At 67.2% G+C, this 56988-nt stretch carries 48 protein-coding genes and 1 pseudogene (1 of these 49 only partly in view); 26 read left to right on the top strand and 23 right to left on the bottom strand.

Going from position 1 to position 56988, the window contains the following annotated elements; genetic code table 11:
• Positions 1–317: the 3' end of an APC family permease gene (locus J4O73_RS16600; protein ID WP_426219071.1), read on the top strand. Its footprint begins 1117 nt before the window's first position; the window shows 317 of its 1434 coding nt (coding positions 1118–1434); the start codon falls outside the window, past its left edge; it ends in the stop codon at positions 315–317.
• On the opposite strand, the gene J4O73_RS16595 is transcribed toward J4O73_RS16600, so the two are convergent.
• Complete coding sequence (locus tag J4O73_RS16595; RefSeq protein ID WP_426219069.1) at positions 268–1167, bottom strand: formyltransferase family protein; 900 nt, start codon at positions 1165–1167, stop codon at positions 268–270. The two genes, J4O73_RS16600 and J4O73_RS16595, sit on opposite strands and share 50 nt — an antisense overlap.
• Positions 1119–1877: an SDR family NAD(P)-dependent oxidoreductase gene (locus tag J4O73_RS16590; protein ID WP_426219067.1), complete on the bottom strand. Its 759-nt coding sequence runs from the start codon at positions 1875–1877 to the stop codon at positions 1119–1121. Before J4O73_RS16590 ends, J4O73_RS16595 begins: the two co-directional genes overlap by 49 nt.
• A gap of 309 nt (positions 1878–2186) precedes the next feature.
• Between J4O73_RS16590 and J4O73_RS16585 the strand changes: the two genes are divergently transcribed.
• A complete protein-coding gene (locus J4O73_RS16585) occupies positions 2187–4163 on the top strand; it encodes a capsular polysaccharide biosynthesis protein (protein ID WP_426219065.1) in 1977 nt (658 codons plus the stop codon).
• Between the two features lie 11 nt (positions 4164–4174).
• Here the strand turns inward: J4O73_RS16585 and J4O73_RS16580 are convergent, their stop codons facing one another.
• On the bottom strand, positions 4175–5548 hold the full coding sequence (locus J4O73_RS16580) for a capsule biosynthesis protein (protein WP_426219063.1): 1374 nt from the start codon (positions 5546–5548) through the stop codon (positions 4175–4177).
• Between the two features lie 292 nt (positions 5549–5840).
• Here J4O73_RS16580 and J4O73_RS16575 point away from each other — a divergent pair, with 292 nt between their 5' ends.
• Positions 5841–7025 carry a polysaccharide biosynthesis/export family protein gene (locus J4O73_RS16575; protein WP_426219061.1) on the top strand — a complete coding sequence of 395 codons (1185 nt, stop codon included), beginning with the start codon at positions 5841–5843 and terminating at the stop codon, positions 7023–7025.
• 72 nt (positions 7026–7097) lie between these two features.
• Here J4O73_RS16575 and J4O73_RS16570 read toward each other — a convergent pair whose 3' ends face one another.
• From J4O73_RS16570 to J4O73_RS16560, 3 genes are all read right to left on the bottom strand, one after another.
• A complete protein-coding gene (locus tag J4O73_RS16570; RefSeq protein ID WP_378974403.1) occupies positions 7098–8462 on the bottom strand; it encodes an aminotransferase class I/II-fold pyridoxal phosphate-dependent enzyme in 1365 nt (454 codons plus the stop codon).
• Complete coding sequence (locus J4O73_RS16565; RefSeq protein ID WP_426219059.1) at positions 8459–15901, bottom strand: SDR family NAD(P)-dependent oxidoreductase; 7443 nt, start codon at positions 15899–15901, stop codon at positions 8459–8461. Before J4O73_RS16565 ends, J4O73_RS16570 begins: the two co-directional genes overlap by 4 nt.
• A gap of 363 nt (positions 15902–16264) precedes the next feature.
• The gene (locus J4O73_RS16560) at positions 16265–17596 is read right to left on the bottom strand and encodes a UDP-glucose dehydrogenase family protein (RefSeq protein ID WP_426219058.1); all 1332 of its coding nucleotides are present in this window, start codon (positions 17594–17596) and stop codon (positions 16265–16267) included.
• Between the two features lie 265 nt (positions 17597–17861).
• Here J4O73_RS16560 and argB point away from each other — a divergent pair, with 265 nt between their 5' ends.
• The 3 genes from argB to J4O73_RS16545 all read left to right on the top strand — a co-directional run bounded on the left by argB (position 17862) and on the right by J4O73_RS16545 (position 20018).
• Positions 17862–18755 (top strand): acetylglutamate kinase, encoded by an 894-nt coding sequence (argB, locus tag J4O73_RS16555; protein WP_378974398.1) that lies wholly within the window; start codon positions 17862–17864, stop codon positions 18753–18755.
• A gap of 121 nt (positions 18756–18876) precedes the next feature.
• Positions 18877–19611: a pyrimidine 5'-nucleotidase gene (locus J4O73_RS16550; RefSeq protein WP_426219056.1), complete on the top strand. Its 735-nt coding sequence runs from the start codon at positions 18877–18879 to the stop codon at positions 19609–19611.
• A complete protein-coding gene (locus J4O73_RS16545) occupies positions 19608–20018 on the top strand; it encodes a metallopeptidase family protein (RefSeq protein ID WP_426219054.1) in 411 nt (136 codons plus the stop codon). Before J4O73_RS16550 ends, J4O73_RS16545 begins: the two co-directional genes overlap by 4 nt.
• A gap of 9 nt (positions 20019–20027) precedes the next feature.
• Here the strand turns inward: J4O73_RS16545 and J4O73_RS16540 are convergent, their stop codons facing one another.
• On the bottom strand, positions 20028–21365 hold the full coding sequence (locus J4O73_RS16540) for a PLP-dependent aminotransferase family protein (protein ID WP_426219052.1): 1338 nt from the start codon (positions 21363–21365) through the stop codon (positions 20028–20030).
• A gap of 104 nt (positions 21366–21469) precedes the next feature.
• On the opposite strand from J4O73_RS16540, the gene J4O73_RS16535 reads away from it, so the two are divergent.
• Complete coding sequence (locus J4O73_RS16535; protein WP_426219050.1) at positions 21470–21673, top strand: DUF1127 domain-containing protein; 204 nt, start codon at positions 21470–21472, stop codon at positions 21671–21673.
• A 134-nt stretch (positions 21674–21807) separates the two neighbouring features.
• Positions 21808–22209, top strand: a complete 402-nt coding sequence (rplS, locus tag J4O73_RS16530; protein WP_426219048.1) for a 50S ribosomal protein L19 — start codon at positions 21808–21810, stop codon at positions 22207–22209.
• A 99-nt stretch (positions 22210–22308) separates the two neighbouring features.
• Here rplS and J4O73_RS16525 read toward each other — a convergent pair whose 3' ends face one another.
• The 4 genes from J4O73_RS16525 to J4O73_RS16510 all read right to left on the bottom strand — a co-directional run bounded on the left by J4O73_RS16525 (position 22309) and on the right by J4O73_RS16510 (position 25778).
• Positions 22309–22914, bottom strand: a complete 606-nt coding sequence (locus J4O73_RS16525; RefSeq protein ID WP_426219046.1) for a LysE family translocator — start codon at positions 22912–22914, stop codon at positions 22309–22311.
• Between the two features lie 57 nt (positions 22915–22971).
• Positions 22972–24168: a lytic murein transglycosylase gene (locus J4O73_RS16520; protein ID WP_426219044.1), complete on the bottom strand. Its 1197-nt coding sequence runs from the start codon at positions 24166–24168 to the stop codon at positions 22972–22974.
• Between the two features lie 199 nt (positions 24169–24367).
• Complete coding sequence (leuD, locus tag J4O73_RS16515) at positions 24368–24970, bottom strand: 3-isopropylmalate dehydratase small subunit (protein ID WP_426219042.1); 603 nt, start codon at positions 24968–24970, stop codon at positions 24368–24370.
• Positions 24971–25040: 70 nt separating this feature from the next.
• Positions 25041–25778, bottom strand: a complete 738-nt coding sequence (locus tag J4O73_RS16510; protein ID WP_426219041.1) for a HisA/HisF-related TIM barrel protein — start codon at positions 25776–25778, stop codon at positions 25041–25043.
• Between the two features lie 6 nt (positions 25779–25784).
• Between J4O73_RS16510 and J4O73_RS16505 the strand changes: the two genes are divergently transcribed.
• On the top strand, positions 25785–26828 hold the full coding sequence (locus tag J4O73_RS16505) for a hydantoinase/oxoprolinase family protein (protein WP_426219039.1): 1044 nt from the start codon (positions 25785–25787) through the stop codon (positions 26826–26828).
• Entirely contained in the window at positions 26825–27025 is a 201-nt protein-coding gene (locus tag J4O73_RS16500) for a hypothetical protein (protein ID WP_378974370.1), read from the top strand. The genes J4O73_RS16505 and J4O73_RS16500 overlap by 4 nt, the downstream gene beginning before the upstream one ends.
• Before the next feature lie 66 nt (positions 27026–27091).
• On the opposite strand, the gene hpnH is transcribed toward J4O73_RS16500, so the two are convergent.
• Positions 27092–28255 carry an adenosyl-hopene transferase HpnH gene (gene hpnH / locus J4O73_RS16495; protein ID WP_426219036.1) on the bottom strand — a complete coding sequence of 388 codons (1164 nt, stop codon included), beginning with the start codon at positions 28253–28255 and terminating at the stop codon, positions 27092–27094.
• 535 nt (positions 28256–28790) lie between these two features.
• Here hpnH and J4O73_RS16490 point away from each other — a divergent pair.
• Positions 28791–31454 (top strand): MMPL family transporter, encoded by a 2664-nt coding sequence (locus J4O73_RS16490; RefSeq protein WP_426219035.1) that lies wholly within the window; start codon positions 28791–28793, stop codon positions 31452–31454.
• 67 nt (positions 31455–31521) lie between these two features.
• Here the strand turns inward: J4O73_RS16490 and hpnK are convergent, their stop codons facing one another.
• The 5 genes from hpnK to J4O73_RS16465 form a co-directional block, all read right to left on the bottom strand.
• On the bottom strand, positions 31522–32361 hold the full coding sequence (hpnK, locus tag J4O73_RS16485) for a hopanoid biosynthesis-associated protein HpnK (RefSeq protein ID WP_426219033.1): 840 nt from the start codon (positions 32359–32361) through the stop codon (positions 31522–31524).
• Between the two features lie 125 nt (positions 32362–32486).
• Positions 32487–33920, bottom strand: coding sequence for a hopanoid biosynthesis associated radical SAM protein HpnJ (gene hpnJ, locus J4O73_RS16480; protein WP_378974362.1), 1434 nt, complete (start codon positions 33918–33920; stop codon positions 32487–32489).
• Positions 33921–33967: 47 nt separating this feature from the next.
• Positions 33968–35176 (bottom strand): bacteriohopanetetrol glucosamine biosynthesis glycosyltransferase HpnI, encoded by a 1209-nt coding sequence (hpnI, locus tag J4O73_RS16475; RefSeq protein ID WP_426219031.1) that lies wholly within the window; start codon positions 35174–35176, stop codon positions 33968–33970.
• Between the two features lie 49 nt (positions 35177–35225).
• On the bottom strand, positions 35226–35879 hold the full coding sequence (locus J4O73_RS16470; RefSeq protein ID WP_426219029.1) for an MlaC/ttg2D family ABC transporter substrate-binding protein: 654 nt from the start codon (positions 35877–35879) through the stop codon (positions 35226–35228).
• Positions 35870–36988 (bottom strand): HpnL family protein, encoded by a 1119-nt coding sequence (locus J4O73_RS16465; RefSeq protein WP_426219027.1) that lies wholly within the window; start codon positions 36986–36988, stop codon positions 35870–35872. Before J4O73_RS16465 ends, J4O73_RS16470 begins: the two co-directional genes overlap by 10 nt.
• Positions 36989–37201: 213 nt before the next feature.
• Here J4O73_RS16465 and J4O73_RS16460 point away from each other — a divergent pair, with 213 nt between their 5' ends.
• Complete coding sequence (locus tag J4O73_RS16460) at positions 37202–38377, top strand: amidinotransferase (protein ID WP_426219025.1); 1176 nt, start codon at positions 37202–37204, stop codon at positions 38375–38377.
• 125 nt (positions 38378–38502) lie between these two features.
• Here J4O73_RS16460 and J4O73_RS16455 read toward each other — a convergent pair whose 3' ends face one another.
• A complete protein-coding gene (locus tag J4O73_RS16455) occupies positions 38503–39501 on the bottom strand; it encodes an alpha/beta fold hydrolase (RefSeq protein ID WP_426219023.1) in 999 nt (332 codons plus the stop codon).
• An 89-nt stretch (positions 39502–39590) separates the two neighbouring features.
• Between J4O73_RS16455 and J4O73_RS16450 the strand changes: the two genes are divergently transcribed.
• Both J4O73_RS16450 and kdsA read left to right on the top strand, forming a co-directional pair.
• Positions 39591–40061 (top strand): hypothetical protein, encoded by a 471-nt coding sequence (locus J4O73_RS16450; RefSeq protein WP_426219021.1) that lies wholly within the window; start codon positions 39591–39593, stop codon positions 40059–40061.
• 9 nt (positions 40062–40070) lie between these two features.
• Positions 40071–40916 (top strand): 3-deoxy-8-phosphooctulonate synthase, encoded by an 846-nt coding sequence (kdsA, locus tag J4O73_RS16445; protein ID WP_426219019.1) that lies wholly within the window; start codon positions 40071–40073, stop codon positions 40914–40916.
• Positions 40917–40928: 12 nt separating this feature from the next.
• Here the strand turns inward: kdsA and J4O73_RS16440 are convergent, their stop codons facing one another.
• Positions 40929–41600, bottom strand: a complete 672-nt coding sequence (locus J4O73_RS16440; RefSeq protein ID WP_426219018.1) for a class I SAM-dependent methyltransferase — start codon at positions 41598–41600, stop codon at positions 40929–40931.
• 625 nt (positions 41601–42225) lie between these two features.
• Here J4O73_RS16440 and J4O73_RS16435 point away from each other — a divergent pair.
• Positions 42226–42531 (top strand): hypothetical protein, encoded by a 306-nt coding sequence (locus tag J4O73_RS16435; RefSeq protein WP_426219016.1) that lies wholly within the window; start codon positions 42226–42228, stop codon positions 42529–42531.
• A gap of 64 nt (positions 42532–42595) precedes the next feature.
• Here the strand turns inward: J4O73_RS16435 and queF are convergent, their stop codons facing one another.
• Positions 42596–43048 (bottom strand): preQ(1) synthase, encoded by a 453-nt coding sequence (gene queF, locus J4O73_RS16430; protein WP_426219014.1) that lies wholly within the window; start codon positions 43046–43048, stop codon positions 42596–42598.
• A 202-nt stretch (positions 43049–43250) separates the two neighbouring features.
• Here queF and eno point away from each other — a divergent pair, with 202 nt between their 5' ends.
• The 8 genes from eno (at position 43251) to lpdA (ending at position 51215) form a co-directional block, all read left to right on the top strand.
• Entirely contained in the window at positions 43251–44540 is a 1290-nt protein-coding gene (gene eno / locus J4O73_RS16425; protein ID WP_426219012.1) for a phosphopyruvate hydratase, read from the top strand.
• A 130-nt stretch (positions 44541–44670) separates the two neighbouring features.
• Positions 44671–44982 carry an FtsB family cell division protein gene (locus J4O73_RS16420; RefSeq protein ID WP_426219010.1) on the top strand — a complete coding sequence of 104 codons (312 nt, stop codon included), beginning with the start codon at positions 44671–44673 and terminating at the stop codon, positions 44980–44982.
• Between the two features lie 168 nt (positions 44983–45150).
• Entirely contained in the window at positions 45151–46215 is a 1065-nt protein-coding gene (gene pdhA, locus J4O73_RS16415) for a pyruvate dehydrogenase (acetyl-transferring) E1 component subunit alpha (RefSeq protein WP_426219008.1), read from the top strand.
• Positions 46216–46273: 58 nt separating this feature from the next.
• The gene (locus J4O73_RS16410) at positions 46274–47707 is read left to right on the top strand and encodes a pyruvate dehydrogenase complex E1 component subunit beta (RefSeq protein WP_426219006.1); all 1434 of its coding nucleotides are present in this window, start codon (positions 46274–46276) and stop codon (positions 47705–47707) included.
• Between the two features lie 76 nt (positions 47708–47783).
• On the top strand, positions 47784–48059 hold the full coding sequence (locus J4O73_RS16405; protein WP_426219004.1) for a DUF5076 domain-containing protein: 276 nt from the start codon (positions 47784–47786) through the stop codon (positions 48057–48059).
• 11 nt (positions 48060–48070) lie between these two features.
• On the top strand, positions 48071–48265 hold the full coding sequence (locus J4O73_RS16400) for a hypothetical protein (RefSeq protein WP_426219002.1): 195 nt from the start codon (positions 48071–48073) through the stop codon (positions 48263–48265).
• A gap of 2 nt (positions 48266–48267) precedes the next feature.
• Positions 48268–49674, top strand: coding sequence for a pyruvate dehydrogenase complex dihydrolipoamide acetyltransferase (locus tag J4O73_RS16395; RefSeq protein ID WP_426219001.1), 1407 nt, complete (start codon positions 48268–48270; stop codon positions 49672–49674).
• A 101-nt stretch (positions 49675–49775) separates the two neighbouring features.
• Positions 49776–51215: a dihydrolipoyl dehydrogenase gene (lpdA, locus tag J4O73_RS16390; protein WP_426218999.1), complete on the top strand. Its 1440-nt coding sequence runs from the start codon at positions 49776–49778 to the stop codon at positions 51213–51215.
• A 69-nt stretch (positions 51216–51284) separates the two neighbouring features.
• Here the strand turns inward: lpdA and J4O73_RS16385 are convergent, their stop codons facing one another.
• On the bottom strand, positions 51285–51560 hold the full coding sequence (locus J4O73_RS16385; RefSeq protein ID WP_426218997.1) for a hypothetical protein: 276 nt from the start codon (positions 51558–51560) through the stop codon (positions 51285–51287).
• 389 nt (positions 51561–51949) lie between these two features.
• Between J4O73_RS16385 and J4O73_RS16380 the strand changes: the two genes are divergently transcribed.
• Both J4O73_RS16380 and J4O73_RS16375 read left to right on the top strand, forming a co-directional pair.
• Entirely contained in the window at positions 51950–52939 is a 990-nt protein-coding gene (locus J4O73_RS16380; protein ID WP_426218995.1) for a threo-3-hydroxy-L-aspartate ammonia-lyase, read from the top strand.
• Positions 52940–53039: 100 nt separating this feature from the next.
• Positions 53040–53417: a HesB/IscA family protein gene (locus J4O73_RS16375; protein WP_426218993.1), complete on the top strand. Its 378-nt coding sequence runs from the start codon at positions 53040–53042 to the stop codon at positions 53415–53417.
• 20 nt (positions 53418–53437) lie between these two features.
• Here J4O73_RS16375 and J4O73_RS16370 read toward each other — a convergent pair whose 3' ends face one another.
• Complete coding sequence (locus J4O73_RS16370; RefSeq protein ID WP_426218991.1) at positions 53438–54493, bottom strand: diguanylate cyclase; 1056 nt, start codon at positions 54491–54493, stop codon at positions 53438–53440.
• A gap of 198 nt (positions 54494–54691) precedes the next feature.
• Positions 54692–56179 carry a DEAD/DEAH box helicase gene (locus J4O73_RS16365; protein ID WP_426218989.1) on the bottom strand — a complete coding sequence of 496 codons (1488 nt, stop codon included), beginning with the start codon at positions 56177–56179 and terminating at the stop codon, positions 54692–54694.
• A 627-nt stretch (positions 56180–56806) separates the two neighbouring features.
• On the opposite strand from J4O73_RS16365, the pseudogene J4O73_RS16360 reads away from it, so the two are divergent.
• Positions 56807–56988: pseudogene (locus J4O73_RS16360) on the top strand (porin family protein); the annotation flags it as partial.

Below are 56988 nucleotides of genomic sequence, written 5' to 3'. Positions count from 1 at the left end.
TGGGCGAACTCGTCAGCATCGGAACCCTATTCGCCTTCGGTCTGGTCTGCGCCAGTGTGCCGATCCTGCGCCGCCTGCAGCCGACGCGGCACCGACCGTTCCGGGTCCCGGCGGCCGATCTCGTCGCCGGGCTCGGCTTGCTCGCCTGCGCGGTGCTGATGGCCTCGCTGCCCCCTGAAACCTGGCTGCGTCTGGCCGCCTGGACCGGATTGGGCCTCGCGATCTTCTACGGCTATGGGCGCAAGCGGGCGCTCGACCTGTCGAGCCCTACCGCAGGGACAGCTTCGCCGCCGCCGCGAGATCCGACGCATCGGTGAGCCGCAACCCGCGGCGTTTGAGGTCGGCCAGCATCGCCCGATCCGGGAAGGGGCAATAGGGCAACACGTCCGCCATCCGCCCCTCGGGAATCGCATCCGTCGCGGCGATCGTGTCGAGCAACCTGTCGAGCATGGCCCGCCCGTGCTCATGCAACAGAATCGCCGCGCGAGTGGCCGTGACGTCGGCGGGCAGACGCACCGCCTCCTGATCGAGGATCGCGCCGGCATCGATGGCCGCCGCCAGCTTATGCAGGGTCATCCCGAACGTGTCCGGCCCCTCCGACAGAGCATGGATCGTCGGCACCGGGCCACGATGGCGCGGCAGCAGGCCCGGATGGCCGTTGATGCCGCCGAGCCGGGCCAGTGCGATGGTCGCGGGCTTCAGGATCTGGTCGAAATGGTAGGTCAGGATCAGATCGGGCGCGGCCTGGCGCAGGGCCTCAGCCATCTCCGGTCCGTTCACGTCGTCCACCTTCACTGCGCGGATGCCGAGGCGGCGGCAGAGGGTGGCGATGGGTGTCGTCTCGGGCTGGTCGGCGCTGCCTGCGGCCGCCTGGGTGAAGGGCGCCAGCGGCCGAAGCAGATCCGGCAGTCCGAAATTCACTGCGAGATAGGGCAGGATTCCCGTGCCGGAGCGGCCGAGATGACGGCGCAACTGCCCGGTCAACCCGCCGCTCGACGGCCGTTCGGCGTTGGACAGACCGACGAGGACGATCTCATGCCCCCTGTCCGCAATCAGCCGCCGCACGGTTCGGGCGTTCGGCAGGGCTTCGAGGACGAGGAGCGCGATCCGCAAAGCCGTTACCTCTGATTGAACTTGAAAGCCGACAGGCTGACCCGCCGCACCCATTCGGGCAACAGCAGCACGCCCCGCGCCAGGATGGCGAGGGGCAACGGGAAGGACACCACGTCCCGATCACGCTCCAGGCCCTTGGCGATGAGCGCCGCCGCCTTCTCAGCACTCATCTCCAGGGGGCGCCATCCCTTCAGATCGCTGCCCATCGGTGTCTTCACGTAGCCCGGCGTCACCACGCTGATGCGCACGCCGAGCGGCCAGACCTTCTGGCGCAGGGCGAGGCCATGAGCGACCAACGCCGCCTTGGCGCCGCTATAGGTCGGCGCGTCGGCGAGGGGTGCATAGGCCGCGAGCGATGACATGAGCGCGATCTGGCCCCGGCCTCGGGCAAGCATGAGGCTGAGCGTCGGCAGCATCACATTGAGCGAGCCGATGTAGTTGATGTCGGCCGTCTCGAAGGCGACCTCCTCGGTCTCGACCCGGCCTTCCTTGCCGCCGCCATTGATCGCCGCGTTGACCACCACGAGGTCAAGCGGCGATCGGGCGTCGACTTCGGTGATGAGTTGATGGATCGCCGCGCGGTCGCGGGTATCGCCGCGCGCCACCTCGGCCACGGCGCCCTTGGCGCGGCAATCCTGCGCCACCGATTCCAGGCGGGGCTCGTTGCGCGCCACGAGGATCAGCCGCACCTGCGGCCCGGCGTAATGGCGGGCGAGGGCGGCGCCGATGCCGCTCGACGCCCCGGTGATGAGGATCGTCCTCACCGCGCGCTGCCCGGCCTGCGGCTGGTGATTCCCGCCATGATGTCGTCGTCCCCTCTTCGGTGCGGCCCCGAGAACCGCCTCGCTTGACGCTGTCCCGGCGATATGGAAGTCCCCGCGCCGTCGCGGGCCTCGTAGAGTGCTCCCCGCCGGAGGGGAAGCCATTTCGGCCTGGACGGGTCAGGTGCTATGCCCGATGCCGCAGTGATCGGGCGGGACGGCTCGGTCGTCCGGCCTCGCCCGCCGCGCCTTTCGAGGCGCCATCTCCGCCGGTGAGAATGGCTCGGTTGTTCCGGATTGGATGAGTTTCGGATGGAAGGTGGCAAGCTCAAGCGCCTGTGGCCGCGGACGCTCTCGGACATCGAGATGCCCGGAGGCCGACAGGTGCGGCGCCTCGGCAGCGAGCCGGTGTCCCGGCGCGTCGGTCATGCCGACCGCTGGGACGAGGGCTTCCTGCGCCTGCCCGGCGCGCGGACACAGCGCCCCCTGAGTTCGATCGTGGATGGACTCGGCATCCATTACGACGCCACGGCCCCGAGCGAATTGGAGACGATGCTGCAGGAAGGCGGCTGGGAGGATGACGACATCCTCGCCCGCGCCGAGGCAGGCATCGCCCTCCTGCGCAAGGCGCGGCTCAGCCTCGACAACGATCCCCGTCGCGCCGACCTCGCCGCCCTGCTTGGCAACGCCGATGCCGCGCGACCCCTCGTCGTGATCATCGATCAGGCGCAACGCGACCCCACCATCGGCTTCGGCCTTGCCAGCGAGACCGGCTTCTCCACCATGCTCGCGGCCGCCGCCGCCGAGCACCCGAATGCCGACCGGGTGGTGGTGATGGACCCCGCCGCCAAGATGAATGCCGTCGGTCATCTCGACAGGGAGGCCGTCGAGGCGACCGGCGCCCGACTCATCGCTGAGCCGGTCGAGGCTTGGTCGGTGATCGAAGCCGCTTCACACCTCTACGTCGTCACGAGTCATATCGGCTTCGAGGCTTCGCTGGCCGGGCGGCCGGTCACCTGCTTCGGCGTGCCCTTCTATGCCGGGTGGGGCTTCACCGACGATCGGCTTGATCCCATCCGCCGGACGCGCAGCCGCTCGCCGGTCGAGGTCTTCGCGGCGGTCTACCTGATCTGCTCACGGTATTTCGAGCCCTATGGCGGCGAGAGCTGCCGATTCGAGGAAGCGGCGGCGATTCTTCGCCTGATCGTGGAGGAGCAGCGCGCCAACGCCGCCAGGACACTCTGCATCGGCTTTGCCGGGTGGAAGCGACGGTGGCTGTCGCGGGCCCTGGCCTCGCCGGGACAGAGGCCCGCCATCGCCGCGCCCCGCCACGCGCCGAAACCCGGCGAGATCGCCCGCTACGACCGCGTGGTCGCCTGGGCGAGCCGCGCGCCGGCGGATCTGACCGCGGCCTGCCGGGAGGCGAAAGTGCCGCTTCTGCGGATGGAGGACGGTTTCATCCGCTCCATCGGCCTCGGTGTCGCCCTGCGGCCCGGCGCGTCTCACGTCATCGATGCCACCGGCATCTATTACGACGCCACGGGGCCGAGCGATCTCGAAACGCTGCTGGAGGCGGGAGCCTTCCCCGCCGACGTGCTGGAGCGGGCACGGCGCCTCCGTGGGGCCGTCGTCGAGGCGAAGCTCAGCAAGTACAATGTCGGCGCCGCGCCGATGCCCGTCATGCCGCGACCGGGCAAGGTCGTGCTGGTGGCCGGTCAGGTGGAGAACGACGCCTCGATCCACCTGTGCCTTGCGACCGTCACCCGCAACGTCGATCTCCTCAAGCTCGCCCGCCAGCGCCACCCGGATGCAGTGATCGCGTTCAAGCCGCACCCCGATGTCGAAGCCGGGCTACGGCCGGGCCGTGTGCTGCCCGAAGAGCTGTCGTCGCTGGCCGATATCGTTCTGCGCGACGTGCCGGCCGCCGACGCCATCGCCGCCGCCGACCATGTCGAGACCATCTCGTCACTGATCGGCTTCGAAGCGTTGCTGCGAGGGCGGAGCGTCACGACCCACGGACTGCCGTTCTATGCCGGCTGGGGGCTCACCGAGAGCCCGGCCTGCCCCCGCCGTACGCGGCGCATCACTCTGGACGAGTTGGTCGCGGGGGCGCTCATCGTCTACCCGCACTATGTCGATCCGCGGACGGGCCTACCCAGCCCGCCCGAGGTCATCATCCAGCGCCTGTCGGAGGGCGACCCCGGCCTCACGCGGCGCGAGCCGACCGTGGAGGCCGCGATGAAACAGGTCTGGTCTCTGGCCTCGCGCCACCTGTTGCGGCGGCGCTGAGGGGCGAGGGCTCAGGCGTTCTGCAGGCTGAAGGCGTGCTCGGGCGCCACGGTGTCCTGCGGCGGGCCGTTGCGGCGGGCGCGGTTGCGCATTTCCAGCCACGCGCCCTCGGTGAGATCGAGCCGCGACGCGGTCGCCTGGACGGCGGCGGCGAGACCCTCCTTGCCGTAATAGACGCCGCGGATCTGGATATGCGCCACGATCGCCCGGACGAAGGCGTGCCAGAGCTCCGGACGCGGCGGCCGGGCCTCGGTCCAGAAACGGTCGAGGGGGCCTTGGAAGGTCATGCCCTCGATGTCGTAGACGGCCGTGCCGAGGGTCATCGTCGGTACGGCCACGCGCATCGACCACAAGCCGACCGTGCTGTTCACGGTGATGCAGCCCTGCGAGGCATCGAGCATGATCGCGAGGTTACCGCCATCCACGAAATCGACCCGGCCCGACACGCCGTGCTTGGCGGCGGAGCGGCGGACGATCCGCGCCCAGTTGCGCATCGCCGGATCAAGCGGATGGGCCTTGATGACGAGTCGCGAATTCGCCGGTGCGTTCTTGGCGAAGGAGGCGACCACGGCATGGATCGGCGCCTTGAAGTCGTAATACGGCGAATAGGCACGCAGTTGGAAGTCGTTCTCCATCTGCAAGGGCAGCACGTAATACGGTGTCTTGTCCGCCTTCAGCTTGGCGACGAAACGATCGACCCTCGGCGCAGTGAACTTAGCCTTCAGGATGTGCAGGCCCGTGCCGAGATAGACGAGCGCCGGATGATAGATCTGGTGAGAGCGGTAGAATGGGAACAGGAACCACAGCCAATTGCTGAACATGTGGTAGGCGATGTCCCACACGATCTGTGTCTTGAAGCTGTCCTTGAAACGCGGCTCCAGATCCGGCTCCGGCAGGTTCTCGGCCAGCGCCATCACCGCCTCGGGTTCACGGGGGAAACAGCTGTCCCCCGACATGCCGTCACGCTCCAGCGTGATCCAATCCGGCCGGAGATAGCCGAAATCGGTCACGGTCACGTTGAGGTTGCGGGCCTTCGCCGCCGCGATCGCAACCTTGTGGTAGAAACGCTGCTCGCCCAGAAGCATCAGGTCGGTGACGCCCTCGCGGTCGATCAGATCCGCAATGAAGGCGGGCCATTTCTCCCGGCGGCCCCGATAATTGATGGCGCCCGGGCGGCGCCAGAACAGCACGTCGCCGACGCAGAGGTTCACGCGCAGGCAGCGATGGCCCCGCGCCTCCAGTTCGTCCGCCGTATGAGCGAAGTAGGGCGTGATCGGCCCCTGAAGGAACAGGAAGACCTGCCGTCCACCCCGTCCCGCGCCGCGCGTGCCGGCAACGTCTTGCGGCGTGGAGGCGACAGGAGCGGGAGCGGGGATCGCTGTCATGAAAGCCATACCTTCCGAGCGTGCACCGTCGGAGCAGGGCCGACGCCCATCCGCGCCGAACGCCGCCGCGTTCTCGAGGCCTGTCCTGCCGTGGAAAAGGCGGCAGCATCATGGTCGCCCCTCGGCGTGACAGTGGGTTATGCCCACTCTGTTGCCGAGATGGCACGCAGCCCGGCACCGAAAGATGCGATCCTCGAACCGGCCTCAATTCACCGTTAAGCTGATGGCAGTCTTCCAGCCCCCTTATGGGGCGGCGGGCCGCTTCGACGGGCCCGGCACAGCGGATTTGTGAATGATGCGTTTGGGCAAGCTTGCCGTCTCGACAGCCTGCATCGCTACGGTGGCGATGTCGGGCTGCACGCTCCTGCCTGCGGCGGGACCGACGGCCCAGGCGATCCAGTCGGGAGCCGAGGTGGCGGGAACCGGCGGCGGCCTGCTCGCCCGCTACGAGATCATCGACGTCACCCCCGCCGTCATCGAGGCCCTGCGCGGGCGCCCCCTCGACAGCCTGCTCGCCTCCTTCGGCGATCACCGCCCCTCCGCCGAGCCGCTGATCGGGGTCGGCGACATGGTCGCCGTCTCGGTCTGGGAGGCCGGGTCCGGCGGCCTGTTCTCCGGCCCGCTCGTGGCCGACCGCTTCTCGGCGGGCTCCAAATCCGCGCTCATCCCCGAGCAGCCGGTGGGCCGCGACGGCGCGATCTCCGTTCCCTATGCCGGTCGCATCCAGGTTGCCGGGCGCAGGCCGCAGGACGTGCAGGCGCTGATCGAGAACGAACTGGCGGGCAAGGCCATCCAGCCGCAGGTGCTCGTCTCGGTCACCAAGCCGATCTCGCAAACCGTCACGGTGACCGGCGAAGCCGTGGCGGGCGCCCGCCTGCCGCTGTCGGGCCATGGCGACCGCCTGCTCGATGTGATCGCGAGCGCGGGCGGCGTGCGCTCGCCGGTGTCCGAGACCTTCGTGCGGCTGTCGCGCGGGCAGGTGACGGCCACGGTGCCGCTGACGACGGTGGTGTCGAACCCGAAGGAGAACATCTTCCTCCGGCCAAGCGACGTGCTGACGCTGGTGCGCGACCCGCAGACCTTCCTGGCGGTGGGCGCGCTCGGCAATGCGACGGAACTGCCGTTCCAGGCGGACGGCATCACCCTGGCGCAGGCGCTGGCCAAGGCGCGCGGCCTGTCGGACTTCCAGGCCGATCCGGCGGGCACCTTCATCTTCCGGTTCGAGCCGGCGCCCATCGTGCGCCGCCTCGCGCCGGGCTCGAAGCTGACGGGCACGCCGCTGGTGCCGGTGGTGTACCGGATCGACATGCGCGACCCGAACAGCCTGTTCACGGCGCAGGCGTTCCGGATGCGCAACCGCGATCTGCTCTACGTGTCGAACGCGCCGTTCACCGAGGTCCAGAAGGTGCTGGGCGTGTTCTCCACCCTCACGGGCCCTGTCGCCTCGGCGGCAGCCGTGTACAGCACCGCACGGTAGGAACGAGCTCACGAAAAAAGGGGCGCGGACCTGTCGGTCCGCGCCCCTTTTTTATGATCCGTCAGACGGTTGTCAGCGCTTGGCGAGCAATTGCTCGATCAGCGAGCCGCCCTTGTCGATCGCCGCGATCTCTTCGGCCACCGCGTTGACCGTATCGGTGATCTGCTCCGGCGTATGCTCCGAGGTGAGGAAGAAGCGCAGGCGCGAACTCCGCTCAGGCACCGCCGGGTGGATGATCGGCTGAACGTTGATCCCTCGCCGGAACAGCCGGTCCGACAGGGTCACGGCCTTGAGGGAATCGCCGACGATCACCGGGATCACCGCGAGGCCGAGGCTGAAGCCCGTATCGAGCCCGAGCTTGCGCGCCGTGGTGAGAAACAGGTTGCCGTTCTGGCGAAGACGCTCGACCCGCTCCGGCTCGGCCTGCATCACCGCCAGGGCCGCCTCTGCCGCCGCCGCGAGGGGTGGGGACATGCCGACGCTGTAGACGAAGCCGCCGGCCGAATGCTTGAGATACTCGATCAGCGCGATCGGGCCGCAGATATAGCCGCCACAGGCCGACAGCGTCTTGGACAGGGTGCCCATCCAGATATCGACCTCCTTGGGGTCGACACCGCAATACTCGAAGAGCCCCGCGCCCGTGCGGCCGGTGACACCGAGGCCGTGGGCCTCGTCCACCATCAGCCACGCATCGTAACGCTTCTTGAGAGCGACGAAGCCCGCGAGGTCCGGCGCATCGCCGTCCATGCTGTAGAGGCCCTCGACCACGATCAGCGCGCGGCGATGCTCGTGGCGCGTCGCCTGGAGCAAGTTCTCCAGGGCGTCGAGGTCGTTGTGGGCGAAGGAACGGCGCTGCGCCCCGGACAGCTGAACGCCCGTGACGATGCTGTTGTGCGAAAGCGCATCGTGAAACACCACGTCGCCCGGCTCCAGCAGGGCGCCGATGGTCGTGACGTTGGTGGCGTGCCCGCTCACCATCACGACGCACCCTTCGGTGCGATAATGAGCAGCGAGCGCCTGTTCCAGGCTGATATGGCCCGGCCGCTCACCCGCCACCACGCGGCTCGCGGAGGCCGAAGTGCCGTAGGCTTCCATGGCCTCGCGGGCAGCGCCGCTGACCTTAGGGTGCCCATTGAGGCCGAGGTAATCGTAGGACGAGAAGTTCGTGAAGATCTTCTGGTCGATCCGCGTCGTGGCGCCCGCCTTCGCGTCGTGGACGCGGAAGAAGGGGTTGCCGAGGCCGATCAGCTCCGCACCCGAGCGCTGAAGCTTCAGCTCACGGTAGCCCGGCAGGTTTTCGAAATTCTGCGCCGCGCTGATGCGCGACGCCTCCGGCGCCTTGGCCGGGGCAGGCCGGGGTGTCGCCCGCCCGAGGCGGTTCGTCACGAAGCCGGCCAGGGCCGCCCGCCCGCCGTCGGGCCGCGCCGATTGCGTCATCGCTGTGTCTCTTTGCTCTCGTTCTCGCGCGCCTCGATGAGGTCGCGGAGCGGGCCGACTACACTCGCACTCACCTCACCGCCGATATGCTTGGCCATGAGGCTCATCGCGACGCCCGCCGTATCGTCCATGGGCGCGGAAACCGCCTGAATTAAGGACTCCGAGAGTTCATTGACGGTCATGCCCGCCGAAAGGCCCGCAGGCGGCGATTCGAGGCCGAACCGCTCCTGAAGGCTGGCGCCGAGCTCGACGCCCATGAGCGAGTCGAGACCGATTTCCGACAGCTGACGCACGCGGCTGATATCGTCCTTGGGCAGCCGAAGGATGCGGGCGATGTCATCGACGATCGCATCCGACACGGTCTTGCGCACCGAGTCGATGTCGGAGGCCTTGAGTAGGCCCGCGATGTTGATCGTCTGCACCGCGCCGGACTCCGCCTGCTGGTCGGAGCCGAGTTCGGCGTAGCTCGGGGAGCGCATGGTCGCGAGCCGCTCGCGCGCCTTGCCCCAATGCATCGCCGCGATGGCGATCACGGCCTCGTCCGGCGCGGTGCCCTGGTTCGACAGGGCGTCGGCCATCAGATCGAGGCAGCGGCGAGCCTCCATCGGCGTCACGCCGACACGCCCGGCCAGGGTCTCCATCACGGCCTTGTTGCGGGCGAGCATGCCCACATCGCCGATGGCGCCCCAGGCGACAGCCAGGGCCGGAAGCCCCTTGCGGCGGCGCTGGCGGGCAAGACCTTCCATGAAGCCGTTCGCGGCGACGTAGGAGCCCTGGCCCGGATTGCCGATGAAGGTCGTGGCCGAAGAGAACAGGACGAAGTAGTCGAGCGCCCGGTCGCGGGTCGCCGCATCGAGGTGCTGCGCGCCGACGACCTTCGGACCGATCACCGCGTCGAGCGCCGAGACGTCCAGGTTGGCGATGAGCCCGTCCTGAAGGACAGCCGCCGCGTGGATCACGCCAGCCAGCTTTCGTCCGCCACGCTCGATCTCCGAAAGCATCCGGTCCACGGCCGAACGGCTGGTGATGTCCACCGCCTTGGCCTCGACCTTCACCCCGCGCTCGGACAGTTCGGTCAGAAGTGCCTTCGCCTCATCGGTCGTCGCGCCCTTGCGGCCGGACAGGACGATGTGCTTCGCGCCGCGATCCGCGAGCCAGCGCGCCGCCTCCAGGCCGAAGCCGCCGAGGCCACCGGTGACGAGGTGGACGCCATCGGCCGCCACCGCGAAGGGCTTGGCGACGTCCTTGAGCACCGTGCCCGCCTTGGGCGGGCTGATCACGATCTTACCGATGTGACCGGATTGCTGCATCAGCCGGAACGCGTCCGAGGTCTCGGCCGCCGTGAAGGGCTGGTAGGGCAGTGGCTTCAGGCCGCCGTCGTTGAACAGCGCCATCACTTCGCGGAACATCCGCGCGCCATCGTCGCCCTGGTGCTGGATCACCTGATCGAGATCGACGCCGAAGTAGCTGAGGTTCCGCCGGAACGGCCGCAGGCCGATATGGGTGTTGGCGACGTAATCGCGCTTGCCCAATTCGACGAATCGCCCGAACGGACGAAGCGCGTTGAGGGAGCGCTCCATTGCCTCGCCGAACAGGCTGTTCAGCACGATATCGACGCCATCGCCGGTGATCGCGCGGACATCGTCCACGAAGGCGAGCGAGCGGGAATCGAGCACATGTTCGGCGCCGAGGGCCTTTACCAGGGCCCGCTTCTCGCGCGAGCCCGCCGTCGCGATGACGCGAGCGCCCTTGAGCTTGGCGATCTGCAGCGCGGCGAGGCCGACACCACCCGCGCCGCCATGGACCAGCACCCACTCGCCGCGCCGCATCCGGGCACAGGAGACGAGAGCGTAATAGGCGGTGAGGAACGCCACGGGCACCGTCGCCGCCGCCATCGGATCGACACCCTGCGGCATCGGCGCGACGACGAGGTCGGGGACCACGATATGCGTGGAGAAGCCGGACTGGGCGAAGGCGACGACGGCATCGCCGACCTTGAAACCCTTCACGCCCGGACCCACCGCCGTGACGCGGCCCGCACATTCGAGACCCAGGCGGGGACCGGCGAAGCCGTCCTCCAGAATCTCCTCCGGCAGCATAGAGAGCGCCCAGAGAACGTCGCGGAAGTTAAGGCCGGTGGCCTCCACGGCGATTTCCAGTTCGCCCTTGCCCGGCGCGACCCGCTCGGCGGGCCCCCAGACCATCTCGTTCAGGCCGCCGGTGTTGCTGCGCTCCAGACGCGCCGCCTCGGCCGGTACGCGATCCGCCGGATCGCTGTGGCGCGGCCTGCCGGCATGGAAGCGCACGACCTGTGTGCTCTCGTCATCGAGCACGATCTCGGTTTCCGGCGTGCCGGAAAGGATGAGGTCGCGCAGGCGCTCGGAGGCGCGCTTCGAAGACATCTCGGGCGAGAGGTCGATGCGGCGGATATCGAGGTTCGGCACCTCGTTGGCCAGGGTGCGGGTGAAGGCCCACACGCCCGCCTCGACATTGGTCATCTGGCCGCCGCGGTCACGGGTGGCGCCCGGCGACACGACCCAGAGACACGTCTGGCGGGCACCGAGATGCTCGACACACCGCTTCAGGCTCATGCAGCGGTCGCGCAGCCGCTCGGCCGCTTCGCCACCGCGGGAGAAGGCACCGGCGAGGAAGACCACCGTATCCGGTGTCTCCTTCTCCAGCTCCATCAGCGACGTCTCGGAATCGAGGATGATCGAGACGTGGACGCCGCCCGCGACCAGCAGGGTCGCCAGCGAAGAGGCGGTCTCGGCGGCGAAATCGTCGTCGGACCCGATGATGAAGGCGAAGCTCTGTGCCGCAGCCGGGGTCGGCCGGACGGGCGCTTCCGCCACGAGGAGAAGGTCGTCGCCGTTGCCGGAAATGGCGCGATCGACGGAGACCGAAACGAGGCCCGCCGCGCTGAGCGTACGCTGCCAGCCGCCGATATCGTCGAGCCGCCCGATGGGCAGGCCGCCCATCCCCTCCTCGAACCAATCCGGCGTCAAGCCGAAGACGAGATCGCGGAACAGCGAGATGCCGGGCTCTACGGCGACCATCAAGCCGCCCGTCGCCAGAGCGGCGGAAAGATCCCCGACGAGGCCGCGCTCGCCACGATGCAGGCTGCCCGCGCCGACGATGAGATCGAAACCACCCGCAGGGAGCTCACTCGACGCTTCCACGAGGGTCGCGGCGAGGCCGAAGGACAGACGAGCCCGCTCGGCCAAGCGCCGGTCAGTCTCGAGGATGGTGAAGCGTGCGTGCGCTTGGCCCGTGAACGCCGCGACCTGCGCCGAGAGCGGGCCGTAGCCCACCTGAAGCACGCGCAAAGCACGCTCCTTCGGCAACTGGGCCAGGGCGCCGTCGAGCAGGCTCGCGAGGGCCGCCGCCGAATGGCGCGACGTGGCCGAGCGCATGACGAACGCATCGATGGCGCTCTGCGGCAGGTTCGGAACGTCGGTGACGTCGCCCGCCAGGATGCGGTCGACGGTGGATCCGACATCCGCGATCAGAACCAACTCCGCCGAAAGATCCGGGTGGTCCGCCGCGATCCAGCGCATGATCTCGTCGGGCGCGGGAAGGGCCGAGCCATCACCCAGACGCCACGCGTCGTTCTCGTGCTCGGCGAGACCGCTGCTCTCCAGCGCGTAGAGCGCATTGACGAGCCACGGGCGGAGCGCGGCAGGCAGGCGAGGGTCGGTGAGGGCGACGACGCCGGTGTTCCGCGACAGACCGTGCGCGAGACGGAAGGCGAGAGAGGTCGCCCAGCCTTCGAGCAGAAGATGCCCCGGCGAGAGCGCGGCATCGGCTGGACCCTTCACCTGCTGCGTCAGCGGCCGCAGGCGCGTCGCCACGCTCGGGCGCCGCTCCATCGGGATCGCCGTCGGCTCGGTCGCGAGTTCGGAGACTTGGCTGATCGCGTAGGCTGCGAGTTCGTCGCCGCCCTTGCTACGCAGCGCCTGGAACCGGCCCTCGCGGATCGTGGCGATCACCTCGCCCACCGCATCGAGCAAGGTGAAGTCGGCCAGAATGGAGCGCTCGTTGCAACGGCGCGTGCGGATCACCGAACGGGCAATGGAGGCGCCCGGCTTCACGAGGCGGATCTCGCCGAAGCGCACTGGAATATAGGCCTTGCCCGCTCCCTCCCCGAGGAGATCGGCAAAGAGCAGGATCAGGCCGTGGAAGCAGGCATCGAGCCGCGACGGGACGAGAGCGTAGCGCGGATCGGCTTCCGCCGGCACGAGATCCGAGACGATGGTCGCCTCGTCCACCCGGGCCGACAGGGCGACTTGACGAAAGCTCGGGCCGAAGCCGAGACCGGCCGCCTTCGCACGGGCATAGAGTGCCTCGCCGGACAGGACGTGATCGCCCGCGCTGTCGAAGTCGAAGCCATCGAGATCGGGCTTGCGCGGGGCCGAGAACTCGCCCTCGACCACCTTCGCCTGGGCGTGGAGCTGCCAGGGCGTCTGGGTGAGACGCGGACGGCTCAGAACCTGAATGCCATTCCCGCTTCCCGAGAGGCGGACCATCACTTCGCGCAGGGCATCCTCCGCGAAGATCATCGGCGCGACGATCTCGAACTCCGAGAGGACGACAGACTCGTCCTTCAGGGCGGCCTGCGCGGCCGAGAGGGCCATCTCCACGAAGCCCGCACCGGGCATGATCACCTGCCCCTCGACGCGGTGATCCTCGAGTTCGGGCACGGTCTGCGGATCGACGTAGCCATGCCACTCCAGCCCGTCCGACTCCGTGCGGGAGCCGATCAGCGGGTGGTAGGGGCGGGGGCTGAGGGCGCCCACACTCTCGGTCGTATCGTTCAGCCGGAACGGGCGGCGCTGCCACGGATAGGTCGGCAAGGGCACGTCGCCGCGCGGCACGGAGCCGAACAGCTTGTCCTCGTCCACTGCCGCACCAAGCACGAGGGCCCCGTTCACCGCCTTGGCGATGGGGTCCGCGTTCGACGTCTTGCGGTGCATGACGCCGACGGTCGCGATCTCGATGCCCAGCGGTTCGACCGAGTCACCGACATGCGACATGAGGGTCGCGCGCGGGCCGACTTCCACGAACACGCGGGCGCCCTGACGGGTCGCCTCCTGCACCGCGTCGCTGAAGCGCACCGGCTCGCGGATGTTGCGCCACCAGTAGTTCGGGCCGAAATTCGTCCCATCCAGCGCGGCGCCGGTGACGGTGGACATCATCGTCACGATGCCAGGTTGCGGGCGCAGCCCCGTAAGGTCACGCAGCAGCGGCTTCTCGGTCGGATCCATCAGCCTTCCGTGGAAGGCATAGGCGAGATCGAGCTTACGGCCACGGCGGCGCTTGCGCGACAGGGCCTTGAGCGCGGCGTCGATATCGGCCACCGGCCCGGCCACCGTCACGGCCTTCGGGCTGTTGGTCGCCGCGAGGTCGAGGCTCGGGAAATCCTTGAGGAAGGCCGGAACCTCCTCCACCGGCATCAGCAGCACCGCCATGGTGCCCTGGCCGTGCGTCGTCTCCTGATGATGGCTGCGGTAGTAGATGACCTTGACCGCATCCTCGAGCGTCAGGATGCCGGCGGCCTCGGCCGCCGCGATCTCACCGACGCTGTGGCCGAGCACGTAGCTCGGCATCAGGCCCTTGGCCCGCAGGGACGCGGTCGAGGCGCTCTCGATGGCGAAGATCAGCGGCTGCGAGACGCTGGTGAGGACAAGACGCTCGTCGAGATCCTCGGCGTACAGCGCGTCCTTCAGGGACCAATCGGCGTAGGTTTGGAACAGGCCGTCGATCTTGTCGAAGGCGGCCCGGAAATCGGGGTTCAGTTCATAGGCCTCACGGCCCATGCCCGCCCATTGACTACCGTTTCCGGAGTAGACGAAGGCCACCTCGGCGGCGCGGTCCACGGCGGTGCCGGTATGGGCCGCCTCGGTATCCTCACCTTCGCCGATGGCGCGCAGGGCGGCAGCCACATCGGTCGACCTGTCGAGGGAGATGGCGAGGCGCGTGGACATCCGCTCGCGGCGGTGAGCGACGGCAGCGGCGAGCTCGGCGATGGCCGCAGGCTCGGCCTCGAATCGCTCGGCATAGTCGAGGGCGAGTTCGTTCAGGGCGGCGCGGCTCTGCGCCGAGATCATCAGAACTTGCGGCGCCCGGCCGTCCGAAGCCTTGTCGGCCGGAACCGGATCGGCATCGGTGATGACGACGTGGGCATTGGTGCCCCCGAAGCCGAAAGAGTTGACGCCCGCAAAACGCTGGCGGCTGCCGCGGGTGATCGGCAGGCCCTGGCGCACGACCTGAAGGTTCAGATTGTCGAACGGAATCTCGGGATTCAGCTCCGCCGCGTGCAGCGAGGGCGGAACGAGGTTGTGCTCGAGGGCGAGCGTCGCCTTCATCAGGCCGGCGAGGCCCGAGACCGGCTCGGTATGGCCGATATTCGTCTTGATTGAGCCGATCGGCAGAGGCGCGCTGCGGCCCTGACCGAGCTTGGTCCCGATGGCGGATGCCTCGATCGGATCACCGACCGGCGTGCCGGTGCCATGCGCTTCCATGAAGGCGAGATCGTCCACCGCGATCTCCGCCTCGCGGTAGACCTTCTCCAGCAAGGCCGCCTGGGCATAGCCGGAGGGGAGGGAGATGCCGGTGGTCCGCCCATCGGAGTTCACACCCGAAGCCGCGACGACCGCGCGTACGGTCGCGCCGTTGCGACGCGCCGCCTCGGCGGATTGCAGCACCATCACCACGCCGCCCTCGGAGCGGACGTAACCGTCCGCGTTCTTCGAGAACGCCTGGCACAGGCCGGTGCGCGAGAGCATCTGCGCGGCCGAGAAGCAGATGAAGTTGAACGGGCTCGCCAGAACGTTCACGCCCGCGACGATGGCGGTGTCGATCCGGCCGGACTGGATCGCCTGAATTGCGTTGTCGAAGGCGACGAGGGAGGACGAGCACGCGGTGTCGACCGTGAAGCTCGGACCCTTCAGATCATAGATGTAGGAGATGCGGTTCGAGAGGATCGAGAGTGTGTTGCCGGTGGCCGTGTAGGCGTCGCCCGAGGGCGCATCCATGATGCGCAGGTTGCCGTGATCGAGGGACGAGGCACCGACGAACACACCGATCTGGCTGCCCGCCACGGCGGAGGGCCGCAGGCCCGCATCCTCAAGAGCCTCCCAGGTCAACTCCAGCAGCATGCGCTGCTGCGGGTCCATCTGCTCGGCCTCGCGGGGCGAAATGCCGAAAACGGTCGGATCGAAGGACCAGACGTCGTCCAGCGCGCCCGCCGCGAAGGTGTAGCTCTTGCCGCGCTCGTGGGCGCGGGGGTGCAGGAACCGCTCCAGGGAGAAGCGGTCCGAAGGAAGGGTGCTGACCGCGCAGCGGCCCTCCGAAAGGAGCTGCCACAGCCCCCCGACGCTCGGCGCTCCGGGAAGTCGGCAGGCGCGTCCGACGATCGCGATGTCTGTGCGTTGTGTCACGTTCGGGTCGCGGGCGCTCGTGAGTGGGTGGCTCGGCTCTCGGCGAGTGAGGACCATCTGGTCCCTTAGTATGGCGTCAATGCGGTGTCCAACCTCGCATCACCACAGGTCTTTGCCTTAGAGGGAATTTGCAGGGCGATGTGACATGTATTCATCAGCGATGCGCGCAATCGCTGCCGCATAAAAGCCAATTTTCAACTCGCGGCAGCAACACCAAGTTGAACGATACATCATCAGAGCATCCGCCGACAGCAGCAGGGACTATTGCACCAGCCATTCCGGCACGGTCGCGGGAGCCGATTTCTGAAGTCTTCGGCCTCCGGCACAGCAAGTATCCATGCAGAAGGCCGCAAGTTTAGCCGGTCAAGCGATCGGAGCAGGCTCGTCTCCGCCGCCGCGCCCGACGCCTTGATAGGCAAATCCATGCTGCGCTGCGGTAACAGGGTCGTAGATGTTGCGGAGATCGACCAGAATCGGCGTGCGCATCACGCTACGAAGACGCTTCAGGTCGAGGGCGCGGAAGGCGTTCCACTCGGTAACGATAACGATGGCATCGGCATCTTCTGCACAGGAATAGGCGTCTTCGGCGAAGGAGACGGTAGGGAGAAGCGGCTTGGCCTGGTCCATCCCCTCGGGATCGTAGGCTCGCACTTTTGCGCCACCATCCTGCAACCCTGCGGCGATTGCGAGCGAAGGCGCCTCGCGCATGTCGTCCGTGTCGGGCTTGAAGGTGAGGCCGAGCAGCGCAATCGTCTTGCCGCGCACGGAGCCGCCGCAGGCGCGGATCACCTTGCGGGCCATGGCGCGCTTACGCTGATCGTTCACCGCCACCACCGTCTCGACGATGCGCAATGGCATGCCGTGGTCCTGCGCCGTCTTGGCCAGCGCCAGCGTGTCCTTCGGGAAGCACGAACCGCCATAGCCGGGCCCGGCATGGAGGAACTTCGTGCCGATTCGGCCATCGAGGCCGATGCCGCGGGCCACCTGCTGCACGTCGGCACCCACTGCCTCGCACAGGTCGGCCATCTCGTTGATGAAGGTGATCTTGACCGCGAGGAACGCGTTGGCGGCGTACTTGGTCAGTTCGGCCGTGCGGCGTCCGGTCACGAGGATCGGCGATGCGTTGAGGTAGAGCGGGCGGTAGACCTCGCGCATCACGGCCTCGGCGCGCGGATCCTCGGTACCGACCACGATCCGGTCGGGGCGCTTGAAGTCCCCGATCGCGGCACCCTCGCGCAAGAATTCCGGATTCGAGACCACGGCAAAATCGGCCTGCGGGGCGGTCTCGCGAATGATGCGCTCGACCTCGTCGCCGGTCCCGACCGGCACCGTCGATTTGGTGACGACGACCGTGTAGCCCGAGAGGGCGCCGGCGATCTCGCGCGCGGCCTCGTGCACGAAGGAGAGATCGGCGAAGCCATCGCCCCGGCGCGAGGGCGTGCCGACGGCGATGAACACGGCATCCGCGTCCGACACCGCCCCACGCAGGTCGGTGCCGAACGAAAGGCGGCCCTGGCGGACATTGTCGGCGACGAGAGATTCGAGGCCCGGTTCGTAGATCGGCATGCGGCCCGCTTCGAGGGCCTCGACCTTAGCCGGATCGTTGTCGATACAGACGACGTCGTGGCCGAAATCCGCGAGGCAGGCGCCGGACACCAGCCCGACATAACCCGCCCCGATCATCGCGATACGCATGCCCTGTCTCCCGGCAGCCGACCGGGCGGCTTGCCGCGTTGCAGCATGGGCCGGGAACGGCAAAGGCGCAACCGGACGGATCTGCCGCCACCCGGTCTGTAGCCAGGCAGCAACACCGCGAAATCACGACGGTTTTTTGACGAGCCGCGATCGTGCCGAACCGCGTGATCGCGGCTTCAATGCCCGGAACAAGTCCTGTAGAAGCACCTCGCCCTGAGACCCGAGCTTCCGCCAGACGCGGCGGGAAAGCTGGCAAAGGACCGCGATGACCGAACTGCCGAACGTGCATGTGCGCGCCGAGATCCTCGCCCAGGCGTTGCCGCACATGCAGCGCTACGATCAGGAGATCGTGCTCATCAAGTACGGCGGTCACGCGATGGGCGACGCCGAGGCGGCACAGACCTTCGCGCAAGACGTCGTTCTTCTCGAGCAATCCGGCCTGAAGCCCCTGGTGGTGCACGGCGGCGGGCCGCAGATCGGCAAGATGCTGAACCGGCTGGGCATCCAATCCGAATTCCGGGGCGGCCTGCGCGTCACGGACGCGGCCACCGTCGAGGTGGTGGAGATGGTGCTGGCGGGCTCCATCAATAAGCAGATCGTCGGCTGGATCTCGGGACAGGGCGGCCGGGCCATCGGCCTGTGCGGCAAGGACGGCAACATGGTGCGCGCCAAGCGCGCCCTAAAGACGTACCGCGATCCCGAGAGCAACGAGGAACAGGTGCTCGATCTGGGCCTCGTCGGCGAACCCGAGCACGTCGAGCGCGGCGTGCTGGACGCCGTGCTGAAGGCGGAACTGATCCCCGTCCTCGCCCCCGTGGCCTACGGCGCGGACGGGCAGACCTACAACGTGAACGCCGATACCTTCGCGGGTGCCATTGCCGGGGCGCTGCGGGCCAAGCGCCTGCTGCTTCTCACGGACGTGCCGGGCGTGCTCGACAAGAACAAGAAGCTGATCCCGGAACTGACGGTGGAGGATTGCCGCCGCTTGATCGCGGACGGCACCATCACGGGCGGCATGATCCCGAAGATCGAGACCTGCATGTACGCCCTCGACCGGGGCGTGGAGGCGGTCGTCATCCTCGACGGCAAGGTCAACCATGCCGTGCTCCTGGAGTTGTTCACGAATTACGGCGCGGGCACCCTGATTCGGCGGGGCTGAAGGGTCGCCGGAGACTCATGCTGGTTCCGAAGAGAACTGGCATGAGTCTAGCAACCTTGGCCGTCTCGGCGCATTGTTATCGCCCGGCCCCGCGCCGCTCCTCTATCCTGCGACGGATTCCTTGTATCAGCCGACGCAAGACCACTTCACCGCCCCAGGCGCCCGCGGCTTCGCCGACGTCGATACTTGGGTGTTCGATCTCGACAACACGCTCTACCCGAGCGACGCGATGGTCTGGCCACAGGTCGATGACCGCATCACCCTTTACGTGATGCGCCTCTACGGTCTCGACGCGCTCTCCGCGCGAGCGTTGCAGAAGTATTTCTACCATCGCTACGGGACGACGCTGAAGGCATTGATGATCGAAGACAGCGTGGACCCGCACGACTTCCTCGACTTCGCTCACGATATCGACCACTCGACCATCAAGCTCGACGCAGCCCTCGGCGACGCCATCGAGAAGCTGCCCGGCCGCAAGCTGATCCTCACGAACGGTTCGCGTCGCCATGCGGAGAGCGTCGCGGCCAAGCTCGGCATCCTCGACCATTTCGAGGACGTCTTCGACATCGCCGCCGCCGATTTCGTGCCCAAACCCGAGCGGGTGACCTACGAGCGCTTCCTGAAGGCCCACGGGGTCGAGCCGAAGCGCGCCGCGTTGTTCGAAGACATCGCCCGCAACCTCGCCGTCCCGCACGATCTCGGCATGGCGACGGTGCTCGTCGTGCCCCGGATCATCGATCCGTACCGCGAGGCCTTCGAGCAGGAGGCGGTGCGTGAGCCGCATATCGACCACATCACCGACGATCTCGCGGGCTTTCTCACCACCTGCGTCGCACCGGAGATCGGCGCCGCATGAGCGACCTCGCGTCTTTGCGGGCCCCGGACCTCGCGGAGATCGAAGCCCTCGCCCACGACGCCTTCGCTGCCTTGCCGGAAGCGTTCCGCGCCCGCTGCGAGGGCGTTGCGATCCATGTCGAGGATTTCCCCGACGAGGAGACGCTGGACGACATGGGCTGCGAGACCGAGTTCGATCTGCTCGGCCTGTTCCGGGGCATCGGCCTTGCGCAGTCCGGTGAGGTCGAATCGGGGCGGATGCCCAACGCGATCTGGCTCTATCGCCGCCCGCTGCTCGACTACTGGGCCGAGCACGACGAAACGCTGGGCGACCTCGTCACCCACGTGCTGGTGCATGAGATCGGACACCATTTCGGCCTGTCCGACGACGACATGGCCCGCATCGAGGCCGCCGCCGGGGAGGGGTGAGGGGCCCCCTCATTCCACGATCTGCTCGTCTCCGGACAAAGCGAGGGTGCGCAGGCGCCCCAGGGCCAGGGCGAGGTCGTCGCGGGCCGGGGCGGCGAGGGCGATCCGCACTGCGTTCTGAGCGTGGCCCGGTGCGACGGCGAAAGCCGAAGAGGGGATGAGGGCGATGCCCCGCCGCAGAGCCGCCGTCGCATAGGCCTCGGCGCGCCAGAACTCGGGCAACCGTAGCCAGAGGTGATAGGCGCGCGGATCACCGACGACGTCGAGATCCGACAGCACCGCCCTGGCGATGACCTGCCGTTCGGCAGCATCCTTCCGCTTGATCGCGGCGAGACGGTCGGCGACCCCGCTTCCCATCCAATGAGTTCCGGCCGCGAGGGGAAAGCCGGTCGTCGTCCAGCCGCCCTGGCGGAGGGACACGCCGAGCCGGTCACCCATGCCGGGCGGCGCCGCGATCATGCCGACCGTCAATCCCGGCGCGACCCGCTTGGAGAGGCTGTCGATCAGGATCGTGTGATGTGGGGCCAGCGCGGCCAGTGGGGCCATCTCGGCATGGAAACCGTAGACGGCATCCTCGATGGCGATGAGGCCAGTCCGTTCGAGGACGGCGGCGAGGTCGGCCCGGCGCTGAGCCCCCATGGTCGCCCCCAACGGGTTCTGAAGGCTCGGCTGAAGGTAGAGGCCGCTGAGTGGCGTGACGCGGTGCGCCTGAAGGATCGAATCGGGACAAAGCCCCTCATCGTCCATGGCGAGGGGAATGAGCGCGATACCGAGACGCGACGCGATTCCCTTCACGACCGGATAGGTCAGAGGCTCGCAGCCGATCCGTTCCCCCGGAGAGGCGAGGGCGGCCAGCGCGGCCGCGATGGCTTGGCGGCCATTGCCGGCGAAGCGGATATCCGAGGGGTTCGGCGCATAGCCATCGAACGAGAGGAATTGCGCCGCGACCCCTTGCGCCTGCGGTGTCCCCATCGGCCCAACCTGCTGCATGGCGGCCTCGATCGCCGGGCCGCGCCCGAGCTTCGCCATGGTCTCTGTGATCAGGACCTCCTGTTCGGGGAGGAACGTCACTGTCCGTTGCAGGTCGATCGCGCTGGGCGGCGGCTCGACCGGAACGGCGCGGGGGCTGTTGAGGTCGGAGCGGACATAGGTGCCGCGGCCGACCTCTCCGATCACGAGGCCCCGCCGGGCGAGTTCGGCGTAGACCCGGCTCGCCGTCGACACGGCGATGCCGCGCGCATAGGCGAAGTCCCGCTGTGGCGGCAGCCGGTCCCCCGGTCTCAGCCTGCCCGCCGCCATGTCGGCGGCGACCTCATCCGCGACGTCGCGAAAGTCTCTCGACGCCATAATTGCTCCGAGCACAATGTTCCGATTGATCCGATCCAATTAGCGAGGCAAATCGGAGCACGCAATCCCGGCCGGGCTGCTCCCCTCTCATTGGATCAGTCAACATGTCCGTCGTTATCGCCTTTCCCTCACGCTCCGCGCTGGTTTCGCGGCCGAAGGAGCCCGGCCTTCCATGGCCTGCCCTGTGGCTGCGCCGGTTGCGCGACCGCCGCGCCCTCGCCATGCTCGACGCCGATCAGATCCGGGACGCGGGGCTCGATCCGCTGGCCCTTCGCGAAGAGGTGCTGAAGCCGTTCTGGCGCGCATGAGAGATTTGTGACGCGTGTCGGTCGACAAAACCGGCACGCTCGTGTAGGAGCCCGGCCAACTCACAACAGGATCGCCGAAATCCTGGTGCTCGCTGCCCATGAGGGTAGACGGGCGCGACGGCTGGAGCATTGCCATGAACATCATCGAGCAGCTGGAGCGCGAGGAAGTCGCGCGCCTTGCCAAGACCATTCCCGATTTCGAGCCGGGCGATACGGTCATCGTCAACGTCCGCGTGAAGGAAGGCGAGCGTACCCGCGTCCAGGCCTATGAGGGCGTCTGCATCGCCCGGTCCGGCGGCGGCCTCAACGAGAGCTTCACGGTCCGCAAGATCTCTTACGGTGAGGGCGTCGAGCGCGTCTTCCCGGTGCACTCCCCGATGATCGATTCGATCAAGGTGGTCCGTCGCGGTAAGGTGCGTCGCGCCAAGCTGTACTACCTGCGCGACCGTCGCGGTAAGTCGGCCCGTATCGTCGAGCGCGTCGACCGGTCCGCCAAGCCGGCCAAGGAGGCCAAGGCTCCGGCCGCCGCCGAGTAATCGGCTGAGACATCGGGGTGATCACGCGATCACCCCTTTCGAACCCGCCCGGCGCGCCGTGGCGGGTTTTTTCATGGTCTCGCGTTCGATGGCCTTGGGTCAGGGATGCCGCGCCAGGGCGAGACCGATGCCCGCGCCCAGGAAGAAGCCCGCACCGATGCGGTTGCGCCGCCGCTCCGGCATGGCCGCGAGCGAACGCAGCCGTCCTGCCGCCAGCGCCCATACCGAATCGAGCATGAGGGACAGGGCGACGAAGGTCGCGGCCAGCATCACGAGCTGCCCGAAGGCCCCGGAACCCGGTTCGACGAATTGCGGAAGGAAAGACCCGAAGAACAGCAGCGTCTTCGGGTTCGTCAGGGAGACAAAGAACCCCTTGGCCACGCTGCGCCCAGCCCCGTCGGGCTGCGGGGCCGCAGCCTTCGGCCGCGCCCGCCACGCGTGGAACGCCAGCAAAACGAGATAGGCGACGCCGAACCAGCGCAGCATCTCGAACCAACGGGCCGACATTTCGAGGAGGATGCCGGCGCCGAGGACGACAACCGTCAATTGCAGCACCATGGCCAGGGCGGCGCCGAAGACGGTCGCCAGCCCGGCGCGGATGCCCTGGCTGATGCTGGTCGCGAGGATCAGCGCCACGTTGGGGCCGGGCAGGAGAATCAGCCCGACCGAGGCGCCGACGAAGGTAAGGTAAAGGGAGAGGGACATGGACCTTCGGCGAATCGTTTCGCCGAACCTATCTCACTGCCGGAGCCATCCGAAGGGTCAGCGGCGCAGGGCTTCCAGCACCTTGCCGCCGGGGCGGCCGGTAGCAGGCATGCCGAGCCTGCGCTCGATGTCCTTGATCGCGTCGCGGGTTTTCTGCCCAACCTTGCCATCCGGCTCGCCGACATCATAGCCCATGCTGGTGAGGCGCACCTGCAGGTCACGACGCTCGGCCCGGGACAGGGGCGGATCATCGGTCGGCCACGCTGTCTGTACGCCCGGACGCCCGCGCAGCCGGTCGGACAGCACCGCAATGGCGAGCCCGTAGGATTCGGCGGCGTTGTAGGAATAGATCGCGTCGAAGTTCTTCGTGACGAGGAAGGCCGGGCCGCTTGCCCCCGCCGGGGCGAGGATACCGACTGGTCCCTCACCCGAGAGCGGACGACCGTCGAGCCGGGTGACGCCGAGCGACGCCCAATGCGAGACCGGCTTCTTGTTCTTGCGACCGGCGGCGGCGGTGTTGAAGCCCGAGGGAAGGCGGACCTCGTAGCCCCAGGGCTGGCCGTTGTGCCACTTGGCGACATGCAGGAAGTTCGCCGTCGAGGCCACGGCATCGGCGACCGAATCGACCACGTCGCGGCGACCGTCGCCGTCGCCATCCACCGCAAGCCGCTGGTAGGTGGTGGGCATGAACTGGGTCTGGCCGAAGGCGCCCGCCCATGAGCCGGTCAGCCGCTCAGGCGCGATATCGCCCCGGTCGATGATCTTCAGGGTGGCGATCAGCTCACCCCGGAAGAAGTCCCGGCGGCGATTGCCCGAACAGGCGAGGGTGGCGAGCGACTGGACCAGCGGCATCTTGCCGAGGTTCTTGCCGAAATTGGATTCCACGCCCCACACGGCGGCGATGGTGTAGCGATCGACCCCATAGCGAGCCTCGGCGCGGGCCAAGGCGTCGGCATGCTGGCGCATGGCGGCCCGCCCGTCCTCGACGCGCTCGTCATCGACCAGGGCCGCCATGTAGTCCCAGATCGGCGTCTTGAACTCGGGCTGCGCCTGCGAGAGCTCGATCACCTTGTCGTCGTAGGAGATGCCCGCCGTCGCGGCTTCGAAGGCCCTACCCGACACGCCCGCCGCAGCGGCCTGGGCACGGATGCCGGAAAGGCACCCGTTGAAATCGGCCAGGGCGGGCGACGCCGAGACACCGGCGAGGAGGCTCAATGCGAGGGCGAGCCCCGTTCCGTTCGGCGGCTTCGGCATGGCTGTCGTCCTCATGTCGGCAGTCGGAATCTGGGCGCGGATTCAGGCGACATGAGGGTTAACGAAGGATGACGGCGCTCGCCCCTGCGAGCGAGCACCGGCCAAGTTGAGCTACCCCCATCGACAAAATCCTGGTCGTCATTGCTTCGCTGCGCTCGCAAGGACGGGGGCTGGTGAGCCGACTTGGTCGGCTACGGCTCTACGCCCACTCGCGTTCGGCGAGCTTCTTCTCGTAGGCGTCGATGGACGCGCTCCGCTCCAGCGTGGTGCCGATCTCGTCGAGGCCGTTCAGCAGGGTGTGCTTGCGGCCGGGCTCGATATCGAAATGCAGGGTGCCGCCATCCGGGCCACGGATGGTCTGCGCATCGAGGTCGATGGTCAGGGTGGCGTTCGCACCGCGCTCGGCATCCTCGAACAGCTTCTCCAGATCCTCCGGCGCGACGCGGATCGCCAGGATGCCGTTCTTCGCGCAGTTGTTGAAGAAGATGTCCGCGAAGCTCGTGGAGATCACGCAGCGGATGCCGAAATCGGCCAGCGCCCAGGGGGCGTGCTCGCGGGACGATCCACAGCCGAAATTGTCGCCCACGACGAGGATCTTGGATTGGCGATAGGCCGGCTGATTCAGGATGAAGTCCGGGTTCTCCGATCCATCCTCACGGTAGCGCATCTCGGCGAACAGGCTCTTGCCGAGGCCCGTGCGCTTGATTGTCTTCAGATACTTGGCGGGGATGATCCGGTCGGTATCGACGTTGATCGTCCGCATGGGCGCGGCGACGCCCTCCAGGGTCGTGAACTTGTCCATCGTCTTCTTCGAGATCGGCCGGGTTTCTGGAATCGCTCCGGTGTAGCAGCCCCGTGCGCGGGCCGGAAGATCATGCGAATTCTACCGCATGCTCCCGGCGCAGGGTGCCGTCATGGAGTGCGGAGGCGACGAGGGCGCCCGCCAGTCCCGCTCCCACCAGGGCGCGAAGGTCCTGCGGTCCGCGCACGCCGCCCGCAGCATAGACCCGGCTTCCCGGCGCCCGCGCTTGCACCGCCATGAGCGCCGAAAGATCCGGCCCGGTCCCGGCGCCGACGCTCGCCAGGGTCATCGTGATGACGTCGCGCGGCCACAGCGAGGGATCGTCATGCAGGCTGTCCGGGCCGAGGCGCTCGCCGCCCCGCGTGTCGAGAGACAGGACGGCTCTTTCGCCGACGCTCGTGACGAGGGCCGAATCGGTCTGGCTCTCGCTGCCGATCACCGGGCGCCCGAGACCCTCGGCCAGGAAGCTTTCCACACTCTCCCGCCGGGAAAAGCCCGCATCGACCCAGAGGTCCAGGCCGGGACAGGCGGCGGCGATGGCGCGAAGAGAGGCGAGATCCGGCGCGGCGCCGTCGATGATCGCATCGAGATCGGCCACATAGAGCCGTCGCGCGGGCCATGCCCGGAGCAGTCCCGCCGCGATGACGCCGGGCTCCGAGCCCTTTGCCAAGGGCGTCTCGATCGGGGCATACGAAGCGCGCTCGCCCCGGCGCGCACGGACCACGCGCCCCCCGCGCAGGTCCAGCACCGGAATCACCGCGAAGCCGTCTCGTCCGGCCGCGCCCCCTGCTGTTCCGAAATCCGTCATCCGCGCATGTCTAACGCCAAAACCATCGGGTGGGACCTCGGCGGGGTCCACGTCAAGGCGGCCCTCATCCATGACGGGCGCGTGCAGGAGGCGGTCCAGGTGCCGTGCCCTCTATGGCAAGGCGTCACCGCACTCGATGCCTCTTTGGCGCTCCTGCCCGATTGGGCACGGGAGCAGGCGTACCACGCCGTCACCATGACCGGCGAATTGACCGATTGCTTCGCCAACCGGACGGCGGGCGTGGCTGCCCTCGCGGGCTGGGCCGCCGAGCGGCTGAAGGGACAAGTCGCGATCTTCGCAGGGCGCTCCGGCTTCGTTGCCCCCGGCGAGGCGGCCTCCCACGCCTTCGATATCGCCTCCGCCAATTGGTACGCCACCGCCGCCCAGATCGGCCGCATCGTCCCGGATGCGCTCCTCGTCGATATCGGCTCGACCACCGCCGACCTCATCCCGATCGTCGCCGGGCGTCCCGCCGCGACGGGCTATAGCGATGCCGAGCGGCTCGAGACGGGGGAGCTCGTCTATACCGGCGTCGTGCGCACGCCGCTGATCGGCCTTTGCGACCACGCGCCTTTCCGGGGACGACGCACGCGACTGATGACCGAGACCTTCGCCCATGCGGCGGATGTCTACCGCATCCTGGGTGACCTGCCGCCGGAGACGGACCAGCAGGGCACGGGCGACCGCAAGGGCAAATCCGTGCCGGAGAGCGAGACCCGCCTCGCCCGCATCATCGGCCGTGACCGGGAGGAGGGCGATTCACACGCCTGGTCTGCCCTCGCGGCGCATTTCGCCGAGACGCAGTTACGGCTTCTGTACGATTCAGCCTCCACCCTGCTGTCGCGCCCCGACCTGGCGCCGGAGGCACCCCTGGTGACCTGCGGCGCGGGCGCCTTCGTCGGCGACCGGCTCGCGGCCCGGCTCGGACGGAAACGGACAGGGCTCGCCGAACTCCTGGCCTCGCGGGCCGGGGAGGCGGCATCAACCTGGATCTCGACTTGTGGGCCGGCCGTGGCGGTCGGCCTCATCGCGGAGGACACCACTCGATGAGCGCCATCAAGATTCTCGCCCGCGTGCTGGCCATGCGCGTCGGCCCGCATATCGAGTTGGCGGTCGAGTCCGAAACCGGCGAAGTGCTGAAGGTGCTGGCCACAGAGGATCAGGTCGACCGGCTCATCGACGAGCTGGAAGATCTCCTCAATTCGCCCGCCGGGCCGGACAACGACGAGCCGCCGGAAGCCGCCTGATCAACGAGAAAGGGCCGCCGCGGGGATACCGCGGCGGCCCTTTTCTTGTCCCGAAGGAAACGCGCCTCAGGCGGCAGTGCGCTTGCGAGCTTCCTGCTTCGTGTCGACGCCCGAGGCTTTGATCTCGGACAGCTTCTGCGCGACGTTGCGCGAGAAGACGAACTCAGCGGGGCGCTGGTTTACGAGGCTGACATCGGGGGCCATGTCGCCCTCGGTCTTGATGCCGCGCAGCATCTGAACGACTGGCTTCCACGGCTTACGGACCGAATCGACCACCGAGGACGCCTCGTAGCCCGAGTGGACCATGCAGTCGGCGCACTTCTCGTAGTTGCCGGTGCCGTAGGAATCCCAATCGGTGGATTCCATCAGCTCCTTGAACGTCGCGGCATAGCCTTCGCCCAGGAGATAGCAGGGCTTCTGCCAGCCGAAGACCGTACGGGTCGGGTTGCCCCACGGGGTGCAGTGGTAGGTCTGGTTACCGGCCAGGAAGTCGAGAAACAGGCCCGACTGCTGGAAGGTCCACTTCTCGCGGCCCTTCTCCTTGCCGTGACGGAACACGCCGCGGAACAGGTCCTTCGTCGCCTTGCGGTTCAGGAAGTGCTGCTGGTCGGGAGCGCGCTCGTAGGCGTAGCCGGGGGAGACGGTGATGCCGTCGATGCCCATCCGGGTCACGCTGTCGAAGAAGTCGGCGATCTTCTCCGGCTTCGAGTTGTTGAAGAAGGTGCAGTTGATGGTGACGCGGAAGCCCATCTCCTTGGCCTTCGCGATGGCAGCGACAGCCTTGTCGTACACGCCACGCTGGCACACCGACTGATCGTGCATCTCCTTGTCGCCATCCAGATGGATCGACCAGGTGAAGTACGGGCTCGGCTTGTACTCCTTGATCTTCTTCTCGAGGAGGAGCGCGTTCGTGCAGACGATGGCGAACTTCTTCTGCGCGATGATGCCTTCCACGATCTGCGGAAGATCCTTGTGGAGAAGCGGCTCACCGCCCGCGATCACCACCACGGGTGCGCCGCACTCACGAACCGACTCGAGAGCCTCGTCCACCGGCAGGCGCTTGTTGAGGATCTCCTCAGGGTAGTCGATCTTTCCGCAGCCGGCGCAGGCCAGATTGCAGCGGAACAGGGGCTCCATCATCATGACGAGCGGGTAGCGCTTGCGGCCCGTCAGGTGCTGCTTAAGGATGTAGCCGCCGATCTTCGCGACGTACCGGAGGGGGATACCCAAGTTGCGGCTCCTTAGTTTCGTCGGCCCCGGAAGACCGGGGTGCTTAGCGTGATAAGTGTTCGATTTCCAGCAACGTAGCTTGGAACTGTTCTCAAACTACGGGGCCAGAGGTGTCCGTAAACTCTTTAGTCCGCGGCTGACGCATCGGCGCCACAGGCGCACGCATAGCTGATGCCACGGCGCGGCAACCCGGACGATGCGCGACTTCCACGCGCACAATGCGTCGGCATTACGACCATTTGGCCCGATTGGGCACCCACGATCCTATGTGCAGTGCGGCAGCGCACCCCTGTGGCCAGAAGGTGACGCGGGGGCGCCTCGCGTTGCAATCCTAGGCTCGCGTCTTTACTGAGCCTAGCGACCGCGCCGCAAGATGGCGCCGGACGCGGGGGAACCTCGCGCCGGTTGCCGGTTTGCCCCGCGCGTGGTCCCTCGGCGACCATGGGTCCGACGGTCTGTGACCGCTTCGGCCCTGCATGCGTTTCCCGGAACGAGAGGAACGGCCCGTCGGGCCGGACGAACTGGCAGGGTACTCGTGATCGAAGGTCTCGTCGCGTCTTCCGTCCGCTTTCGCTGGACCGTCATCGCCCTCGTCGCACTGATGACGGTGGCGAGCGCCGGTATCGCCGTTCACCTGTTTCGGATCAACACCGACGTCGAACGGCTGATCGATCCGAAGGAGCCCTGGCGCCAGGACGAAATCGCGTTCGAGAAGGCCTTCCCGCAGCGTTCGAATCTGATCGTCGCCGTGATCGACGGCCAGACGCCGGAGGAGACCGAAGAGGCTGCCGCTTCCCTGACTCGCGCCCTGTCCGAGCGCAAGAACCTCATCGAGACCGTCTACCGGCCTGATGGCGGCCCGTTCTTCGACAAGAACGGCCTGCTTCTCATGCCCCAGGCCGAGCTGGAAAAGACGCTCGAACAGCTGACCCAGCAACAGGGCCTGCTCGGGCCGCTTGCCGCCGACCCGTCGCTGCGCGGCATCATGCGCGTGCTGACGCTGGGCGCCCGTGGCGTGAAGTCCGGCGATGCCACGCTCGCCGACCTCGACAAGCCGATGGCGCAAATCGACACCACGCTACAGAAGGTGCTGAAGGGCGAACCGGCCCGTCTTTCGTGGCAGGCGCTGCTCGCGAATGGCGAGACCCGTGTCACCGACAGGCTGAAATTCGTGATGATCCAGCCGGTGCTGGACTTCAACGCACTGGAGCCCGGCTACGAGGCGACGCGGATGATCCGCGAGGTCGCCAAGGATCTCAAGATCGACGCCGCCAACGGCCTCAGGATGCGTCTCACCGGCCCCGTCGCCGTGGCGGACGAGGAATTCGCTACTCTCTCGCAGGACGCGCTGCTGAACAACAGCATCATCGTCGGCGCGATCGTGCTGTTCCTCTGGCTCGCCCTGCGCTCCGGGCCGCTGGTCATCGGCGTCATCATCACCACCTTCGCAGGGCTGATCGTGACGGCAGCGCTCGGCCTGCTTCTGGTCGGCGAATTGAACCCGATCTCGGTGGCCTTCGCCGCCCTGTTCGTCGGGCTCGGCATCGATTTCGGCATCCAGTTCTCGGTGCGCTATCGGGCCGACCGATATGAACAGCCGACGCTACAGGCCGCCATCCGGGCCGCCGCACGGGGTGTGGGCTGGTCGCTGACGCTTGCCGCCGTGTCGCTGCTCGCGGGCTTCTTCGCCTTCCTGCCGACCGCCTTCCGCGGCGTGTCCGAACTCGGCCTCATCGCCGGTGTCGGCATGATCGTGGCCTATCTCTTCTCCCTCACGCTGCTGCCCGCGCTCATCGCGGTGTTCAAGCCGAAGGGCGAGAAGGAGGCGGTCGAGACCAAGTGGCTGGTCGGCGTCGATCCCTGGATCATCCGCAATCGCAAGCCGATCCTGGTCGCGGTGGGCCTCGTGACGCTGGCGGGCACGCCGTTGCTCTACTGGCTGCCGTTCGATTCGAACCCGATGCATCTGCGCAGCCCGAAGGTCGAATCGATTGCGACCTATCTGGACCTGATCAAGAACCCGGAGACGAGCCCCAACGTCATCGACGTGCTGGCTCCGAACGTCGCGGCCGTGCCGGAACTGTCGAAGAAGCTCGGCGCCCTGCCGGTGGCGAGCTCCGTGAACAGCATCGACACGTTCGTCCCCCCGGATCAGGACAAGAAGCTCGCGCAGATCGCCGACACGGCGCAATTGCTCGACCCCGTTCTGAACCCGGCCCGCAAGCCGCCGCCGCCGACCGATGCGGATAACGTGAAGGCGCTGAAGGACGCGGCGACCGCGCTCAAGGCCACCGGGGAGGAAGCCAAGGCGGGCACGCAGGGCGCGGACACCGCCAAGCGTCTCGCGGGCACCCTGAATACCCTTGCGGATGGCCCGGTACAGAAGCGCGAGGCCGCCTCCGTCGCCCTCACCAAGGATCTGAATCCGCTCCTGGCCCGCCTGCGCGACCTGCTCCACCCGGAGAAGATCACGCTCGAAAACCTGCCGCCGCAGCTCAAGGCGGATTGGGTGTCGGCCGACGGCCGGGCGCGGGTCGAGATCCACCCGAAGGGCGATTCGAACGACGACGAGGTTCTGCGCAACTTCGCCAATGAGGTGCTGAAGGTCGCCCCGCACGCCACCGGCGCGCCGATCTCGACCACCCGCTCGACCTACACGATCCTCGGGGCCTTCATTCAGGCGGCCATCACCGCCCTGGTGCTGATCTTCGTCATCCTCACGGTTGCCCTTCGCAAGCCGTGGGACGTGGCCATGACGCTCGGCCCGCTGGTCGTGGCGACCCTGTGGACGCTGATGGCCATGAAGATCATCGGCATGCCGCTGAACTTCGCCAACATCATCGCCCTGCCGTTGATGCTCGCGGTCGGCGTGGCCTTCCACATCTACTACGTGATCGCGTGGCGGGCGGGCGTGACCGACATGCTGGCCTCCAGCCTGACGCGGGCGATCTTCTTCTCCGCGATGACGACCGGCAGTGCCTTCGGCTCGCTGGTTCTGTCGAGCCACCCGGGGACGGCGAGCATGGGCGAACTGCTCGCCCTGTCTTTGTTCTTCACGCTGCTCGCCGCTTTCTTTGTGGTCCCGGCCACCCTCGGCGAGCCTCCGGCTCAGCCCGACCGCAACCGCCCCGAAGGCGATTCGGCCGGTCGCGGACCCGCCTTCGGCCAGCACAAGCCCGAGACCGTGGCGGTGAAGTAGACGCAAGGCGCGCGGATGATCCTCCGCGCGCCTCTTCTGCCGTCGCCTCTCTCAGTGGCGCAGGCGCCTACAGAAAGTCCGAAAAGCCGCCCCTGACTGCGCCGGAGGCCCGCGCCGCCGCCACACTGGCTGGCGCGATGAGGGCATCGCGCTCTTCGGCGTAGAGATAGCCCGGTGCCTCGCAGGGGAAGCCGCTGCCGGTGGCGGGGTGGGTGTAGAGTTCGGTCAAGCCATCCGGCAGATGAGCGAGCAGCCCTGCGACGCGCTTCGGCGTCATGGCGCCCGACCATGCAAGTCCCAGTGTCCGGTCGGGGATGAGCAAGCCCGCCTGCTTAGCGCGGACGGCGAGCAAGGCCGCCCAGGGGGCGATGTCGAGGGCGGCGCGAGGACGGGCGCCGGGTTCGGCGCGGCGCAGGATCTCGCGCGGCTCGCGCGGCACCCGCAGGGCGCACATGCCGTAACGACGGCCGATCCGCAGCACGGCGCCCGCGATCAGGGGGTGGACGTGAAAATGCTTGTGAGCGTTGACATGATCGAGGGGTAGGCCGGTCGCCCGGTAGGCCTCGAACTGCGCCTCGATCTCAGCGGCCAATTGGCGGCGAGCCGCGGGGCGGCGGGCCATGTCGAGCCCGAGCTTGGCCATGTCGGCCCGCAGCAACCCGTCCGGCCCGGCCAGATCCGGCAGGTCGGCGGGCGGCAGGGTCGGCCATGCCTCGACCAGGACGAGATGGAGACCGACCCTCAGGGAGGGAAGGCGCTTGGCCCGCGCCACCGCGTCGGCGGCGGCGGGAGCCGAGACCATGAGGCTGGCGGTGGTGAGGATCCCCTCACGGTGCGCCTGCTCGACAGCCTCGTTGACCTCGGTGCTGAGCCCGAAATCATCCGCGGTAACGACCAGACGCTTCACGGTGACCTCGTCATGGGTGTCGAGAGGGCAAGCCCTCTCGCGGGTCCAGGGCGGAGCCCTGGGAGAAGAGGCGGGGCATTGACCCCGCACTCCCCGCCGGGGCCTTAGGCCCCGAACCCCGGACTTTACGCCGCCTTGGCGGTGCCCTGGCGCTCCTTGAGGAAGCGATAGAACTCCACGCCCTCGCGGAGGCGGCGCTTCATCATGTCCGGCGAGCGCACCATCTCCGACACGATGGAGGCGATCTTCGGCGCACGGAAGTAGAACTTCTTGTAGAACTCCTCGACCGAGGTGAAGATCTCGGTGTGGGACAGGTGCGGGTAGTGCAACGGGGCGACCTGCACGCCGTTCTCATCGACGAGCTCGGCGTTCTCGACGTCGAGCCAGCCGTTCTCCACCGCCTGCTTGTACAGGAAGGTGCCGGGGTAGGGCGCCGCGAGCGAGACCTGGATCGTGTGCGGGTTGATCCGCTTGGCGAAGGCGATCGTCTCCTGGATCGTCTCCTTCGTCTCGCCCGGCAGGCCGAGGATGAAGGTGCCGTGGATCGCGATTCCAAGGTCGTGGCAATCCTTGGTGAACTTCTCCGCCACCTCGACGCGCATGCCCTTCTTGATGTTGTGAAGGATCTGCTGGTTGCCGGACTCGTAGCCGACGAGGAGCAGGCGCAGGCCGTTCTCCTTAAGCACCTTCAGGGTCTCGCGCGGCACATTCGCCTTGGCGTTGCACGACCACGTGACACCGAGCTTGCCGAGTTCGCGAGCGATTTCCTCGGCGCGCGGCAGGTTATCCGTGAAGGTATCGTCGTCGAAGAAGAACTCCTTGGTCTGGGGGAATTCCTTCAGGCAGTATTTGATCTCCTCGATCACGTGAGCGACCGAGCGCGTCCGGTAGGTGTGACCACCCACGGTCTGCGGCCACAGGCAGAAGGTGCAGCGGCTCTTGCAGCCACGGCCGGAGTAGAACGAAATGTAGGGGTGCTTCAGGTACCCGATGAAGTACTTCTCCATCTCCAGGTCGCGCTTGTACACGCTGGTGACGAAGGGAAGCTGGTCCATATCGGTCATGATCTCGCGGTCCTCGTTATGGACCACGGTGCCGTTGGCATCGCGATAGGACAGGCCCTTGATCTCGGACATCGGCTTACCGTCGGCCACGTCCTTGACGGTGAAGTCGAACTCGTTGCGGGCGCAGAAATCGACCACCGGGGCCTGGGCCATGGCGCCGGCGGCGTCCACGGCGACCTTGGCGCCGATCAGACCAGCGATCAGCTTCGGGTTGGCGGCCTTCAGCGCCTCGATCGTCTTCACGTCGGACTTGAAGGACGGCACCGAGGTGTGGAGCACCACGAGATCGAAGTCGTTGGCCTGGGCCACGATCTCATCGAGCTTGATGTTGTGCGGCGGCGCGTCGATCAACTTGGAGTTCGGCACCAGGGCGGCGGGCTGCGCCAGCCAGGTCGGGTACCAGAACGACTTGATCTCGCGCTTGGCCTGGTAGCGGGAGCCCGCGCCGCCGTCGAACCCGTCGAAGGTGGGGGCCTGGAGGAAAAGCGTGCGCATGGGGTTCAAGGCCTCAATGCTGAGCCGGGTGGGCGGGGTCGGGCGGATCAAGCGGTCGGAGCCCCGGCATCACGGCCGAGGTCTGCGTCGGGGATCAGCGTACCGTCCGCAACCACGTGATAATCGTGACCTTTCCATGTCACCGACCCCGAGAGGAAGGCACAGGAGAAGTTCATGAAGGAGAGGATGTCGCGAATCGGCAACAGCCAGTAGGCGTGCGGCGGCAGGCCGAAGGCCCGTTCCACCTGGCGGCAGAGCACGATGCGGCAGGCCAGCGCGGTCGCCGCCATGGCCAAGGCCACTGTGCCCGCCCCTGGAAGGGTCGCGGCGATGAGCGCCAGCGGGAAAGCGTGCGTGACGACCGAACCGGCATAACCGGCCGGATCGACCGTGCGGATCGTGCGGTTCCAGCGCAGCTCGTGCTTCCACATGCCGTGAAGCTCGGTATCGACGCAGGTATGACCGATGGTGAAGTTCGGGATCGTCACACGACCGCCGAGGCCGCGCAGGGCGGCGCCGATCGCGTAATCATCGGCGAGGTCGTTTCGGAAACGGCGGAAGCCGCCGACCGCGTCGAGGCTTGCCCGGGTGAAGGCGACGGTGGATCCGAAACAGGGCTTCGCAAGGCCGAGGCTCAGGCCCATCACCACGTTCGGCAGGAACTGCACGTCGATGGCGAGCGCCGAGAGCTGCCCCATGGCCCCGGGGAAGGCCGGGACGCCGTGATAGAGGCAGGTGACACCGCTCACGCCCGGCTGGGCCAATTCCGTGGCGATGCGCTCCAGATAGTCCGGCGCGACCACCATGTCGCTGTCGGCGAGCACGATCACCGGATGGGCGATCCGCTCGGACATGTTGATCAGGTTGGAGACCTTGCGGTTCGAGCCATGCTGGCGCGCATCAACCACGAGGTCGATATGCGCCTGCGGGTAGGCCTCGCTGAGCGCCCGGACCACGCCGATCGCCGGATCGCCCACGTTCTGCACGCCGAAGACGATCTGCACCGCACCGGCATAATCCTGGCGGAGCACCGTTTCGAGGTTTTCGTAGAGGTTCGGCTCCAGCCCGCAGAGAGGCTTCAGCACCGTCACCGCGGGCCGCTCGCTCTTGGCGGGCAGGGCGGGCACGCGGCGCGCGCCGTAGCGTCCGACGAAAAAGGCCGCCGCGAGACCGTAAAGGCAGCCCGCGCCCGCCACCACGAGGCAGAGCGGCGAGAGCCAGAGCAGCGCCTGCGACGCCAGGGTGGTGAAATCCATCCGTTGGGTCCGTGAGGTGTCCGGCCGCCTGCTGCGGCGTTGCGAGCGGCTACTGACCGGCCTTGGCGGGGGCGGGCTTCGCGGGGGTGGCGGCCTTGGGAGCGTCCTTCGGAGCGAGCATGCCTTCGGCACGGTCGTTGAGGAACTTCACGACCCCGTCCGCGCCGCCGCTGGCGAGGGGCTTGGACAGCATCGTGCGCTGGGCCGCCATCTCGCTCACGTCGCCGTTCAGGAGCACGTCCTGCACCCTGTCTTCCGCGTTGACCACAAAGTCGACAGCGGATTCGTCGTCGTTGGCGGTAGTCACCTTGGTCGGCACCACGCGCTGCGAGCCGCGGGTCTCGACTTTCGGCATGACGTCGAATTTACCGCCCGCCGCTTGGCTGAGACGGTTGGCATAGGTGACGGTCAGGCTGCGCTTCAGCGCCTTGGTCACGGCCTCCTGCTGCTCCGGCGTGAAGCCGGACCATTTCGAGCCGACGGCGATGCGAGCCATGGCCGGGAAATCGAACACCTTGTCGATGGCCGGGCTCACGGCCTCCACGCGGGCGGGGAGGGGGCCCGCGCCGTCCTTCACGGCGGCGGAGAAGGCAGCGTAGAGGTCGCGCACGTTCTGGATCGCCGTCTCGTCACCCGCGAAGGCGGGGGAGGCGAGGAGCGGCGCCAGAGCGAACGCGACGGCGAAGCGGCGGATCAGGCGCACTTCTTCAGGTCCTTCTCATCCAGCCGGGCGACCATGCGCGGCGGAGCATAACTATAGAACGGGCCCAGGGTGGCCGGCTGGGGAACCGGCTTAGGGCGGCGGGTGAGACCCGTCACCCTCCCCTCGTTCTGATCGGCCTCTTCTTCGCCACGGGCGCGCAGACCGGCTTCGATCCGGTGCCACAGCCAGAGGCTCGGCAGGCCGACGCCGATATCGGCGAAGCGCTTCACCAGGGAGAGGGCGAGCGCAGCCTCGGCGGGGATGTTGAACATGCCACAGAGGGCGATCAGGCCACCTTCTTGTGCGCCGAGCGCACCCGGCACGGCAAAGGCCGCGCCGCGCACCGCCTGGGCCAGACTCTCGATCACGAGCGCGTGGCTGAAGTCGACTGGATAGCCCATGAAGTGCAGGCACACGTAGACTTCAGCGGTGCCGATGATCCAGCCACCGAAGTGGATGGCGATTGCCGCGGAGACGCGACCGCGCTCGCCGTAAAGGCGGCGCAGTCCGTCATAGAGCTGGTCGATCGCGCCGAGCGCCCGCCACTCGCGGCCCGAGGCGAAGCGGCTGAGGAGCGCCTGGATCACCCGGTGACCGGCCCGGCGCTGAATCAGGTAAAAAGCCGCAAGAGCGGGCACGGCGAGAGCCACGCCGCCTGCCACCGTGCGGGTGACCGGGCCGTCGCCGACGAGCCAGATCACCAGGCCGAGGCCGAGAATGGTGAAGATCAGCTGCGTCACCGCCTGGGTCATCAGGTCGACGAACATGCTGGCGCCGGCCATCGCGCCGGTCACGCCGCGCTTGGCGAGCAGCCGCGCGCCCACGAAGTCGCCTCCCACGGTCGCGACCGGCAGAAGGGTGTTGATGCCCTCGCGCACGAAGCGCAGGGAGACGCAGTCACGCAGACGGGGCTGCGAGCCCACGGGGAACACCACGTGCCAGCCCAACCCGGCCCAGGCGACAGCCAGGAACCGTGCGAGCACGACAATGAGAGCGCCCCATCCGGCGCTCGCAACGGCGGCCGTCACGTCCTCCAGACCGGAGGACGCCAACAGGCCCACGACCGTGCAGAGACCGGCAATCGAGGCCAGTGTCGTGAGACGCTTCATCTTCGTCTTTCAAGCTCGCAAATGGCTTGATGCGGGAAATCGGTCACGGTCGCGGCGGAAATAGGTCGGTGCGACCCCGACACGTTGTTACGCCACGTTGCAGCATGGATGAGCCGTGTCTATCACCCGTTTGCTACACCAAAGGGCAAAGCGGCTGACGGGTCTGACGTCCCGGACACGAGACCGCGAAACGTCGCAGAAGGGGCACACGTCATGGACCGCGAATCACCCATCACGGCCGCCGAAGCCGTGAACGAGGCCGCGCGTGTCGAGGGTTACTCCTCCACGCGCGAACCGTCTGTTCCCTCGCCGACTTCGCCGGTCATGGCGTGGAACGAGTGGGATCCGCTGGAGGAGGTCATCGTCGGCTCCCTCGACGGCGCGACGATCCCCACTCACCACCTCACGGTCATCTTCAACCTGCCGCGTGCCGCGCAGCCCTTCTACCGGCTTGCTTCGGGCTGGAAATATCCGAAGTTCATGAAGAAGCTCGCGCAGGCCGAGCTCGACAACTTCATCACGATCCTCGCGGGCGAAGGCGTCAAGGTGCGCCGCCCCGACAGCGTGGACTTTTCCCGTAAATTCAAGGCGCCGCGCTGGTCTTCGCGGGGATTCTGCGTGGCCTGTCCGCGTGACCCGTACCTCGTCATCGGCGACGAGATCATCGAGAGCCCGATGTGCTGGCGCTCGCGCTACTTCGAGGGCGATGCCTATCGTTCGCTGTTCAAGGAATACTTCCGCAACGGCGCCCGTTGGACCTCCGCCCCTCGCCCGCAGCTGACGGACGATCTCTACAACTACGATTACCGGGTGCCGAACCTGAAGGCCGGCGAGCCCATGCAGTTCACGGTGAACGAGTTCGAGCCGGTCTTCGACGCCGCCGACTTCGTGCGCTGTGGCCGCGACTTGTTCGTCACCCGCTCGAACGTCACGAACCTGATGGGCATCGAGTGGCTGCGCCGTCACCTCGGCCCCGGCTTCCGCATCCATGAGATCGAGAGCCGGTGTCCGCAGCCAATGCACATCGATTCTTCGTTCATGCCGCTGGCACCGGGCAAGGTTCTGGTGAACCCGGACTACGTCGACATCGAGCGTCTTCCGGCCGTGCTCAAGAAGTGGGATGTGCTCGTCGCCCCGCGCCCCGACCCGGTCGAGGGCTTCATGAGCAAGATCTCGATGTGCTCGCCCTGGACGTCCATCAACGTTCTGGCGATCACCGAGAAGAAGATCGTCGTCGATCAGAGCCAGCCGACGCTTATCAAGGCGCTCAAGGATTGGGGTTTCGACCCGATTCCGGCGCCGTTCCTGAGCTACGGCCCGTTCGGCGGCTCGTTCCACTGCGCCACCCTCGACGTCCGCCGCCGGGGTACGTTGCAGTCGTACTTCTAGCGCGCCACGTCATTGCGAGCGCGAGCGAAGCTATCCGGGGCAGCGGCCCGTTCTACGGCTGTCGCGGATCCCTGGATTGCTTCGCGTTGCTCGCAATGACGATGAGGGCATGAAGGGCGGGGTGTTCACTGCCCGATCCCCGCGATCAGAGCCTTATTGAACGCCTCGGGCTCGGACATCTGCGGGGCGTGGCCGGAATCGGGGAATTCCACCAACGTTGCGCCCGGGATCGCCTTGGCGGCGGCCTTCCCGAGCTCGGGGTAATTCCCAAGGGTCGGCCGCACGTCCGGCGGGGCGAGATCCTTGCCGATGGCGGTGTTGTCCTTCTGGCCGATGAGCAGGAGCGTCGGCACCGCGATCTGCGGGAAGCGGTAGACCACCGGCTGCGTGACGATCATGTCGTAGAGCAGCGCAGAATCCCAGGCGACGGCCTCCTTGCCCGGCCCCGCGTTGAGCCCGGCGAGCATCTGCACCCAGGGCTCGTACCGGTCCTCCCAGCGACCCGAATAGTAGGTCGCCCTCTCGTAGTTGCGGATCGACTCGGCCGACGTCTTCAATTCACGCTCGTACCAGCGGGCGATGGAGATCGGCGGCAGGCCCTTGGCGCTCCAATCCTCGAGCCCCACGGGATTCACCATCACCAGCCGTTCCACCTCCTTCGGGTAGAGGAGGGCGTAGTGGGCGGCGAGCATCCCACCGGTCGAGTGCCCGACGACGATGGGCTTGGCGATGCCGAGTTTGTCGAGGAGCGCGTGGGTGTTCTCGGCGAGTTGGCGGAAGCTGAACTGATAGGCACCCGGCTTGCTCGACTTGCAGAAGCCGATCTGGTCCGGGGCGACGACGCGGTATCCGGCACCCGTCAAGGCACGGATCTGTCCCTCCCAGGTGGCGGCGCAGAAATTCTTGCCGTGCAGAAGCACCACCGTGCGCCCATTGGGCTTGTCCGGCTTCACGTCCAGATAAGCCATCTGCAACGGCTGGCGTTGCGAGGTGAATGCGAACCGTTCGACCGGGAACGGATAGTCGAACCCTTCGAGTTCCGGGCCGTAGGCCGTCTCGGCCCGGCAGGGCAGGGCGGCGAGGCTGAATGCGAGAAGGGCCGGTGCGAGAGCGAGACGGGGCATGAGCACTCCGGATGGGGTCGCCTCATCAGATCGCCCTATAAGAACGGGAGGAAAGCCCCTCCCGGACAGATCCGATGCTCCGATTTCTCATGCTTGCCACGTGTCTCGCGGCTACGAGTCTCGCGGCCACACCCTCTGCGGCGGCCGATGCGTGCGACGTGCTGACCGCGAAGGTGATTCGCGTGACGGGTGCCGCCCTCGCAGGGCGGGCGGGCTCCTATGCCGTGTTCCGCGCGCAGGATGCCGAGCGCATGAGCCTCGATTGCCGGATCCCGGCGCGGATCACCCTCGCCTCCCTCGATCGTGAACCGGGCCGGGCTTATTTCACGCTGGTCGGGCTCGCCGCGCGGGCGCTGACCGGCACGGACGCAGGGCGGGCCGAGGTGCTGGCGCTGAATCTCCATCAGGACAGCCTGCTCGCCGACGCCCCCAGGCGGGGCGCCACCGGCCGGGCTCTCATGCTGTGCGAAACCGGCCCCCGCCACGACGCCCTCGCCGGGGATCTGACCGTTTGCCGGATCGTTCCTACCGCTCTTTCGCGGCGGCGTCATGCCGGTTAGACCCGCGCCATGTCGAACTTCCGCTCCGGCCCGGTCGTGCGTGCGCGCGACACCGCCTTCGCCAATCACCTGCCGCTCTCGCTGATCGCGGGGCCCTGTCAGCTCGAGGGCCGCCAGCACGGCCTGGAGATCGCAACCGCACTCAAGGAGTTGGCGGCCAAGCTCGGCATCGGGCTCGTGTTCAAGGCCTCGTTCGACAAGGCTAATCGCACCTCCGGCGGCGCGGCACGCGGCATGGGCCTCGACGGAGCGCTGCCGGTCTTCGCCGAGATTCGCGAGAGCCTCGGCTTGCCCGTCCTCACCGACGTCCATGACGCGGCCCAGTGTGCTCCCGTGGCGGAGGCCGTGGACATCCTGCAGATCCCGGCCTTCCTCTGCCGCCAGACCGACCTGCTGCTCGCCGCCGCCGCCACGGGGCGAGTGGTGAATGTGAAGAAAGGTCAGTTCCTGGCCCCCTGGGACATGAAGCATGTCGCCGCCAAGGTGACGCAGGCGGGCAACCCGAACGTCATCGTCACCGAGCGGGGCGCCTCCTTCGGCTACAACACCCTCGTCTCGGACATGCGTAGCCTGCCGATCATGGCCGAAGTCACGGGCGGTGCGCCTGTCGTGTTCGACGCGACCCATTCCGTGCAGCAGCCCGGCGGGCAGGGGGGCAGTTCCGGCGGTCAGCGGGAATTCGTGGCCGTCCTTGCTCGCGCGGCGGTGGCGGTGGGCGTGGCGGGCGTATTCATCGAGACGCATCCCGATCCCGACCGAGCCCCCTCCGACGGCCCGAACATGGTCGCCCTCAAGGACATGCCCGCCCTGCTCGAACAGCTCATCGCCTTCGACCGGCTGGCGAAGGGGCTGTAACGCGACGCCTCGTCAAGCGGCGGGCACCAGCACGTGGATCCTCAAGGGTTGGACCAGAGCGAAGCGCCCGTCCGCCGTCTGTTCGACAGCCCCGGCGAAAGCGGCCTCCGCCTCCGAGCGGCGCTCCTGGATGGCATCGGCGCGGGCCGGATCAACCGCGGTGACGCGAGCGAAGAACGCGTCGATATCCGCGAAGCTCTCGTGCCGCTCGACAATCACCTCGCGCTCGCATGAGACTCGCCCCTGAGCCATGGCCTCGGCGATGGCGGCCTGTGCGGCGGCGCGGATCTCCGTCTCATCCTCAATGGGCTTGAGTGCGTCGAAAAAGGTGCCCGAGGCCAGCGGCTCGACGATGACGAGGCGGCATCCCGGCCGCAACACCCGGGCCGCCTCCGTGAGGGCTTTCACCGGGTCGGGGACGTGGTGCAGCGAATTCAGCATCACCGCCCCGTCGAAGGTGTCATCCGGGAAAGGCAGGGTTTCGGCCGAAGCTGCCTCGAATCGGGCCGCCGGAACGGCTTTCCGCGCCTTGGCGAGGGCGTCCTCGCCGGGATCGATACCCGTAATGTCGGCTCCCTCCTCGGTGAGCGCGCGGGCCAATGAGCCCGTGCCGCAGCCGATATCGAGCAGGGCCTTCCGGGCCAGCGGCGCATAAGTCTCGCGGATGAGCGTGAGGGCGTCCATCGAACCGGGCTCCGGCGGCGCGGTGCTGTCGCGCCTCATCCCCTATGCGCCGGTTCGCGAGCGGGCGCATCCCGTCTCAGCGAATCGCGCATTTTCGCGAGGGGGGCGCCACCGCGCATTTGAGCACGCATTGCTGCCGCTCGGAGCAGAACCACGAGAGAGTTCCGCTCTTCAGGCATTCGCCGCCGCAATGGCGATACGGACCACCATAGAGCGGCCGGACATAGACGGCGTCCATCAGAACCGGCTGGGCCACGCCCGGGGAACGCAATGCCTCCGCTGAGGCCGTGGCTGCGGTGAGCACCACGAAAAAGGAAAAGAGAACGGACCGCATGGCGGGGCTGGGGCTCGCAGATGCCCGATCAAATGGCCGTGTGGAGGGATCCGTCGATTAAATTGCGTTTCAGCATTCGAGGCCGAGCGGCTCCGCTCGTGAGGTCAAACGGAACACGGCGAAGCTTCCAGGCCAAAGCTCGCGTGCAAAAATCGAGCATCCAGGCATCGGGGGTGGATGAACGTGCGTTCATCGATCGTTATGTCCTGAGGACGATCCGCGAATCCTTGGAACCGTCCGGGAAGGCCGACGTTATCCAGCCATATCGATCAGTGATCGAGAAAGGATAACATGCGTAAGCTTGCTCTCATCACCGCCGCCGCCACGATGGCCGTTGGCAGCATTGCCGCCACGACCGGCGCCGAGGCCCGTCCGTATGGCTACGGCTACCATGGCGGGGGTTACGGGCATCACGGGTACTACCGTGGCGGCCGTCGTGGCATCGGCACTGGCGCGGCCGTCGGCCTCGGCATCGCGGGTCTTGCCGCCGGCGCGATCGCTGCGGGTGCTGCTCGTGACTCGTATGGCTACGGCTACTCTCGCCCGGCCTACGGCTACGGCGCTCCGGCCTACGATTACTACGGCTACGGCTACTAAGCTCTAGTCAGGCGACAGAAGGGGCGGTCGGCGCGAGCCGACCGCCCCTTTTTCATGCGCGTCATCAGCGGCCGCGATAGGGCGCGACGCCCGTATCGGGCAACCAGATCGTGGAAGGCGGCGTGCCCGTCTGCCAGAAAACATCGATGGGAATGCCGCCGCGCGGATTCCAATATCCCCCGATGCGCAGGTAACGCGGCTCCAGCAATTCCGCGAGCCGCTTGCCGATGGCCACCGTGCAATCCTCATGAAAGGCGCCGTGGTTACGGAAAGAGCCGAGGTAGAGCTTCAGCGACTTCGACTCCACGAGCCACGGACCCGGAACGTAATCGATCACGAGGATCGCGAAGTCGGGCTGGCCGGTCACGGGACAGATCGAGGTGAACTCCGGCGCCGTAAAGCGGGCGACGTAATCCGTGTCGGCATGGGGATTGGGCACCCGGTCGAGCCGGGCTTCCTCAGGGGATTGGGGGTAGGGGGTCGCCTGCCCCAGCTGGAGATCGGATGTGTTGGTCATGCCGCCCCTATAGCGCGGGTGAGGCGCCTCCGCACGATCCTGCTCTGTCTTTGGAATTGATTGAGCCACGTCCGCAAAGATTTCGCCGGTATGCCGTGCCCCTCCGGGTTGCCGGGCGCCGAAGCATGACGGATAAGCCGCCCGCGACGCGCGGCCACGCGGCCGGCGCGACCAACGGCCCGCGGCCCCCGGAGACACAACCATGACCGCGATCACCAACATCAGCGCCCGTGAAATCCTCGACAGCCGCGGCAATCCGACCGTCGAGGTCGACGTGCTGCTGGAGGACGGCTCCTTCGGCCGCGCGGCGGTTCCCTCCGGCGCTTCGACCGGGGCCCACGAGGCTGTGGAACTGCGCGACGGCGACAAGTCCCGCTTCCTCGGCAAGGGCGTGCTCAAGGCCGTCGAAGCCGCGCAGACGGAGATTCTCGACGCCATCGGCGGCATGGATGCGGAGGATCAGGTCGCCGTCGATGAGGCGATGATCGAACTCGACGGCACCCCGAACAAGGCGCGCCTGGGCGCCAACGCCATCCTCGGCGTATCGCTCGCCGTGGCGAAGGCTGCGGCGGAAGCCTCCGGCCTGCCGCTCTACCGCTATGTCGGTGGCGTCCAGGGCCGCATCCTTCCGGTGCCGATGATGAACATCATCAACGGCGGCGCGCATGCGGACAACCCGATCGACTTCCAGGAATTCATGATCATGCCGGTCGGCGCCGATTCCATCGCCGAGGCGGTGCGGATGGGTTCCGAGGTGTTCCACACCCTCAAGAGCGCCCTCAAGAAGGCCGGTCATAACACCAACGTCGGTGATGAGGGCGGCTTCGCCCCGAACCTGCCCTCCGCCGAGGCGGCCCTCGACTTCGTCATGCAGGCGATCCAGTCGGCCGGGTTCAAGCCGGGCTCCGACATTGCCCTGGCGCTCGACTGTGCGGCCACCGAATTCTTCAAGGACGGCGCCTACCACTACGAAGGCGAGGGCAAGACCCGCGACATCGCCGCCCAGGTCGATTACCTCGCCGAGCTCGTCGGCAAGTACCCGATCGTATCGATCGAGGACGGCATGTCCGAGGACGATTGGGAGGGGTGGAAGCTCCTGACCGATAAGGTCGGCGCGCAGTGCCAGCTGGTCGGCGACGACCTGTTCGTCACCAATGTCGAGCGCCTGTCGCGCGGCATCGCCAACAGCACCGGCAACTCGATCCTCATCAAGGTGAACCAGATCGGCTCCCTCACCGAGACGCTGGCCGCCGTCGATATGGCCCAGCGCGCCGGTTACACGGCGGTGATGTCGCATCGCTCCGGCGAGACCGAGGACTCGACCATCGCCGACCTCGCGGTCGCGACGAATTGCGGGCAGATCAAGACCGGCTCGCTCGCCCGCTCGGACAGACTGGCGAAGTACAACCAGCTCATCCGCATCGAGGAGGGTCTCGGCCCGCAGGCCCTCTATGCCGGCCGCGCCGCGATCAAGCATCTCGCCCGCGCCTGAGTCACAGCGGCCTTCCCCCACGCGGGGTGGCTTCAGGACAGGGGGAGCCACGGCGACGTGGCTCCCCTTTCGCGTTCAGGGGTGCGCCATTCTCAACCCCTCGTTAACCGTCTCCGGCCAAGGTGCAGCCATGGTCGTCCGCCGCCGCGTCAGAATGATCGTTCTGCCCCTGGGTCTCTGGACCCTGTCGGCGCTCGTCTGTGGATACTTCATCATGCAGGCGGAGAGCGGCAACCGCGGCCTCGAAGCCAAGCGGGCGCTGAAGATGAAGGCGTTCGGACTGAACCAGGAATTGGCAACCGTGAAGGCCGAGCGCGCCGTGTGGGAGCACCGGGTCGCGCTGCTGAAAAGCGACCAGATCGACCGCGATCTTCTGGAAGAGCGCGCACGGATCGTCCTGGGCCGCGTTCACGCCAACGACGTCGTCGTCATCGGCCCCTGATCGAGCTGCACTTCGAGCCCTCTCAATTCTGCAATCCCCTCCTGCAACGGAGGAATTAGGGTCGTTTACTCTGACAACGGCGCGTCCCTGTTAGAGGGGCGGGCCTCGCTTTCGGACGGCGCCTAGCCTACACCCGCCTCAAGACAGCGAGAGCGCGGGAGAAACGACATGGATGCTGGCAAGACGGCCGAGACCGAGCCCGCTGCCGGCCCGTCGTCGGCGGCAGCAGCCGAGGCCCACCGGCCAGCTCCCAACATGCCCCAGTTCACGCGTGAAGAAGACCTCCACGCCTATCACGAGATGCTCCTGATCCGCCGCTTCGAGGAGAAGGCGGGCCAGCTCTACGGCATGGGCCTCATCGGCGGTTTCTGCCACCTTTACATCGGCCAGGAGGCCGTTGTGGTCGGCATGCAGATGGCCTCCGAGGATGGCGATCAGGTCATCACCGGCTATCGCGACCACGGCCATATGCTGGCCTGCGGCATGGACCCCAAGGGCGTCATGGCCGAGCTGACCGGCCGCCGGGGCGGCTACAGCCGCGGCAAGGGCGGCTCGATGCACATGTTCAGCCGCGAGAAGCAGTTCTTCGGCGGCCACGGCATCGTCGGCGCGCAGGTTTCCCTCGGCACCGGCCTCGGCTTCGCAGACCATTACCGCGGCAATGGCAAGGTCAGCCTGACCTATATGGGTGACGGCGCCGCCAACCAGGGCCAAGTCTACGAGAGCTTCAACATGGCGGCGCTCTGGAAGCTGCCTGTCGTCTACGTGATCGAGAACAACCGTTACGCCATGGGCACCTCGGTCGCCCGCGCCTCGGCGCAGACCGACTTCTCCAAGCGTGGCCTGTCCTTCGGTATTCCCGGCGAGTCCGTGGACGGCATGGATGTCCGCACGGTGCGCGAGGCGGCTGGCCGCGCCATCGAGCATGCCCGCTCGGGCAAGGGCCCCTTCATCCTCGAGATGCAGACCTACCGCTATCGCGGCCACTCCATGTCCGACCCGGCCAAGTACCGGACGAAGGACGAAGTCTCGAAGATGCGAGACGAGCACGATCCGATCGAGATGGTCCGCAAGCGTCTTCTGGAACTGCACGGCGTGCCGGAGGCCGACATCAAGGCGACGGACGCCAAGGTCCGCGAGACGGTGAATGCCTCCGCCGAGTTCGCCACCAACGATCCCGAGCCCGATCCCTCGGAACTGTGGACCGACATCCTGCTCGAAGTCGGCGCCTGAGCGCCGACACCTCACCCCTTAGGCCGCCCCCGAACGAGAGCGACGCGAAGAACTCATCATGGCGACCGATATCCTCATGCCCGCCCTGTCTCCGACCATGGAGGAGGGCAAGCTCTCGAAATGGCTGAAGAAGGTCGGTGATCCGATCAAATCCGGCGATGTGCTGGCCGAGATCGAGACCGACAAGGCGACCATGGAGGTCGAGGCGGTCGACGAGGGCGTGCTCGCGAAGATCCTCGTGGACGAAGGCACGGAGGGCGTCGCCGTCAACACACCCATCGCGATCATCGCGGGCGAAGGTGAGGACGTCGAGGCTGCCGCCGCCTCAGGCGGCAAGAAGGCCGAGGCGCCGAAGTCGAACGGCATCGATACTTCCGTCGAGCAGGGCGGCGACAAGCCCGCGACGATCGCCAAGACCGAGGACGACGCCCCCCGCGCGCCCGCAGCACCGGCCAAGATTTCGGCGAAGGCGAACGAGCCGGTGATGGAGGAATTCCCCGCCGGTACCGAGATGGTCACGATGACCGTCCGCGAGGCGCTCCGCGATGCCATGGCCGAGGAGATGCGCCGTGACGGCGACGTCTTCGTCATGGGCGAGGAAGTTGCCGAGTATCAGGGTGCCTACAAGGTCACGCAGGGTCTGCTTCAGGAATTCGGCGCCAAGCGCGTGGTCGATACTCCGATCACCGAGCATGGCTTTGCTGGTATCGGCGTCGGCGCGGCACTTGCCGGGCTGAAGCCGGTCGTGGAGTTCATGACGTTCAACTTCGCCATGCAGGCGATCGACCACATCATCAACTCCGCCGCCAAGACCCTTTACATGTCCGGTGGCCAGCTCGGCTGCCCGATCGTGTTCCGTGGCCCGAACGGCGCGGCGGCCCGCGTCGCCGCCCAGCACAGCCACGATTACTCGGCGTGGTACTCCAACGTGCCGGGCCTCAAGGTCATCGCCCCCTATACGGCGAGCGACGCGAAGGGCCTGCTCAAGGCCGCGATCCGCGATCCGAACCCCGTCATCTTCCTTGAGAACGAGATCCTCTACGGGCAGACCTTCCCGGTGCCGAAGCTCGACGACTTCGTGCTGCCCATCGGCAAGGCGCGGATCCACCGCGAGGGCAAGGACGTCACCATCGTCTCCTTCGCCATCGGCATGACCTACGCCCTTAAGGCGGCTCAGGCGCTGGCCGAGCAGGGGATCGAAGCCGAGGTGATCGACCTGCGCACCATCCGCCCGATGGACACGGCCACGGTGGTCGAGTCGGTGAAGAAGACCGGCCGCTGCATCACCGTCGAGGAAGGCTTCCCGCAATCCGGCATCGGCGCCGAGATCTCGGCGCGCCTGATGGTCGATGCCTTCGACTATCTCGACGCCCCGGTGCTGCGGGTGACCGGCAAGGACGTGCCGATGCCCTACGCCGCCAACCTCGAGAAGCTGGCGCTGCCGAATGTCGGCGAGGTCATCGAGGCCGCCAAGGCGGTTTGCTACAAGTAGGGTCCGGTCTGCCGGTCCCCGTCGATCCCATCGTTCCCGCCTCACACGCGGGACAGCGCCACTCCGGTCCCGCCCGATGAGCTCCGACTTCGCCGAACTCGCCGTGCCTCCCGACGCCCTCGAACAGGGTGGCGTCGAGGTGCTGCGCGCGGCGGTGGTGGACGGGGCGGTGAGCGTCGCCCTGCGGCGCTCGTTCGACGATCCGGCGACCTGGGGCCGCCTGCTGGTCGATCTCGCCCGGCAGGCGGCCCGCGCCTACGCCGTCGACACCGACATGTCGGAGGACGAGGCCTTCGAGCGAATCCGCGCCGCGATCGAGGCGGAATGCCTCGCTCCGGGCGAGTTCAACTGACGGGGCCCCGCATGGCTCAGGCGGCCGTACCGGTGATGCACCGGATCGAGCTTGAGACTGTGCTGACGATTCGCAGGAGCGTCGCCGTGGGACCGGCTGTGCCCGCTCCTCGCGCTGCGCCCGCTTCGGCCCAAGAGCCGGTCACTTTCTCCGAAAATCTGCCTTCCTTCGCCGATCCGGCCGCCCCGGCCATGCCCGAGACCTGACCATGCCGATCAACGTCCTGATGCCCGCCCTGTCGCCGACGATGGAGAAGGGCAACCTCGCCAAGTGGCTCAAGAAGGAAGGCGATCCGATCAAGTCCGGCGACGTGCTGGCCGAGATCGAGACCGACAAGGCCACGATGGAGGTCGAGGCGGTCGATGAGGGCGTGCTCGCCAAGATCATCGTGCCGGAGGGCACGGCGGACGTTCCGGTGAACGACCTCATCGCCCTGATCGCGGGGGAGGGCGAGGATCCGGGCAGCGTGCAGGCGCCGGGTAGCGGCGCGAAGGCGCCCGAGGGTCCGAAGACCGCCGAGGCACCGAAGGCGGACGCGAAGACCTCCTCCGAGGGTCAGATGTCCTATGCACGGGTGAACGAGGCGCCGGACGCGGCCAAGGCCGTGAACCCCGCCGCTGGTGCCGCTCCGGCTCAGGCGGGCGAGCGCCCGTTCTCTTCGCCGCTGGCACGCCGTCTCGCGAAGATGGAGGGCATCGACCTCGGCGCGATTCAGGGCAGCGGACCGCACGGCCGCATCATCGCCCGCGACGTTCAGGCGGCGAAGGCCGGTGGCGGGCTGAAGGCGCCCACGCCTCAGGCCACCGCCGCCGAGGCTCCGAAGACTGCCGCCCCCGCTCCGAAGGCCGCGTCTGCGGGCGGCATGCCCACCGGGCTCACGACCGATCAGGTCAAGGGCTTCTACGCCAAGGATGCCTACGAGGAGGTCACCCTCGACGGCATGCGCAAGACGATCGCCAAGCGCCTCACCGAGGCGATGCTGGTGGCGCCGCACTTCTACCTGACGGTGGATTGCGAGCTCGACGCGCTGATGAAGTTGCGTGAGACGCTGAATGGATCCGCCGGCAAGGACAAGGACGGCAAGCCCGCGTTCAAGCTCTCGGTGAACGACTTCGTCATCAAGGCGATGGGCCTCGCCCTCACCCGCGTTCCGGCCGCCAACGCCGTTTGGGCCGAGGACCGGATCCTGCGCTTCAAGCACGCCGAGGTCGGCGTCGCGGTGGCGATCGACGGCGGCCTGTTCACCCCGGTGATCCGCCGCGCCGATGAGAAGACCCTCTCGACCATCTCGAACGAGATGAAGGATTTCGCGGCCCGCGCGCGTGCCAAGAAGCTGAAGCCCGAGGAGTACCAGGGCGGCGTCACCTCGGTGTCGAACCTCGGCATGTTCGGGATCAAGCACTTCACGGCGGTAATCAACCCGCCGCAATCGAGCATTCTGGCGGTGGGCGCGGGCGAGAAGCGCGTCGTCGTGAAGGACGGGGCGCCGGCCGTGGTCCAGGTGATGACCTGCACTCTGTCCTGCGACCACCGCGTCCTCGATGGAGCGCTCGGCGCGGAGTTGGTGTCGGCCTTCAAGGGGCTGATCGAGAACCCGATGGGCATGCTGGTCTAAGGCGAAGCTCTTTCCCCTTCCGGGGAGAGACGCGCTGACCCGACAGGAACCACCTTCACCTCCGGCGCGCAATCGCAGGAGGAAGTCCGCGAGGAGCCGCCATGGCTGACACCTACGACGTTCTCATCATCGGTGCCGGGCCGGGCGGCTACGTCACCGCGATCCGCGCCGCGCAGCTCGGCTTCAAGACTGCCGTGGTCGATCGCGAGCACCTGGGCGGCATCTGCCTGAACTGGGGCTGCATCCCGACCAAGGCGTTGCTGCGCTCGGCGGAAATCTTCCATTACTTCCAGCATCCGGGCGAATATGGCCTGACTGCCGAGAAGGTCGGGTTCGACACGGCGGCCATCGTCAAGCGCTCGCGCGGCGTCTCGGCCCGCCTCAACGGCGGCGTCGGCATGCTGCTGAAGAAGAACAAGGTCGATGTGATCTGGGGCGAGGCGAGCGTCGACTCCGTCGCCAAGGGCAATCAGCCCGGGCAGGTCACGGTCAAGGAAAGCAAGCGCGCCGAGCCGCCGAAGGGCGCCAAGGGCGCGGGCAGCTACAGCGCCAAGCACATCATCGTCGCGACCGGCGCCCGGCCCCGCGCGCTGCCCGGCATCGAGCCCGACAAGAAGCAGATCTGGACCTATTACGAGGCCATGGTCCCGGAGGCGATGCCCAAGAGCCTTCTGGTGATGGGCTCCGGCGCCATCGGCATCGAGTTCGCCTCGTTCTACCGGACGATGGGGGCCGAAGTGACGGTGGTCGAGGTGCTGCCGCAGATCCTCCCCGTCGAGGATGCCGAAATCGCAGCCATGGCGCGCAAGCGGTTCGAGAAGCAGGGCATCAAGATCCTCACCGGCGCCAAGGTGACGAAGGTCGAGAAGGGCGCTAACTCCATCACCGCGACGATCGAGGGCGGAGACGGCAAGTCCCAGCAGATCACGGCAGAGAAGTTGATCTCGGCCGTCGGCGTCGTCGGCAACATCGAGAACCTCGGTCTCGAGAAGCTCGGCGTGAAAACCGATCGCGGCTGCATCGTTACGGATGGGCTGGGCCGCACCAACGTGCCGGGCCTCTACGCCATCGGCGACGTGGCGGGCCCGCCGATGCTCGCCCACAAGGCCGAGCATGAGGGCGTGATCTGCATCGAGACCATCAAGGGCCTGCACACGCACCCGATGGACAAGGGCAAGATTCCCGGTTGCACTTACTGCCAGCCGCAGATCGCCAGTGTCGGGCTGACCGAGGCCAAGGCCAAGGAGCAGGGCTTCGCCGTGAAGGTCGGCCGCTTCCCCTTCGCGGGCAACGGCAAGGCGATCGCGCTGGGCGAGCCGGACGGCATGATCAAGACCGTCTTCGACGCCAAGACCGGCCAGTTGCTTGGCGCTCACATGGTCGGGGCCGAGGTGACGGAGCTGATTCAGGGCTACGTCGTCGCCATGAACCTCGAGAGCACCGAGGAGGAGCTGATGCACACGGTATTCCCGCACCCGACGCTCAGCGAGATGATGCACGAAAGCGTGCTCGACGCGTACGGTAAGGTGATCCACACCTGAAGCCCGGATATGACAAGGGCCGTGACCGCCTCGGAAGGCGGTCGCGGCCCTCTTTCCTGGGTTCAGGTGTTAGCGGCCACTATTGCCCGCGCCGCCCTTGAAGCCGGCGGCATTGGGCGAACCCTGCATCTTGCCATCCTTCATCTCCTGACCCGGCGCAGTGGTCGAGGTGCTGGTGCTACCAGTGGTCTCGCCCTTGCCGAACCCGGCGGCGTTTGGGGAGCCCTGCATCCGGCCGACGGCATTGCCCTGGGTGTTCTGCGTGGCCGGGCCGCTCTCGGCCGCCCAAGCGGCGCTGCCAAGCGTCATGAGACCGGCGGCGGCGAATAGGGTGGACTTCCGCATGGTCGTCTCCTTCTCTGTCGAATGGCCTCTCATTCGGAGGCTTCCCTCGGCTAACGCGTCGGTCGCAGCGCCGTTCAATTTATGGGAGCGCTATCGCGGCTCATCGGGCTGCGCATCCTTCTCCGAAGGCGTGTAGGCACACCACTCGCAGATGCCGCGCTCGGCGCTGCGGGGGGCATTCCGCTGGGAGCAGAGTGGGCAAACCAGGACGACGAATCGTGAGCCGAGGCGCAACCCCCGCCCCCGGCCTAGGAACGTCACAGGCGTGCCTGCCGTGCGAGCATCGTCGCGTGCCATTGTGTGATCCCCCATGGGAGGGATAATCCACGGTGACGCTAATGGCTCCGCTCGGGGCGGGATGGCGTCGAACATCCTTTCGGAGAGATGCGATGCCCGATCCGGTTACGGACAGCCCCGCCCGTCCGGTCTTCGCGGATGTGGAGGCCGCCGCGCGGCGCATCGCGGGAGTCGCCCACCGCACGCCCGTGCTGACCTCCCGCACCGCCGACGCGATGGCCGGGGCGCGCCTGTTCTTCAAGGCCGAGAATCTGCAGCGGGGCGGAGCCTTCAAATTCCGCGGTGCCTACAATGCCATCTCGGCTCTGCCGGAAGAGGTGCGGCGGCGCGGCGTCATCGCCTTCTCATCCGGAAATCATGCCCAGGCCATCGCGCTGGCGAGCCGCCTGCTCGGCGTGCCCGCCGTCATCGTCATGCCGGAGGACGCGCCGCGCGTGAAGGTCGAGGCGACCAAGGGATACGGCGCCGAAGTCGTGTCCTACGATCGCTACAGCCAGGACCGGGAGGTGATCGGCCGGGAGATTGCGCAGGCGCGCGGCCTGTCCCTGATCCCGCCTTACGACCACCGGGAGGTGATTGCGGGGCAGGGTACCCTTGCGCTGGAGCTGATCGAAGAAACCGGGCCCCTCGACATGCTGGTCGCCTGCCTCGGCGGCGGCGGACAACTCGCAGGCTGTGCCCTCGCGGCGTCTGAGCGCTCGCCAGGCATCGCGATCTACGGCGTCGAGCCGGAAGCGGGCGATGACGGTCGCCGCTCCTTCCATGAGGGAAGGGTGGTGACGATCCCCGTGCCGCGAACGATCGCGGACGGGGCGCAGACGACTTACCTCGGCGCCCTGACCTTCCCGATCATTCGCGAGCGGGTCACCGACATCGTCACGGTGACGGACGAGGAACTCGTCGAAACGATGCGTTTCTTTGCGAGCCGGATGAAGATGGTGGTCGAGCCCACGGGCTGCCTCGCGGCGGCGGCGGTGTTGCACGGCAAGTTCGACGTGGCGGGCAAGCGCGTCGGCATCGTCGTCAGCGGCGGCAACGTCGATATCGCATCCTTCGCACGGCTCGTCGCACCCGCCGCCTGACTCCCGCGCGCATGTGGACCCGCAGGCGCGGCATGCTTATCTTCAGATCATTCAGATAGCGTCCCACGGGCCTTGAACCCGTTCGGGCCGGAGAGAGTCGATGACGTCGAGTTTTAAGGTTCTGTCGCTGACCGATCGCGCCGCAGATCGGATCAAGGCGATCATGGCGCAGGCCGACCAGCCCGTCGCGGGATTACGCGTGGGCGTGAAGAACGGCGGCTGCGCCGGCATGACCTACACGATGGAATATGCCGAAGCGCGCAAGCCGGGCGAGGATGTGGTCGAGGATCGGGGCGTTCAGGTCTTTATCGATCCCAAGGCCGTGCTGTTCCTGCTCGGCACGGAGATGGACTTCACGACGACGAAGCTCGCGTCGCAATTCGTGTTCAATAACCCGAACCAGACCTCTGCCTGCGGCTGCGGTGAATCGGTCGCCATCACGCCGGTCTCGCCGGAGCGGGTTCCCGCTACTGCTTGAAGGCCGACGACGCCTCGCCGTCAGGCCGCCTGCGGCGAGGCGATCGAGGCGTCATCCGCGACGCGGTTGCGACCGCCGCGCTTGGCAGCGAACATGCAGAGGTCGGCCCGCTCAAGCAGCGAGGCCGGCGTATCCCCGAGTCGATATTCGGCGACACCGAGCGAGACGGTGACCTTGCCGAGCGACTCGCCGGTCGAACGCTTCACAAGTTCGCGACCGATCATGCTGGACCGGATGGTCTCGGCGATTTCTATCGCGTCGAGACGGTTGGCACCTGGCAGGATGATCCCGAACTCCTCCCCGCCGAAGCGGGCCAGCCGCGCATTCGACTGCACGCTCTCCCGCATAACGACGGCGACGAGGCGAAGAACCTGATCGCCGGTCAGGTGGCCATACTGGTCGTTGAACCGCTTGAAATAATCGATGTCGACGACGATCACGCTGAGGCGGCTACCGCGGTTGGCCTCGGCCACCGTCGCATGCAGCATTTCCTCGAAGTGCTTGCGGTTCGAAAGGCCGCTGAGTGGGTCGGTCAGGCTTTCCGTCCGGGTCGCCTCGAGCTTCTCACGCAGGGCCTCCACCTCGCTCCGGCTCTCGCGGATGCGTGCTTCCAGAACGCGGTTGTCGGCCACGACCTCGCGCGTAGCCGCCGCAAGCGAGGCGACGACCTCCGCGAGCTGCGCCCGGCTCAGATGCGCCTGGGTGAGATCGGCCGATAGGGTCGAAAGGGATTCACCGAATTGCTGCGTCGAGCCGAGCGAAAGGTCCAGCACTTCACTGATCGACGCAAGTTCGGCCAGCACCGTCTTGCTGACCACGCTCGCATCCGACGCATGTTTCTGTCCGTCGAGATAGCTCTCGTGCAGATGGTCGATATCGAGATCGGTGAGATGCCCCTTTTCCGCCGTCAATCGTTTGACGGCGTCATTGAGGAGCGGCAACTCGCCGGAGACATAGGCATACCATACGGCGTAGGCCCTCGGGGTTGCCGAAGGGCCGTAATCGCGCATGAGCTCGTTCGTCCGCTTCGCCAGAGCGAAGCTGCGGTCACGATCGGGGAAAGCGTCCTGGCCCATCCTCAGCCCATCTCGCGGAGACATTGCCCGATTAGGCATCACCGCATGACCGAGGGTTGTAGCAAGACTTCCTACACGCCCAGTTAAGAGGCGCGGGAGGCTCGCCAGTACCGCTATACTGGTGGGGAGCAGCAGAAGCGTCGCCCGAGAGCTTTTCGAGAATACCGCCGGGACAAAGCCCGGCGGTTTCGCTTCGCCCTATCGGTCGCGCTTGGTCGTCGGTACGCGCATCAGGAAGGCAGGTACATGCGAGCCGAGGCCGACCGGCGTATCACCCTCTGCCTCAACCTCACGCGGACCGCGCTGATTCTGGCGGCGGGGCGCTTCCCGGCGGCTTTGCTCCGGCCTCGGCGTCTGGGCCTCCGCGCGGGCTGCGGGACGTTCACGCGGCTCCGACCGCTCCGAACGTTCGGGCCTGTCACGACTTTCGCTCCGCTCGCGCGGCTCGGAACGCTCACGGCCTTCCCGACTGGACCGCTCGCTACCGCGGCCCCGGCGACCTTCGCCGGAACGCCCGCGATGGCGGCTACGCGGTTCGGCGTCGGACGCACCGAGGCTCGAGAGATCGCCGTCCAGCCACGGGATGGGCTGGCCAATCAGCGACTCGATGGCACTCAGCGACCGGTCGTCATCCGGACTGACGAGGGTGAAGGCCGCGCCCGAGCGACCCGCCCGGCCGGTACGGCCGATCCGGTGAACGTAATCTTCGGGATGCCGCGGAATGTCGAAGTTGAAAACGTGGCTCACCGCCGGGATGTCGAGACCACGGGCCGCCACGTCGCTCGCCACGAGCAGGGCCGTCTCGCCGCTGCGGAAGCCATCGAGAGCGGCCATACGCGCCCGCTGATCCATGTCGCCGTGCAAGGCAACCGCATCGAAGCCGTGGCTTACGAGAGACTTCTGCAGGATCGCAACATCGCGCTTCCGGTTACAGAAGATGATGCCGTTGGTCAGTCCGTCCTCAGCGCGGATCAAGCGCCGCAGGCGGTCGCGCTTCGCGTGATCCTCGCCGGGGGTCGCCACGAGGCGTTGGGTGATGGTGGTGGCCGTGGAGGAGGCGCGCGCCACCTCGATCCGCTGCGGGTTGTGCAGGAACATGTCCGCCAACCGCTCGATCTCCGGCGGCATCGTCGCCGAGAAGAACAGCGTCTGCCGGGTGAACGGCACCATCTTCACGATGCGCTCGATATCGGGGATGAAGCCCATGTCGAGCATGCGATCCGCCTCGTCGATGACGAGGAGTTCGACGCCGGTCAGCAGGAGCTTGCCGCGCTCGAAATGATCGAGGAGGCGGCCGGGCGTGGCAATCAGCACATCGGTGCCGCGCGTCAGCTTCGCATCCTGATCCGCGAAGGAGACGCCGCCGATGATGAGCGCAACGTTCAGCTTATGGTTGGTGCCGTAACGCTCGAAGCTCTCTTCCACCTGCGCCGCGAGCTCACGGGTCGGCTCGAGGATGAGGGTCCGTGGCATCCGGGCGCGGGCGCGTCCGGTTTCGAGCAAGGTCAGCATCGGCAGCGTAAAGGCCGCCGTCTTGCCGGTGCCGGTCTGAGCGATGCCCAGGACGTCCCGGCGCGCGAGCACATGGGGGATGGCCTGCGCCTGGATCGGCGTCGGCTCGGAATACCCGGCCGATGTGACGGCCTGGAGGACTTTCTCACTCAGTCCCAGATCGGAGAACGGCATTTCGTATCGGCAACATTCACGCACCCGGCCGGCGCGAAGGACATCGTCGCGGCAACGATCCGGGATCTAGGCGGACGCGCGGACGGAAACCGCGGCCGCCGAGCGATTACCGCATCACCTAGACCCTTGCGGCGACTTGTCAATCTTGCGAGCCCCGTAAGGGCGGGATGACGCGCGAACGGCGCCCGTTCACTGACCTAAACATCTCTTTCGAACCGGCCGCCCGCAGGACCGATCGACTCCCTCGACACAATCGGCATGCGGATCGACAGGGTTAAGCGTCTCCTAGCCGACCACATGCGGTCCGCCGCCGCACCGTCCTAAAATAAAACGCAGCTCCGGAGGCTCCCCGCAGACGGCGACTTAAATGTTCGAAACGGCGCGCCGCGGTTTCGCCTCATTTTCGACTGCGTCGGAAAGATAGTTCAGCAGCGACCACTACCGGGCTTAGCCCTGTGCGCAAGAGCACATCGCTTGAGTCCACTCGTTACGCCTCCATAACCTTCACCTTTCGTTGACCCGATCTGGCTAATCTAGCCAAGCTTGTTGCAGGAAAGCGACAGACCCGTTCGCCGCAAGCGCCTAGAAGGCCGCTGGCCTAAGCCAACCCCAGGATCTGGTAACCCGATGAAAAAGCTTCTCCTCGCATCGACCGTTCTCGCCAGCATGACCGCGGCTGCTGCGGCCGCCGACCTTCCGCGCCGCGCTGCGCCGCCGCCGGTGTTCACGCCGGTGCCGGTCTTCACCTGGACGGGCTTCTACGCTGGTTTCAACGCCGGTTACGGCTTCGACGCCTCCTCCAGCCGCGG

Origin of the sequence: Methylobacterium sp. NFXW15 (assembly GCF_049887755.1) — a bacterium.
GTDB lineage: Bacteria > Pseudomonadota > Alphaproteobacteria > Rhizobiales > Beijerinckiaceae > Methylobacterium.
The sequence above is the reverse complement of the archived record's forward strand: the minus strand, read 5'-3'. Positions and strand labels throughout refer to the sequence as shown.

Excerpts from the sequence above, each read along its gene's own strand:
- J4O73_RS16575 (WP_426219061.1), top strand. The coding sequence starts at position 5,841 with ATGATGCGTTTGGGCAAGCTTGCCGTCTCGACAGCCTGCATCGCTACG.
- J4O73_RS16560 (WP_426219058.1), bottom strand. The coding sequence starts at position 17,596 with ATGCGTATCGCGATGATCGGGGCGGGTTATGTCGGGCTGGTGTCCGGC.
- J4O73_RS16585 (WP_426219065.1), top strand. The coding sequence starts at position 2,187 with ATGGAAGGTGGCAAGCTCAAGCGCCTGTGGCCGCGGACGCTCTCGGAC.
- J4O73_RS16370 (WP_426218991.1), bottom strand. The coding sequence starts at position 54,493 with ATGGGCCAGGACGCTTTCCCCGATCGTGACCGCAGCTTCGCTCTGGCG.
- J4O73_RS16465 (WP_426219027.1), bottom strand. The coding sequence starts at position 36,988 with ATGAAGCGTCTCACGACACTGGCCTCGATTGCCGGTCTCTGCACGGTC.
- J4O73_RS16500 (WP_378974370.1), top strand. The coding sequence starts at position 26,825 with ATGAGCGCCATCAAGATTCTCGCCCGCGTGCTGGCCATGCGCGTCGGC.
- hpnJ (WP_378974362.1), bottom strand. The coding sequence starts at position 33,920 with ATGCGCACGCTTTTCCTCCAGGCCCCCACCTTCGACGGGTTCGACGGC.
- J4O73_RS16540 (WP_426219052.1), bottom strand. The coding sequence starts at position 21,365 with ATGGCGTCGAGAGACTTTCGCGACGTCGCGGATGAGGTCGCCGCCGAC.
- J4O73_RS16395 (WP_426219001.1), top strand. The coding sequence starts at position 48,268 with ATGCCGATCAACGTCCTGATGCCCGCCCTGTCGCCGACGATGGAGAAG.
- J4O73_RS16410 (WP_426219006.1), top strand. The coding sequence starts at position 46,274 with ATGGCGACCGATATCCTCATGCCCGCCCTGTCTCCGACCATGGAGGAG.
- J4O73_RS16510 (WP_426219041.1), bottom strand. The coding sequence starts at position 25,778 with ATGACGGATTTCGGAACAGCAGGGGGCGCGGCCGGACGAGACGGCTTC.
- J4O73_RS16450 (WP_426219021.1), top strand. The coding sequence starts at position 39,591 with ATGCTTGCCACGTGTCTCGCGGCTACGAGTCTCGCGGCCACACCCTCT.
- J4O73_RS16435 (WP_426219016.1), top strand. The coding sequence starts at position 42,226 with ATGCGTAAGCTTGCTCTCATCACCGCCGCCGCCACGATGGCCGTTGGC.
- J4O73_RS16505 (WP_426219039.1), top strand. The coding sequence starts at position 25,785 with ATGTCTAACGCCAAAACCATCGGGTGGGACCTCGGCGGGGTCCACGTC.
- kdsA (WP_426219019.1), top strand. The coding sequence starts at position 40,071 with ATGTCGAACTTCCGCTCCGGCCCGGTCGTGCGTGCGCGCGACACCGCC.
- J4O73_RS16570 (WP_378974403.1), bottom strand. The coding sequence starts at position 8,462 with ATGACGCAATCGGCGCGGCCCGACGGCGGGCGGGCGGCCCTGGCCGGC.
- J4O73_RS16545 (WP_426219054.1), top strand. The coding sequence starts at position 19,608 with ATGAGCGACCTCGCGTCTTTGCGGGCCCCGGACCTCGCGGAGATCGAA.
- J4O73_RS16440 (WP_426219018.1), bottom strand. The coding sequence starts at position 41,600 with ATGGACGCCCTCACGCTCATCCGCGAGACTTATGCGCCGCTGGCCCGG.
- hpnI (WP_426219031.1), bottom strand. The coding sequence starts at position 35,176 with ATGGATTTCACCACCCTGGCGTCGCAGGCGCTGCTCTGGCTCTCGCCG.
- J4O73_RS16375 (WP_426218993.1), top strand. The coding sequence starts at position 53,040 with ATGACGTCGAGTTTTAAGGTTCTGTCGCTGACCGATCGCGCCGCAGAT.
- queF (WP_426219014.1), bottom strand. The coding sequence starts at position 43,048 with ATGACCAACACATCCGATCTCCAGCTGGGGCAGGCGACCCCCTACCCC.
- eno (WP_426219012.1), top strand. The coding sequence starts at position 43,251 with ATGACCGCGATCACCAACATCAGCGCCCGTGAAATCCTCGACAGCCGC.
- pdhA (WP_426219008.1), top strand. The coding sequence starts at position 45,151 with ATGGATGCTGGCAAGACGGCCGAGACCGAGCCCGCTGCCGGCCCGTCG.
- J4O73_RS16455 (WP_426219023.1), bottom strand. The coding sequence starts at position 39,501 with ATGCCCCGTCTCGCTCTCGCACCGGCCCTTCTCGCATTCAGCCTCGCC.
- J4O73_RS16595 (WP_426219069.1), bottom strand. The coding sequence starts at position 1,167 with ATGGGTGCGGCGGGTCAGCCTGTCGGCTTTCAAGTTCAATCAGAGGTA.
- lpdA (WP_426218999.1), top strand. The coding sequence starts at position 49,776 with ATGGCTGACACCTACGACGTTCTCATCATCGGTGCCGGGCCGGGCGGC.
- J4O73_RS16400 (WP_426219002.1), top strand. The coding sequence starts at position 48,071 with ATGGCTCAGGCGGCCGTACCGGTGATGCACCGGATCGAGCTTGAGACT.
- J4O73_RS16365 (WP_426218989.1), bottom strand. The coding sequence starts at position 56,179 with ATGCCGTTCTCCGATCTGGGACTGAGTGAGAAAGTCCTCCAGGCCGTC.
- J4O73_RS16420 (WP_426219010.1), top strand. The coding sequence starts at position 44,671 with ATGGTCGTCCGCCGCCGCGTCAGAATGATCGTTCTGCCCCTGGGTCTC.
- J4O73_RS16525 (WP_426219046.1), bottom strand. The coding sequence starts at position 22,914 with ATGTCCCTCTCCCTTTACCTTACCTTCGTCGGCGCCTCGGTCGGGCTG.
- J4O73_RS16460 (WP_426219025.1), top strand. The coding sequence starts at position 37,202 with ATGGACCGCGAATCACCCATCACGGCCGCCGAAGCCGTGAACGAGGCC.
- J4O73_RS16385 (WP_426218997.1), bottom strand. The coding sequence starts at position 51,560 with ATGCGGAAGTCCACCCTATTCGCCGCCGCCGGTCTCATGACGCTTGGC.
- J4O73_RS16580 (WP_426219063.1), bottom strand. The coding sequence starts at position 5,548 with ATGACAGCGATCCCCGCTCCCGCTCCTGTCGCCTCCACGCCGCAAGAC.
- rplS (WP_426219048.1), top strand. The coding sequence starts at position 21,808 with ATGAACATCATCGAGCAGCTGGAGCGCGAGGAAGTCGCGCGCCTTGCC.
- J4O73_RS16405 (WP_426219004.1), top strand. The coding sequence starts at position 47,784 with ATGAGCTCCGACTTCGCCGAACTCGCCGTGCCTCCCGACGCCCTCGAA.
- J4O73_RS16380 (WP_426218995.1), top strand. The coding sequence starts at position 51,950 with ATGCCCGATCCGGTTACGGACAGCCCCGCCCGTCCGGTCTTCGCGGAT.
- leuD (WP_426219042.1), bottom strand. The coding sequence starts at position 24,970 with ATGGACAAGTTCACGACCCTGGAGGGCGTCGCCGCGCCCATGCGGACG.
- argB (WP_378974398.1), top strand. The coding sequence starts at position 17,862 with ATGACCGAACTGCCGAACGTGCATGTGCGCGCCGAGATCCTCGCCCAG.
- J4O73_RS16535 (WP_426219050.1), top strand. The coding sequence starts at position 21,470 with ATGTCCGTCGTTATCGCCTTTCCCTCACGCTCCGCGCTGGTTTCGCGG.
- J4O73_RS16520 (WP_426219044.1), bottom strand. The coding sequence starts at position 24,168 with ATGCCGAAGCCGCCGAACGGAACGGGGCTCGCCCTCGCATTGAGCCTC.